The 54,784-nt window shown below is 63.7% G+C and carries 61 protein-coding genes and 1 pseudogene (1 of these 62 cut by a window edge); 29 read left to right on the forward strand and 33 right to left on the reverse strand.

The genetic code is table 11. The features are described from left to right. The first annotated feature begins 491 nt into the window (after positions 1-491). Together AC1VXD_RS02810 and AC1VXD_RS02815 are read left to right on the forward strand one after the other, a co-directional pair. Positions 492-2,012: a YifB family Mg chelatase-like AAA ATPase gene (locus AC1VXD_RS02810; RefSeq protein ID WP_482990727.1), complete on the forward strand. Its 1,521-nt coding sequence runs from the start codon at positions 492-494 to the stop codon at positions 2,010-2,012. 85 nt (positions 2,013-2,097) lie between these two features. Next, entirely contained in the window at positions 2,098-2,541 is a 444-nt protein-coding gene (locus AC1VXD_RS02815; RefSeq protein WP_482990728.1) for a RidA family protein, read from the forward strand. A 76-nt stretch (positions 2,542-2,617) separates the two neighbouring features. On the opposite strand, the gene AC1VXD_RS02820 is transcribed toward AC1VXD_RS02815, so the two are convergent. Then, positions 2,618-3,094, reverse strand: coding sequence for a nuclear transport factor 2 family protein (locus tag AC1VXD_RS02820; RefSeq protein WP_482990729.1), 477 nt, complete (start codon positions 3,092-3,094; stop codon positions 2,618-2,620). A 62-nt stretch (positions 3,095-3,156) separates the two neighbouring features. Then, positions 3,157-3,723 carry a TetR/AcrR family transcriptional regulator gene (locus tag AC1VXD_RS02825; RefSeq protein ID WP_482990730.1) on the reverse strand — a complete coding sequence of 189 codons (567 nt, stop codon included), beginning with the start codon at positions 3,721-3,723 and terminating at the stop codon, positions 3,157-3,159. Between the two features lie 167 nt (positions 3,724-3,890). Here AC1VXD_RS02825 and AC1VXD_RS02830 point away from each other — a divergent pair, with 167 nt between their 5' ends. The 5 genes from AC1VXD_RS02830 (at position 3,891) to AC1VXD_RS02850 (ending at position 6,454) form a co-directional block, all read left to right on the forward strand. Further along, entirely contained in the window at positions 3,891-4,844 is a 954-nt protein-coding gene (locus tag AC1VXD_RS02830) for an alpha/beta fold hydrolase (RefSeq protein WP_482990731.1), read from the forward strand. A gap of 208 nt (positions 4,845-5,052) precedes the next feature. Beyond that, positions 5,053-5,550 (forward strand): YciE/YciF ferroxidase family protein, encoded by a 498-nt coding sequence (locus tag AC1VXD_RS02835; RefSeq protein WP_482990732.1) that lies wholly within the window; start codon positions 5,053-5,055, stop codon positions 5,548-5,550. A 70-nt stretch (positions 5,551-5,620) separates the two neighbouring features. Then, entirely contained in the window at positions 5,621-5,899 is a 279-nt protein-coding gene (locus tag AC1VXD_RS02840; protein WP_482990733.1) for a hypothetical protein, read from the forward strand. A 2-nt stretch (positions 5,900-5,901) separates the two neighbouring features. Then, the gene (locus tag AC1VXD_RS02845) at positions 5,902-6,309 is read left to right on the forward strand and encodes an isochorismatase family protein (RefSeq protein WP_482990734.1); all 408 of its coding nucleotides are present in this window, start codon (positions 5,902-5,904) and stop codon (positions 6,307-6,309) included. Between the two features lie 22 nt (positions 6,310-6,331). Further along, positions 6,332-6,454, forward strand: coding sequence for a hypothetical protein (locus AC1VXD_RS02850; protein WP_482990735.1), 123 nt, complete (start codon positions 6,332-6,334; stop codon positions 6,452-6,454). 24 nt (positions 6,455-6,478) lie between these two features. Here AC1VXD_RS02850 and AC1VXD_RS02855 read toward each other — a convergent pair whose 3' ends face one another. The 4 genes from AC1VXD_RS02855 to AC1VXD_RS02870 are packed head-to-tail and all read right to left on the reverse strand — an operon-like array spanning position 6,479 to position 8,896. Then, complete coding sequence (locus AC1VXD_RS02855) at positions 6,479-6,901, reverse strand: BLUF domain-containing protein (protein ID WP_482990736.1); 423 nt, start codon at positions 6,899-6,901, stop codon at positions 6,479-6,481. A gap of 47 nt (positions 6,902-6,948) precedes the next feature. Next, positions 6,949-7,758, reverse strand: a complete 810-nt coding sequence (locus AC1VXD_RS02860; RefSeq protein ID WP_482990737.1) for a DNA-formamidopyrimidine glycosylase family protein — start codon at positions 7,756-7,758, stop codon at positions 6,949-6,951. Continuing rightward, positions 7,751-8,512, reverse strand: coding sequence for a DUF72 domain-containing protein (locus tag AC1VXD_RS02865; protein ID WP_482990738.1), 762 nt, complete (start codon positions 8,510-8,512; stop codon positions 7,751-7,753). Before AC1VXD_RS02865 ends, AC1VXD_RS02860 begins: the two co-directional genes overlap by 8 nt. A gap of 9 nt (positions 8,513-8,521) precedes the next feature. After that, positions 8,522-8,896, reverse strand: coding sequence for a hypothetical protein (locus AC1VXD_RS02870; protein ID WP_482990739.1), 375 nt, complete (start codon positions 8,894-8,896; stop codon positions 8,522-8,524). A gap of 224 nt (positions 8,897-9,120) precedes the next feature. On the opposite strand from AC1VXD_RS02870, the gene AC1VXD_RS02875 reads away from it, so the two are divergent. Next, complete coding sequence (locus tag AC1VXD_RS02875; RefSeq protein WP_482990740.1) at positions 9,121-9,309, forward strand: hypothetical protein; 189 nt, start codon at positions 9,121-9,123, stop codon at positions 9,307-9,309. A 25-nt stretch (positions 9,310-9,334) separates the two neighbouring features. On the opposite strand, the gene AC1VXD_RS02880 is transcribed toward AC1VXD_RS02875, so the two are convergent. From AC1VXD_RS02880 to cho, 4 genes are all read right to left on the reverse strand, one after another. Further along, a complete protein-coding gene (locus AC1VXD_RS02880) occupies positions 9,335-9,652 on the reverse strand; it encodes a hypothetical protein (protein ID WP_482990741.1) in 318 nt (105 codons plus the stop codon). Next, on the reverse strand, positions 9,649-10,812 hold the full coding sequence (locus AC1VXD_RS02885) for a zinc-dependent alcohol dehydrogenase (protein WP_482990742.1): 1,164 nt from the start codon (positions 10,810-10,812) through the stop codon (positions 9,649-9,651). Before AC1VXD_RS02885 ends, AC1VXD_RS02880 begins: the two co-directional genes overlap by 4 nt. 114 nt (positions 10,813-10,926) lie before the next feature. Beyond that, positions 10,927-11,379 (reverse strand): DUF421 domain-containing protein, encoded by a 453-nt coding sequence (locus AC1VXD_RS02890; protein ID WP_482990844.1) that lies wholly within the window; start codon positions 11,377-11,379, stop codon positions 10,927-10,929. 104 nt (positions 11,380-11,483) lie between these two features. After that, positions 11,484-12,341, reverse strand: coding sequence for an excinuclease Cho (gene cho, locus AC1VXD_RS02895; protein WP_482990743.1), 858 nt, complete (start codon positions 12,339-12,341; stop codon positions 11,484-11,486). Between the two features lie 183 nt (positions 12,342-12,524). Here cho and AC1VXD_RS02900 point away from each other — a divergent pair, with 183 nt between their 5' ends. Both AC1VXD_RS02900 and AC1VXD_RS02905 read left to right on the forward strand, forming a co-directional pair. Continuing rightward, complete coding sequence (locus tag AC1VXD_RS02900; RefSeq protein WP_482990744.1) at positions 12,525-12,911, forward strand: sensory rhodopsin transducer; 387 nt, start codon at positions 12,525-12,527, stop codon at positions 12,909-12,911. A 92-nt stretch (positions 12,912-13,003) separates the two neighbouring features. After that, positions 13,004-13,870, forward strand: a complete 867-nt coding sequence (locus tag AC1VXD_RS02905; protein ID WP_482990745.1) for an SDR family oxidoreductase — start codon at positions 13,004-13,006, stop codon at positions 13,868-13,870. 14 nt (positions 13,871-13,884) lie between these two features. On the opposite strand, the gene AC1VXD_RS02910 is transcribed toward AC1VXD_RS02905, so the two are convergent. The 7 genes from AC1VXD_RS02910 to AC1VXD_RS02940 form a co-directional block, all read right to left on the reverse strand. Next, positions 13,885-14,571 (reverse strand): glycosyltransferase family 2 protein, encoded by a 687-nt coding sequence (locus AC1VXD_RS02910; RefSeq protein ID WP_482990746.1) that lies wholly within the window; start codon positions 14,569-14,571, stop codon positions 13,885-13,887. Next, positions 14,568-15,155: a class I SAM-dependent DNA methyltransferase gene (locus AC1VXD_RS02915; protein WP_482990747.1), complete on the reverse strand. Its 588-nt coding sequence runs from the start codon at positions 15,153-15,155 to the stop codon at positions 14,568-14,570. The genes AC1VXD_RS02910 and AC1VXD_RS02915 overlap by 4 nt, the downstream gene beginning before the upstream one ends. Next, on the reverse strand, positions 15,152-15,904 hold the full coding sequence (locus tag AC1VXD_RS02920; protein ID WP_482990748.1) for a PIG-L deacetylase family protein: 753 nt from the start codon (positions 15,902-15,904) through the stop codon (positions 15,152-15,154). Before AC1VXD_RS02920 ends, AC1VXD_RS02915 begins: the two co-directional genes overlap by 4 nt. Continuing rightward, complete coding sequence (locus AC1VXD_RS02925; RefSeq protein WP_482990749.1) at positions 15,892-16,818, reverse strand: acyl-CoA dehydrogenase; 927 nt, start codon at positions 16,816-16,818, stop codon at positions 15,892-15,894. Before AC1VXD_RS02925 ends, AC1VXD_RS02920 begins: the two co-directional genes overlap by 13 nt. A gap of 190 nt (positions 16,819-17,008) precedes the next feature. After that, the gene (locus AC1VXD_RS02930; RefSeq protein WP_482990750.1) at positions 17,009-18,205 is read right to left on the reverse strand and encodes a GAF domain-containing sensor histidine kinase; all 1,197 of its coding nucleotides are present in this window, start codon (positions 18,203-18,205) and stop codon (positions 17,009-17,011) included. 258 nt (positions 18,206-18,463) lie between these two features. Next, a complete protein-coding gene (locus tag AC1VXD_RS02935) occupies positions 18,464-18,658 on the reverse strand; it encodes a fibronectin type III-like domain-contianing protein (RefSeq protein ID WP_482990751.1) in 195 nt (64 codons plus the stop codon). A 227-nt stretch (positions 18,659-18,885) separates the two neighbouring features. Then, positions 18,886-20,331, reverse strand: coding sequence for an EAL domain-containing protein (locus tag AC1VXD_RS02940; RefSeq protein WP_482990752.1), 1,446 nt, complete (start codon positions 20,329-20,331; stop codon positions 18,886-18,888). 531 nt (positions 20,332-20,862) lie between these two features. Here AC1VXD_RS02940 and AC1VXD_RS02945 point away from each other — a divergent pair. Both AC1VXD_RS02945 and AC1VXD_RS02950 read left to right on the forward strand, forming a co-directional pair. Continuing rightward, positions 20,863-22,077: a serine hydrolase domain-containing protein gene (locus AC1VXD_RS02945; protein WP_482990753.1), complete on the forward strand. Its 1,215-nt coding sequence runs from the start codon at positions 20,863-20,865 to the stop codon at positions 22,075-22,077. Positions 22,078-22,171: 94 nt separating this feature from the next. Further along, positions 22,172-22,633, forward strand: coding sequence for a VOC family protein (locus AC1VXD_RS02950; RefSeq protein ID WP_482990754.1), 462 nt, complete (start codon positions 22,172-22,174; stop codon positions 22,631-22,633). A 95-nt stretch (positions 22,634-22,728) separates the two neighbouring features. Here AC1VXD_RS02950 and AC1VXD_RS02955 read toward each other — a convergent pair whose 3' ends face one another. The 6 genes from AC1VXD_RS02955 to AC1VXD_RS02980 form a co-directional block, all read right to left on the reverse strand. Then, on the reverse strand, positions 22,729-23,898 hold the full coding sequence (locus AC1VXD_RS02955; RefSeq protein WP_482990755.1) for an MFS transporter: 1,170 nt from the start codon (positions 23,896-23,898) through the stop codon (positions 22,729-22,731). 142 nt (positions 23,899-24,040) lie between these two features. Then, the gene (locus AC1VXD_RS02960) at positions 24,041-24,949 is read right to left on the reverse strand and encodes a LysR family transcriptional regulator (protein ID WP_482990756.1); all 909 of its coding nucleotides are present in this window, start codon (positions 24,947-24,949) and stop codon (positions 24,041-24,043) included. Positions 24,950-25,263: 314 nt separating this feature from the next. Next, positions 25,264-26,175, reverse strand: coding sequence for a CPBP family intramembrane glutamic endopeptidase (locus AC1VXD_RS02965; protein ID WP_482990757.1), 912 nt, complete (start codon positions 26,173-26,175; stop codon positions 25,264-25,266). A 389-nt stretch (positions 26,176-26,564) separates the two neighbouring features. Then, positions 26,565-27,596, reverse strand: a complete 1,032-nt coding sequence (arsB, locus tag AC1VXD_RS02970) for an ACR3 family arsenite efflux transporter (RefSeq protein WP_482990758.1) — start codon at positions 27,594-27,596, stop codon at positions 26,565-26,567. A gap of 14 nt (positions 27,597-27,610) precedes the next feature. Continuing rightward, on the reverse strand, positions 27,611-28,114 hold the full coding sequence (locus tag AC1VXD_RS02975; RefSeq protein ID WP_482990759.1) for an arsenate reductase ArsC: 504 nt from the start codon (positions 28,112-28,114) through the stop codon (positions 27,611-27,613). Between the two features lie 35 nt (positions 28,115-28,149). Then, positions 28,150-28,479 carry an ArsR/SmtB family transcription factor gene (locus tag AC1VXD_RS02980; protein ID WP_482990760.1) on the reverse strand — a complete coding sequence of 110 codons (330 nt, stop codon included), beginning with the start codon at positions 28,477-28,479 and terminating at the stop codon, positions 28,150-28,152. 17 nt (positions 28,480-28,496) lie between these two features. Between AC1VXD_RS02980 and arsH the strand changes: the two genes are divergently transcribed. Continuing rightward, positions 28,497-29,225, forward strand: coding sequence for an arsenical resistance protein ArsH (arsH, locus tag AC1VXD_RS02985; protein WP_482990761.1), 729 nt, complete (start codon positions 28,497-28,499; stop codon positions 29,223-29,225). A 260-nt stretch (positions 29,226-29,485) separates the two neighbouring features. Here the strand turns inward: arsH and AC1VXD_RS02990 are convergent, their stop codons facing one another. Beyond that, entirely contained in the window at positions 29,486-30,067 is a 582-nt protein-coding gene (locus AC1VXD_RS02990; RefSeq protein ID WP_478433457.1) for a TetR/AcrR family transcriptional regulator, read from the reverse strand. Positions 30,068-30,246: 179 nt separating this feature from the next. On the opposite strand from AC1VXD_RS02990, the gene AC1VXD_RS02995 reads away from it, so the two are divergent. The 4 genes from AC1VXD_RS02995 to AC1VXD_RS03010 are packed head-to-tail and all read left to right on the forward strand — an operon-like array spanning position 30,247 to position 34,137. Beyond that, the gene (locus AC1VXD_RS02995) at positions 30,247-31,341 is read left to right on the forward strand and encodes an alkene reductase (RefSeq protein WP_482990762.1); all 1,095 of its coding nucleotides are present in this window, start codon (positions 30,247-30,249) and stop codon (positions 31,339-31,341) included. A 59-nt stretch (positions 31,342-31,400) separates the two neighbouring features. Next, positions 31,401-32,189: an SDR family NAD(P)-dependent oxidoreductase gene (locus tag AC1VXD_RS03000; protein WP_482990763.1), complete on the forward strand. Its 789-nt coding sequence runs from the start codon at positions 31,401-31,403 to the stop codon at positions 32,187-32,189. A gap of 26 nt (positions 32,190-32,215) precedes the next feature. Next, the gene (locus AC1VXD_RS03005; RefSeq protein ID WP_017355492.1) at positions 32,216-33,079 is read left to right on the forward strand and encodes an alpha/beta fold hydrolase; all 864 of its coding nucleotides are present in this window, start codon (positions 32,216-32,218) and stop codon (positions 33,077-33,079) included. A gap of 56 nt (positions 33,080-33,135) precedes the next feature. Then, positions 33,136-34,137, forward strand: a complete 1,002-nt coding sequence (locus AC1VXD_RS03010) for an NADP-dependent oxidoreductase (RefSeq protein ID WP_482990764.1) — start codon at positions 33,136-33,138, stop codon at positions 34,135-34,137. A gap of 136 nt (positions 34,138-34,273) precedes the next feature. On the opposite strand, the gene AC1VXD_RS03015 is transcribed toward AC1VXD_RS03010, so the two are convergent. Both AC1VXD_RS03015 and AC1VXD_RS03020 read right to left on the reverse strand, forming a co-directional pair. Beyond that, positions 34,274-35,038: an ImmA/IrrE family metallo-endopeptidase gene (locus AC1VXD_RS03015; protein WP_482990765.1), complete on the reverse strand. Its 765-nt coding sequence runs from the start codon at positions 35,036-35,038 to the stop codon at positions 34,274-34,276. Positions 35,039-35,135: 97 nt separating this feature from the next. Continuing rightward, positions 35,136-35,459: a helix-turn-helix domain-containing protein gene (locus AC1VXD_RS03020; RefSeq protein ID WP_480979742.1), complete on the reverse strand. Its 324-nt coding sequence runs from the start codon at positions 35,457-35,459 to the stop codon at positions 35,136-35,138. Between the two features lie 145 nt (positions 35,460-35,604). Between AC1VXD_RS03020 and AC1VXD_RS03025 the strand changes: the two genes are divergently transcribed. Next, a complete protein-coding gene (locus tag AC1VXD_RS03025; RefSeq protein ID WP_482990766.1) occupies positions 35,605-35,787 on the forward strand; it encodes a hypothetical protein in 183 nt (60 codons plus the stop codon). A gap of 131 nt (positions 35,788-35,918) precedes the next feature. Beyond that, the gene (locus AC1VXD_RS03030; RefSeq protein ID WP_482990767.1) at positions 35,919-36,638 is read left to right on the forward strand and encodes a hypothetical protein; all 720 of its coding nucleotides are present in this window, start codon (positions 35,919-35,921) and stop codon (positions 36,636-36,638) included. Between the two features lie 329 nt (positions 36,639-36,967). Here the strand turns inward: AC1VXD_RS03030 and AC1VXD_RS03035 are convergent, their stop codons facing one another. Together AC1VXD_RS03035 and AC1VXD_RS03040 are read right to left on the reverse strand one after the other, a co-directional pair. After that, positions 36,968-41,617, reverse strand: coding sequence for a hypothetical protein (locus tag AC1VXD_RS03035; protein ID WP_482990768.1), 4,650 nt, complete (start codon positions 41,615-41,617; stop codon positions 36,968-36,970). Between the two features lie 485 nt (positions 41,618-42,102). Further along, positions 42,103-42,798 carry a cation efflux transmembrane domain-containing protein gene (locus AC1VXD_RS03040; RefSeq protein WP_482990769.1) on the reverse strand — a complete coding sequence of 232 codons (696 nt, stop codon included), beginning with the start codon at positions 42,796-42,798 and terminating at the stop codon, positions 42,103-42,105. Positions 42,799-42,825: 27 nt separating this feature from the next. On the opposite strand from AC1VXD_RS03040, the gene AC1VXD_RS03045 reads away from it, so the two are divergent. Further along, positions 42,826-43,242, forward strand: a complete 417-nt coding sequence (locus AC1VXD_RS03045; RefSeq protein ID WP_482990770.1) for a MerR family transcriptional regulator — start codon at positions 42,826-42,828, stop codon at positions 43,240-43,242. A gap of 363 nt (positions 43,243-43,605) precedes the next feature. Here AC1VXD_RS03045 and AC1VXD_RS03050 read toward each other — a convergent pair whose 3' ends face one another. The 3 genes from AC1VXD_RS03050 to AC1VXD_RS03060 are packed head-to-tail and all read right to left on the reverse strand — an operon-like array spanning position 43,606 to position 46,140. After that, complete coding sequence (locus AC1VXD_RS03050; RefSeq protein ID WP_482990771.1) at positions 43,606-44,103, reverse strand: DUF1993 domain-containing protein; 498 nt, start codon at positions 44,101-44,103, stop codon at positions 43,606-43,608. A 15-nt stretch (positions 44,104-44,118) separates the two neighbouring features. Then, the gene (locus AC1VXD_RS03055) at positions 44,119-45,099 is read right to left on the reverse strand and encodes an LLM class flavin-dependent oxidoreductase (RefSeq protein ID WP_482990772.1); all 981 of its coding nucleotides are present in this window, start codon (positions 45,097-45,099) and stop codon (positions 44,119-44,121) included. Positions 45,100-45,126: 27 nt separating this feature from the next. Next, positions 45,127-46,140, reverse strand: coding sequence for a zinc-dependent alcohol dehydrogenase family protein (locus tag AC1VXD_RS03060; RefSeq protein WP_482990773.1), 1,014 nt, complete (start codon positions 46,138-46,140; stop codon positions 45,127-45,129). A 167-nt stretch (positions 46,141-46,307) separates the two neighbouring features. On the opposite strand from AC1VXD_RS03060, the gene AC1VXD_RS03065 reads away from it, so the two are divergent. Then, positions 46,308-46,682, forward strand: a complete 375-nt coding sequence (locus AC1VXD_RS03065; RefSeq protein ID WP_482990774.1) for a winged helix-turn-helix transcriptional regulator — start codon at positions 46,308-46,310, stop codon at positions 46,680-46,682. Positions 46,683-46,847: 165 nt separating this feature from the next. Here the strand turns inward: AC1VXD_RS03065 and AC1VXD_RS03070 are convergent, their stop codons facing one another. Beyond that, complete coding sequence (locus AC1VXD_RS03070) at positions 46,848-47,276, reverse strand: hypothetical protein (protein WP_482990775.1); 429 nt, start codon at positions 47,274-47,276, stop codon at positions 46,848-46,850. 402 nt (positions 47,277-47,678) lie between these two features. Continuing rightward, on the reverse strand, positions 47,679-47,972 hold the full coding sequence (locus AC1VXD_RS03075) for a metalloregulator ArsR/SmtB family transcription factor (RefSeq protein ID WP_312383068.1): 294 nt from the start codon (positions 47,970-47,972) through the stop codon (positions 47,679-47,681). A gap of 172 nt (positions 47,973-48,144) precedes the next feature. Between AC1VXD_RS03075 and AC1VXD_RS03080 the strand changes: the two genes are divergently transcribed. The 8 genes and pseudogenes from AC1VXD_RS03080 to AC1VXD_RS03115 all read left to right on the forward strand — a co-directional run. Continuing rightward, on the forward strand, positions 48,145-49,086 hold the full coding sequence (locus tag AC1VXD_RS03080; RefSeq protein ID WP_482990845.1) for an MBL fold metallo-hydrolase: 942 nt from the start codon (positions 48,145-48,147) through the stop codon (positions 49,084-49,086). Further along, the gene (locus AC1VXD_RS03085) at positions 49,083-49,523 is read left to right on the forward strand and encodes a YeeE/YedE family protein (RefSeq protein WP_482990776.1); all 441 of its coding nucleotides are present in this window, start codon (positions 49,083-49,085) and stop codon (positions 49,521-49,523) included. The genes AC1VXD_RS03080 and AC1VXD_RS03085 overlap by 4 nt, the downstream gene beginning before the upstream one ends. Continuing rightward, positions 49,520-49,951, forward strand: a complete 432-nt coding sequence (locus AC1VXD_RS03090) for a DUF6691 family protein (protein ID WP_482990777.1) — start codon at positions 49,520-49,522, stop codon at positions 49,949-49,951. The genes AC1VXD_RS03085 and AC1VXD_RS03090 overlap by 4 nt, the downstream gene beginning before the upstream one ends. Continuing rightward, positions 49,948-50,385 carry a protein tyrosine phosphatase family protein gene (locus AC1VXD_RS03095; RefSeq protein ID WP_482990778.1) on the forward strand — a complete coding sequence of 146 codons (438 nt, stop codon included), beginning with the start codon at positions 49,948-49,950 and terminating at the stop codon, positions 50,383-50,385. Before AC1VXD_RS03090 ends, AC1VXD_RS03095 begins: the two co-directional genes overlap by 4 nt. A 3-nt stretch (positions 50,386-50,388) precedes the next feature. Next, positions 50,389-50,855: pseudogene (locus tag AC1VXD_RS03100) on the forward strand (hypothetical protein). A 56-nt stretch (positions 50,856-50,911) separates the two neighbouring features. After that, positions 50,912-51,520, forward strand: coding sequence for a DUF2946 family protein (locus AC1VXD_RS03105; protein WP_482990779.1), 609 nt, complete (start codon positions 50,912-50,914; stop codon positions 51,518-51,520). Between the two features lie 200 nt (positions 51,521-51,720). Next, positions 51,721-53,691, forward strand: coding sequence for a TonB-dependent receptor (locus AC1VXD_RS03110; RefSeq protein ID WP_482990846.1), 1,971 nt, complete (start codon positions 51,721-51,723; stop codon positions 53,689-53,691). Position 53,692: 1 nt separating this feature from the next. Then, positions 53,693-54,784, forward strand: the 5' portion of a protein-coding gene (locus tag AC1VXD_RS03115) for a PepSY-associated TM helix domain-containing protein (RefSeq protein WP_482990780.1). 345 nt of this gene lie beyond the right edge of the window; the window shows 1,092 of its 1,437 coding nt (coding positions 1-1,092); the start codon lies at positions 53,693-53,695; the stop codon falls past the right edge of the window.

Genomic DNA, 54,784 nt, shown 5'->3' on the forward strand with positions numbered 1-54,784 from the left:
TCGGACCGCCTCGATCTTGAACTCATCGGTGTACCGCTTCGTGCTCATAATCACCTCCGCCTAAGCCATAGTTTATGGCTGCGAGGTGTCTACGGAACCCTGGGCGATTCAGGTCGTTCCTTGTAGCATTCTCATCGCTCCAGCATTGGCGTCCTGCATCTACTCAGCTGCCGCTCGTGCTGCGTGTGTACGCCCTCCGACATTGCTGGCAGGGCGTTCCCCAATCTGCGCTTGCATTCCTCAAGCCAGTCCGCAAATTCCCCCCTAGCAGATCAAACTAGCAGCTAGCACCAGCCACAGCCACAGCCATCCTAGATCGATGGCGCGATCTTGGCACTTCAGCGAGGCGACTCCTGATGCGCAGCGATATCTGTTCAGGGAAAAGGATCGCCCTTGACCAGAATCCCCCTAGGCGTCTCACCCGCAATGCCCGATGGCGCCATGCCGAATGCCTGCCGCACCATCGAACATCCATCTGCAGGAAACCACACATGAGCCTGGCGCTGGTCCACAGCCGTGCACGCGCCGGGGTCGATGCCCCGCTGGTGCGGGTGGAAGTGCATCTCTCCGGCGGCCTGCCTGTCACCCAGATCGTGGGCCTGGCGGAAACCAGCGTGCGCGAATCCCGCGAGCGCGTGCGAGCCGCCCTGCTCTGCGCGCGCTTCGACTTTCCGCAGCGGCGCATCACGTTGAACCTGGCGCCTGCGGACCTGCCCAAGGAAGGTGGTCGCTACGACCTGGCGATTGCCTTGGGAATTCTTGCGGCCAGCGGACAGGTCGATCCGCAGTCGCTGCTGCAATACGAGTTCCTGGGCGAGCTTGGCCTGACCGGTGAGCTGCGGCCGGTGGCCGGTGCGCTGCCCGCCGCGATTGCAGCCGCCGAAGCCGGGCGCATCCTGGTGGTGCCGCCAGGGAATGCCGCAGAGGCTGCGTTGGCCGAGCACGCTGATGTGCGTGTGGCGCGTACGCTGCTGGAATGCTGCGCCGGGCTGGGCAATCCGCGCCTGTTGCCACCCGTGGAGCGCGTGGACACGACACCATTGCCACTGCCCGATCTGGCCGACGTGCGCGGGCAGGCGCATGCACGGCGCGCGTTGGAAGTGGCCGCTGCCGGTGGGCACCATCTGTTGTTGATCGGTAGTCCTGGCTGCGGCAAGACACTGTTGGCCTCGCGCCTGCCCAGCCTGTTGCCGGATACCGAAGAGACTGAGGCGCTGCAGCTTGCCGCGATTGCGTCGGTGAGTGGCGAAGGGCTGGACCCAAGACGTTGGCGGCAGCGGCCCTTTAGAGCGCCCCATCACAGCGCGAGCGCGGCGGCGCTGGTGGGTGGGGGCAACCCGCCCTGCCCCGGTGAAATATCACTGGCCCACCATGGAGTCCTGTTCCTTGATGAGCTTCCCGAGTGGAACCGCAGCGCGTTGGAAACGCTGCGCGAGCCCTTGGAGTCCGGGCATATCCGCATCGCGCGTGCGGCGCGCAGCGTGCAGTATCCGGCGCGCTTTCAATTGGTGGCGGCGATGAATCCGTGCCCGTGTGGCTGGGCGGGTGACCGCAGCAATCGCTGCCTGTGTACCGACGAGCGCATCACCCGTTACCGCGCCCGGGTCTCCGGGCCGCTGCTGGACCGCATCGACCTGCATATCAGTGTGGCCAGGATGGATGCAGTGGAGCTGCGGGAGAGCACGCCACTGGGCGAACCGAGTGCGGTGGTACGCGCGCGGGTGGAGGCGGCACATGCGCGGCAGCGCGCGCGGGGCGGGTTGAATGCGCATCTGCCACCGGCAGCACTACGGGCATGCACGCGGTTGAGCGAGGACGATCAGGATCTGTTGGAACAGGCAATCGAGCGGCTGCAGCTGTCCGCGCGGGCGATGCACCGGATTCTGCGGGTGGCCCGCACGATTGCGGACCTGGACGCGTGCGAGGTTATCGGAACGGCACATCTGGCGGAGGCGATCGGGTATCGGCAGCTGGACCGGGGGAAGGCAGGGTATGGTCCGTCTACGTCGTAGTGCTTCCTGGCCTCACCCGTTCGGGGCAGGCCGGTCGCCGCAGCTGTGGGCAGACTGGCGCCTTCATCCAAGCAGAGACACCGCAATGAGCACCTCCAACCGCCAGACGGCCAGCTTCAGCGTGCCGTGGGAATCGGCCTATGGTTATGTCCAGGCCGTGCGCGTGAACAACTCGATCTTCGTGTCGGGCCAGCTCTCGCATACGCCGGAGGGACAGCTGGTGGCACCGGCCGCCCTGGGTGCTGATGGCAAGCCTGCCAATTTCGACACCATGGAGGCGCAGATGAAGCGTACCTACGAGAATGCGCAGGTGCTGCTGGCCGAGCTGGGCGGCTCGCTGGCGGATGTGGTCGAGGAAACCCTGTTCGTCATCGATGTACCGGCTGCATTCGCCGCCAGCGGCAAGGTCCGGCCCGCCGTCCATGGCCAGCCCGTCCCGCAGGTGGCCAGCAACCTCATCGGCGTGTCGGCGCTGGCGTTCCCCGAACAGCTGATCGAAATCGCATTCCGCGCGGAAGTGCAGCCGTAATCCCAAGTCTGCGGTATCGGGAAAGGCCCGCGTGCACCATCATCGCCGCGGGCCTTCGCATACTCCGCCGTTCAACTCACATACCCAGGTCAGACAACCCCGGGTGATCATCCGGGCGACGGCCCAGCGGCCAATGGAACTTCCGCTCACTTTCCTTGATCGGCATGTCGTTGATGCACGAGAAGCGGCGCTGCATCAGGCCATCCGCGCCGAATTCCCAGTTCTCGTTGCCATACGAGCGGAACCAGTTGCCCGAGTCGTCGCGCCACTCGTAGGCGTAGCGCACGGCAATGCGGTTGTCGGTGAAGGCCCACAGCTCTTTGATCAGGCGGTACTCGAGTTCCTTCTTCCATTTGCGGGCGAGGAACTGCCGCGCTTCTTCGCGGCCGTGGGTGAACTCGGCACGGTTGCGCCATTGCGTATCAAGCGAGTAGGCCAGCGAAACCTTGTCGGCATCGCGGGAATTCCAGCCATCCTCGGCAAGGCGCACCTTCTCGATGGCCGATGCAAGGGTGAAGGGGGGGAGCGGCGGGCGGGGTGCTTCTACGGACACGGTGGGGCCTCCAGTCAACATGGATGAACGGGGTACTACGGTGGGTGTTGATGACGCAGGCGTCAGCGCCTGGCCTGCTCCAGCAACAGCTGCGCAACGTCTCTTGCGGTGTCTGCGGCGTCGTGGTCGCCCATCACGCGCGAGACGGTGATGGCGCCTTCCATGAGCACCAGCAGCCGGCGTGCAAGCGCCTCCGGCTGCTCGATATCCAGTTGCCCGGTCAGTTCCAGTGTGTAATCGAGCAACTTCTGTTTGTGATGCTTCGCGATGCGGCGGATCGGATCGTCGGGGTCGCCGACTTCGCCTGCGGTGTTGATGAACGCACAGCCGCGGTAGCCCTCCGATGCAAACCAGCCTTTGAGCACGGTGAACATGCCGAGGATGCGCGCTTCGGGCGTTTCGGCCTTGTCGCATTGCTCCTGGAACCAGGCCAGCCAGCGCACGTCGCGCGCACTCAATGCGGCAGCGGCCACGTCGTCCTTGTTTTCGAAGTGGCGGTAGATGCTTTTGCGCGCCACGCCGGAGGTCTTCACCAGCAGGTCCATGCCCGTGGCATGGATCCCGTTCTGGTAGATCAGCGCCTCGGCCGTGGCCAGGATCTTCTGTTGGGTGTCGGGGGTCTTGTTCACGACTCCAAGGTAGAATGATCGTTCTCCCTCGTCAACCCCTTATTGCACATGCCGCTGTGCGGCACATCCATCCAAGACGATCCATCAAACAATTCGGACAATTCATCACCTTGCGACCTGAAAGCGGGCGCAAAGTAGGTCCCACCACCACCCAGACGAGATCCGCCATGAACACCCTCACCCGCACGCTGGCCGTTGCCGCCCTCGCCCTGTCAGTCCAGGCCGGCCTGTCCGCGCAGGCCGCCGAACCGCCCAAGCCGGCCGCTGTCACCACCATCGCGCGCACCGCCAGCTACATCACCACCGCCGATGGCGTGCAGCTGTACTACAAGGATTGGGGCCCGAAGGACGGCCCGGTCGTCACCTTCAGCCACGGCTGGCCGCTGAACTCGGACAGCTGGGAATCGCAGATGATCTTCCTGGCCAATCACGGCTACCGCGTCATCGCCCACGACCGTCGCGGCCATGGCCGTTCCAGCCAGCCCTGGGATGGCAACGACATGGATCACTACGCCGATGATCTGGCCACGGTGATCAACACCCTGGACCTGCACGACGTCACCCTGGTCGGCTTCTCCACCGGTGGCGGCGAAGTGGCGCGTTACATCGGTCGCCATGGCACCGGCCGGGTCAAGAAGGCCGTGCTCATCAGCTCGGTGCCGCCGTTCATGCTGAAGACTGCCGACAACCCCAACGGCCTGCCGATCGAAGTGTTCGATGGCATCCGCAAGGCGCAGATGGACAACCGCGCGCAGCTGTACAAGGACATTCCGTCGGGCCCGTTCTACGGCTTCAACCGCCCGGGTGCGAAGGTCTCGCAGGGCCTTATCGATGCCTGGTGGGCGCAGGGCATGCAGGGCGGCCACAAGAACACCTACGATTCGATCGCCGCGTTCTCGGCCACCGATTTCCGCGCCGACCTGAAGAAGTTCGACGTGCCGACCCTGGTCATCCACGGCGATGACGACCAGATCGTGCCGATCGACATCTCCGGCCGCCAGTCGGCCAAGCTGATCAAGGGTGCGAAGCTGATCGTGTACCCGGGTGCGCCGCACGGCCTGACCGATACGCACAAGGATCGGGTCAACCAGGATCTGCTGACGTTCCTGCAGGAGAAGTGAGGGATGAGGGCTCCGGCGTTGCGCCGGGGCCCTTTCTCTGCCCCACGCCTTCGCTGACCGCCACGCCAGCGCCAGGCACAGTCCTCGCTTGATAAGCGCACGCGAAGAGCGGGCGCCCCCCCCGGCATGTCTTCTTCACCACACGTTCGTCGGAGCTTCCGCAGCAACGCCCTACCCTGCAGGCTCCCTCCACGAAAGGACGCCTGACATGGCCATCAAGACAGCGGAAGACCTCTTCATCCATGAACTGTCCGACATCTACAGTGCCGAAAAGCAGCTGACCAAGGCCCTGCCCCGCTTGGCCCGTGCCGCAGAGAACCCGGACCTGGCTGCAGCCTTTGAAACCCACCTGGAGGAAACCCAGGGCCAGATCGAACGTATCGATCAGGTCGTCGACGTCCTGGGTATCCGCCTGAAGCGGATCAAATGCGCGGCGATGGAAGGCCTGGTCGAGGAAGGCAAGGAGGTCATCGATGCCATCGACAAGGGCCCGGTACGGGATGCGGCGCTGATTGGCGGCGCGCAGAAGGTCGAGCATTACGAGATCGCCTCGTACGGCACCATCGCCGCGCTGGCCAAACAGCTTGGTTACAAGGATGCGCTGCCGTTGCTGCTGGAAACGCTGGAAGAGGAAAAGGCCACCGACGAGAAGCTGACCCTGCTGGCCAAGGGCGGCGGCAATGCCAAGGCGGCCCAGGCGGCCTGAGCCAGGTACCGTTTGACCCGGCGCCGCCCATGATGGCGGCGCCGTTGTACCACGCACTGACGAGGCCTGCATGCATCCGGATATCCTTGGCTGGGCGGCAACCATCGTGCTGATGGCCACGCTGATCCGGCAGATGGTGAAGCAATGGCAGTCACCCCACCCGGAAACGGTCTCGAAGTGGTTGTTCCTGGGCCAGATGACCGCCTCCACGCTGTTCACGATCTACAGCGCGTTGTTGGGCTCCACGGTATTCGTGGTAACCAATGTGCTGCTCCTGCTGACTGCGGTGGTGGGTCAAGCCATGGCGTGGCGTCGCCGCCGAGTCGTTACCCGCACGCGCAGGGGTTGACCATGCACGCGAAGACCGCCCTGATCATCATCGACCTGTTCAGCCTGTTCGATTTCCCCCAAGGGTCCGCGCTTGGCCCTTTGGCCGTCCAGGCTGCCGGCAAGGCGGCGGTGCTCAGGGATGCGTTTGACGAACGGGAATTACCGGTCATCTTCGCCAACGACAATTTTGGTGAATGGAAACGGGACTTTCCTACCCTGGTAAAAGCGTGCCGCGAGCACGGTGGGCATGCCGCTGAGATCGCCCGGCGTCTTGCACCGAAGGCACGACATTACTTCATCCTCAAGCCAAAGCACTCGGCCTTCCTGGCGACGCCACTCCCCGTGCTGCTGGCAAAGCTGGGCGTGCAGCGCGTGGCGCTCGCAGGCATGGCGCTGGACTCCTGCGTGGGCCACGGCGCTGGATGCTAATTCACGTGAATACGAGACAGTGGTGGCCTGGGAAGCGACTGCAGCGCTGCCCGACCGGCGTCAGCCCTCGCTGCAGCTGCTGCAGCGCTCCGGTGCCGCCAAGGTGCTTGGCGTGCGTGAGATCATCGCGCTTCTCGATACGTGACCATTGTGGTCAACCCATTGCAGTTCACGCCAGGTGCGGCTGTACCACCGCTGTGAGATGGTCCATGGCCGCCCATGGGCTGCCCTCTCTGCCCGCGCGCCTTACGAAGCCACGCCAGTCGGCATACGCTGCCTGGCTCAGTTCACGGGCCTCCGCGGGAAGCAACCGCATCGACCAGTAAGGAAGCATCCGGCGTCCTACACGCCCTCGCGCCAGCTCGACGATTTCGCGGTGGCTGCTGGCTCCCAGTATCCGCGCATAAGCGACGTCCAAGGCATCTTCTGGCCCTTCGATGTACTGCAGGAATCGCTGCCCGTCGAACAGCAATACACCGGTGATGCCTGCATCGTGGTTGAAGCGGGCCGCGTCCTCGACCATCGCTGTCAGGCGTTGCGGATCAAGGTCGGGGAGCGCCTCACTCGCGTATGCGATTGCACGGTTTGCCATGGGGGTTGCGGATGGGTTTGCCTGTGAGCAACTGTACGAATCCCGTGTCAACGCCGGGTCTTCACGCGGCTCTTTTTCCGTGAACGGGGGGGAATTCCTGCGGTTCCGTTGCCCGCATCGGCACCCTGTCCGTAGCGGATCTGGCAGTTGGGGCAGAAGAAGGTACGCCGGTGCGTCGTGCCCATGTACTGCTTGCTGACCGGTCCGCCGCATCCGGGGCAGCTGCGTTTGGTATGCACCTTCCAGTGTTTCTTGAGTTCGAAGCCACGCTTCCATTGCAGGAAATCGAAGCTGTACTCCCGTGCCTGGTTGATGAGCGAGGTCAGCACGCGCGGTGGCAGGTCCCCCACACGGTTGCCTGGATGGATGCGGGTCCGGAACAGGACTTCGTTCTTGATGATGTTGCCCACGCCGGAAAACACCGTCTGGTCCAGCAGCGCATCACAGACCAGCACGTCGGGCATGGCCTTCAGCTTGCGCCGCGCCAGCCGAACATCCCAAGCATCGTCCATGACGTCGGCGCGCCAATCGTAGACGTCATCCAGCGGCTGATTGATCAGTTTGACCGAGCAGGTATAGAAATTCAGCTCGCCCTTGTCGAACTGCAGGCCCACGCGAGGAGCCACGTCCTTGCGGGCGTCAATGCGATAGCTGCCGAACATCAACAAGTGGATGCGCAACGTAACGTGGCTGAATTCCAGAAGGAAATGCTTGCCCCAGCTGCGTACCGCCTTGACCCGGCGGCCCATCAGCGGCGTCAGATCAACGGAGGTCGTGCCGACGGCCTGCCGGACCGTTTTTCCCTTGAAGCGGGCGGCTGCTTCCCGCAACAAAACGATGGACGGACCCTCAGGCATCCGCGTTCTCCAGCAACGCCCGCAGGTGCAGCGCATTGGGTACCGCGTGGCCGAGTGCGGTGTTGTCCAGGATGATCCAGGCGGGGCCCTGCCGCGCCGCCTGCCTGGCCTGCTCTGCCAGATCGCGCAGCTCATTCCCGGCATAGCTGCTGTAGTACATGCGCGGGCGGCCATGCCAGCGCCAGTAGCTCCAGTGCCTCGCACCTCCGGGCACGGCGGCCTGCGGGCAGCGCGCGGGGTCTGCCGCGACGCGGGCGATATCGTGCGACACCATCATGGTTTCGGCTGAATCGGTGAACCAGCTGTCATGCCGCGGTTCGCAGGCCACAAGCGCCGAAGTGCGCCGACGCAGGGCCCGGAAGAACGCGGATGCCGTGCGTCCGTCGTATTCCAGGCGTGGCGGCAGCTGCAGCAGCAGCGCGCCCAGCCGGTCGCCCAACTGCTCTACTCCCTGCAGGAAAGGCTCAAGCAAAGGCGCCGCGCCCTTCAGTCCGCATTCGTGGCTGATGGTCTGGGGCATCTTCACCGAGAAGCGAAAGCCCTCGGGAACACTCTGCGCCCATCGCGCGTAGGTCTCAGGCTTGTGTGGCCGATAGAACGACGAATTGATCTCCACCAGCCCAAACCGTGTGGCATAACGCTGCAGCGCGCTGTCCCCCTCACCGAATCCAGCGGCATCCCGCGAGGGCAACGACCAGCCCGCGCAACCGACGCGGACGGTTGGGACACGGACGTAGGGCGCCTGTCGTTTCATGATGTCGCTTCAGCGCGCCTGCTCAAGCATGGGGTGCGCAACAGCCGCAGCAGACGTTGGCGCAGCAGACGTTGCCGCAGCAGGCATGGCTGCAGGAATGCCAGGCAGTCTCCGCTCGCTGGCTGCCGCCAGGGCCTGGTTGATCCGGTGCGTGGTGCCACGCTGGCCTGGCTCCACGCCGATGAGGTAGACGAAGCGACCATCGCAGCGCAGCTGTACCGATTCCAAGCCTTCAGTGTCAGCCAGAACCCGCTTCAGCGCCTTGGTCCAGCCGCGGCCCGGCGCGCGGGCCAGCTCGACCACCACCACGGATTCGCCGCAATCGAGCGGCAGGGCTTCAAGGCGAACAACCTTGGGCATTGATGCGTTTTCCAGAGCGGTCATGGCGCGAAACTCCTGCGGTATGGCGACGGCCGCAGTATCCACGGGCCCTGCCAAGGCGCCGTCAACGCCGGGCGGTCCCCGCGTGTACGCAACGCGTTCGCATCGTGCACACGGCAACGAGCCGCGGTGTTGATGGATGGCAGCGGAGACTGTCTACAACGCACCTGGGACGCCGCGCCCTGCCACGAAACAGATGCGCCCACCCACACTGAACGAGGTTTCCCATGAGCAAGCTGCCATTCAACCCGACCGGCGATGCCAGTGACCAGGACAAGGCCCACACACCGGACAAGGTACGCACCGACCAGAGCTGGAAGAAGGGCAAGGATATGCCGGAGCAGGAGGAAACCGCACACCCGGACGACTACGAGCGTCCGCCAGCGGACCCGACTGCTGGCAAAGCCGATCGCTGATGCAGGACCGCGCGCTGTGCAGGATTCAAAGCGAATCGAACCAACCAGCGTACGGCGTGTTCTTGATCAGGTACCGGTTGTAATCCTTGCTGCCGTCCGTCCACCACTGCGGCCCGCGCTCGCCCAGCCCGTGCTTGGCCGCATCCACCGCACGCCGCGCCGTGCGTAGCGCCTGCGCATCGCCGCCCCTCATCGCGGCCTGCACCGCCCGGCGCGCGTCCATCAGGCGGGCCACCCAGGTGGCCCGCTCCTGCGCCGAAAGGTGGGGATTGGTGGCCCGCCACAGGCGCCCGCGCACGACGATGTAGCGGCGGTCCGGCGTCAGGGGCGGCGACGTACTCACGGCGTCAGCACGATCTTCCGGCAGTCGTCATCCTTGGCGTCGAACATCGCATAGCCCTGCGCAGCCTCGGACAGTGTCATCCGATGCGAAATGATGTTGCCCGGGTCCAGCTTCCCTTCCAGGATGGCCGTAAGCAGTTCCGGCATCAACCCCTGCACATGGGTCTGGCCCATCTTGAAGGTCAGGCCCTTGTCGAACGCATCGCCCAGCAGGAACCCGTGGATGAAACCGGCGTACACACCCGGAATGCTGACCACGCCGCCGCGTCTTGCAGCCGCGATGCACTGGCGGATCGCCACGCCACTGCTGCCCTCCAGCTTCACGGCGGTCAATGCGCTTTCCAGCGCGCTGCCTTCCGCCTCGAAACCGACCGCCTCGATGCAGGCGTCGACGCCACGCCCGCTGGTCTGGCTGACAATGTAATCGGCCGGATCATCCACCTTGCTGAAATCGATGGGCGTCACCCCATAGGTGCGCTCCGCAAACGCCAGCCGATAGGGCAGATGGTCGACCATGAAGATGGTCTCGGCGCCCAGCAGGCGGCAACAAGCCGCACTCATCAACCCGACCGGGCCGGCACCGAAGATCGCGACGGTCGAGCCCGGCTTGACCCCGGCATTCAAGGCAGCCTGATAGCCGGTCGGCAGGATGTCGGACAGGAACAGCACCTGCTCATCGGCCACCCCCTCGGGGATGCGCAGCGGGCCGACGTTGGCCTTGGGCACGCGCACGAATTCGGCCTGGCCACCGGCCACACCGCCATAGAGATGGCTGTAGCCGAACAGCGCCGCCGGGGGCATCAGGCCCTTGGCATTCAGTGCCGCGCCCTTGCCTGGGTTGGTGGTTTCGCACGCGGCGTACTCGGCCAGCTGGCAGTGGAAGCATTCGCCGCAGGCAATCACGAACGGGATGACCACACGATCACCCGGGCGCACCTGGGTAACGCCCTTGCCGACCTCTTCCACCACGCCCATGAATTCGTGGCCGAGCACATCGCCGGTATGCAGGTCGGGAATCTTGCCGCGATACAGATGCAGGTCGGAGCCACAGATGGCCGTGGCAGTGACGCGCAGGATGAGATCGTCGTCGGCAGACAGCACCGGGTCCGGCACGGTTTCGACGCGCACATCCTTGCGGCCGTGGTAGGTCAATGCCTGCATCATCGCTCTCCTTCAGGTGGGAGCATGCAGCGTGGCACGCACGTGCGGCGCCTCAGGTGACCCCCGGGTGTGCACCGCGTGGAGTGCGCTGCATGCACCGGTTAACAGGCGCCTTCAGCGCGCCCGCGAATCAATGCTGATCTCCCCGGACGTTTCCAGCATTGCCAGGGCGACGTCATGGTGGCCATCGCAGCCGGCCTTGCGCATCGCCACGTCCAGGTCTTCCGGGGCCACGTTGCAGCGGCGCAGCTGGTCCCAGAACACCTTGCCGTTGCGCACCAGCACCACCGGTGCGCCCTCGACCCAGCGGTGCAGGCGGCGGCTGCGCGCGGTGACGAAACCCACCAGCCAGTTCAGGCTCAGCAAAGTACTGGCCAGAATTAGGCCGCCCAGGAGCGAGGTGTCCTCGCCGATCAGCGAGTTCTGCACGGCCGTGCCCAGCAGCACGATCACCAGCATGTCGAACGGCGCGGACTGGCCGATGGAACGCTTGCCACTGAGGCGCGACAGCAGCAGCACTACGATGTAGACGGCCGTGGCCCGCAGCACGAACTCGAACCAGGGCATGCCAAGGTCGAACAGGTCGGTCACGGATTCTCTCCTTGCAGGGCCTGTGGGCAGGGATACAAGACCTTACGTCCACGGCACGTGACCTGCGCCGATGCGGCCGGCTACAGCGGGTGCACGGCCCACTCGCCGTTCGAGAATCCCTTGCGCAGGATGCGATAGGCATCGCGGTCGAACACCGCATCGTCGCGACGCAGCCGCCGTGCGGCCGCCAGCGTCCTTGCACTGCCGTGGTAGAACCAGCCCTCCACCACGTGGAACTGGCGCATGGCCGGGCCCGATTCCTCAATGGCGACCGGGCCAGCGTACGGCCACTCCACGATTTCCAGCAGCGCAAGCGCATCCGCCAGGCGCTGCTGGTGCTCGGCCAAAGCCTCTTTCCCGCAGCACGCGCCCGCGCACTGGCGCAGCATCGACCGGAAACAGGGCCGCCCCGGTGGCAGGCGCTCCAGCCCCAGCAGCGAATAGCACAGGCGATTGTCATCGGCCAGGCGGCGCAAGGCTTCGCGCGCGGCCCGTTCGCTGGAATAGACCCCGTACAGCATCGGCGCCGATGTCAGGTCCACCTCCGCCGAGTGCATCACGCTCACCTCACCCCGGTACAGGCGCAGGCTGAACTGCCGTGGCAGTCGCCGCAGCAGGCGGTTGTACAGCGGCTTCTGGGTTTTCACCATCGATGCTTCCAGCAGCTGTGCGCCGAGATCACCGGCCATGGGCAGATGGCTGATGCGCTCGGACTGGCGCAGCATGGCGGCCTCTTCTGCGGTACGCAGATGGTCCATCACCCGGGTGCGCAGGTTGATGCTCTTGCCGATGTACAACGGCAGGCCACCTTCACGGCCGTGGAACGTGTAGACACCCGGTAGCGCCGGCAGGGCCTGGGCCTGCTCGCGCAGGTGTTCGGGGAAGACATAGCCGGCGGCGCGTGCGGAACGGCGCGCGGCCTGTGCGCTGGAGGGCATGTAGGGCAGTAGTGCGATGCGGAAGGAGCAGCATTCAATGATAGGCAGCGATCGCAACGCCGCCAAAGGGGCGACTCATCACTGCCCTGAACGCTTCACGTTGATGCGCCGCGCACGTTCCCTGCACGTCGCGCCCGGCGAAACGCCTTCACTCTCAGCCGACCCACTGACGGAGACAACGACGTGACCGCTGCCAACAGTCCGACCGTCGGACATACCCGCTGGGCCATCGCAGAAGGGTACATCCCCGCGTGGAGCAATGGCCCGGAACCCGAACTGCAGAGTCACGAGACGTGCTGCATCCTCAATGCGGGCACCACTGATGCCCGGATCTCGCTCATGCTGTATTTCGAGGACCGCGCGCCGCAGGGGCCCTACCGCTTCACGGTGGAAGCGCAGCGCACCTGCCACAAACGCTTCAATGACCTGCAGGACCCGGCGCCGGTACCGCGCGGTGTGGGCTTTTCCTGCGTGATCGAATCGGACGTGCCCGTGGTGGTGCAGCACACGCGGCTGGATTCGCGCCAGGCCGAGAACAGCATCATGACGACCATCGCCCACCCCCTCTAGCACCGCCGTGCACGCGGTGGCGACACTGCGGGGTCATCGCGTTTACCGGTGCACCCGCACAGTGGTGGCCCCTCGCCCCAGGAGTCCCATCGATGGCTGTCCCCCAGTATCCGAAGCCGCCATTCAAGGCGCAGCAGCAGTCCTTCCCTGGCAAGACCAGCAAGATGGAGCCGCGCCCCGACCACGGCGAACAGAGCTACAAGGGCCACAACCAGCTGGCCGGCAAGAGGGCGCTGATCACCGGGGGCGACAGCGGCATCGGCGCCGCAGTGGCCATTGCCTATGCGCGTGAAGGTGCCGACGTTGCCATCGCGTTCCTTGAGAGTGAGAAGGACGATGCCGAGGCGATCGGCAAGCTCATCCGCGAGGCAGGACAGAAGGCCGTCCTCATCGCGTGCGACATCAGCGATGAGGCCCAGGCCGAGCAACTGGTGAAGCGTGTGGTGCATGAGCTCGGCGGCCTGGACATTCTGGTCAACAATGCTGCCTACCAGCGCTACTACCAGTCCTTCGACGAGATCACGATGGATGACTGGCGCAAGACGTTCGACACCAACGTGCATGCGGTATTCAACCTGACCCGGTTGTGCGTGCCCCACCTGCAGGACGGCGGCTCGGTCATTAACACCGCCTCGGTGAACTCAAAGAAGCCGACGCCGAACATCCTGCCCTACTCCGCCACAAAGGGCGCGGTCGCCAACCTCACCATCGGCCTGGCTGGTTTGCTGGCGGAGAAGGGCATCCGGGTCAATGCGGTGCTGCCCGGCCCTATCTGGACGCCGTTCATTCCCGCCGGCATGGCCGAGGAGGAAGTCGAGCAGTTCGGCAGCCAGACACCCTTCGGTCGCCCCGGGCAGCCGGCTGAGCTGGCATCGGCCTACGTGATGCTGGCTGCCGACAGCGCCAGCTACACCTCCGGTGCGCTGCTGACCATTTCAGGCGGCGCGGTCACCCTCTAGGGGGCGGAGGTGCCTCAGCTGGCCAGTGCCAGCTGGGGCACGCTTGCTTCCCGTGCCGTGAGCCCCGCCAGATGGTCGGCAAATCCTCCAACTGCACGACCAGTGAGCCGGGCGCTGGTGATCACCATGGGCGCCCCCGCCCAACAGATGGATGCACCTTGTGCATGCAGACGCTGCACCAGATCCACGTCTTCGGAACAACGTTGCGCTGCAAAACCACCTGCCGCCAGGTAGGATCGCGTCGAAACACCCATATTGGCGCCGTGCACGCGACCGTGGCCGTCGCCCCAGCGTTCACCCCGTTGGAAGCAGCCGCGAAGCCACGCTCGCTGCGGAGCCAGCTCGCCCAGGTCCACCACACCGCAGAAGACATCGGTACCCGCATCACGCTGCGCAACCAACCATTCGGCAGGCACCTGGCTGTCCGCATCGGTAGACGCCAACCAGCGCGCACCCCGGCCGATCAGCTCGCTCGCTGCAGCGGCGCGGGCCGCACCCACGCAACGCGCCTGCAGTTCCACGGTGACGACGCCAAGCGCACGGCAGACCGCGGCGCTGGCATCGTCACAAGCATCCAGCGCCACCACGACGCACACCGCCTCGCCGCGCAGCGCCGGGTGGGCCGCCGCAAGGGCCAGCGAGCGCAGGCACGCGCCCAGGTTCTCGGCCTCGTTGTGCGCCGGCACCAGTACGCCAATCATCTCAGCCCTTCGTTGCTGGCCAGCGAGAGCGGCGTACGCGTCCAACCCTGCAGCACGAAATCGCTGTCGCGGTAGCAGAAGGCTTCCTGCAGCCCCTGGCCCAGCTGCTCGTGCACCAGCGCGCTGCGGCTGGCACGGCCGGGGAAAGACGGCAGCCAGTGGCATGCCACCAGCAGGCCATCGTCCCTCAACGCCGCATGCACGCCGGCGCGCAGTTCGACCAGCGCGTCCGGGCCCAGGTAGTAGCCCATTTCACTGCAGACGATCAGATCGAAGCGGCCCGCCGGCCACTGCTGCGGGTGCTGCGCGCAATGCACCTGCACATGCGGCAGATGGGCCAGGGTGCGCCGTGCGTGGAATACGGCGCGCGGACTGATGTCGGTCGCCAGCAGGCGCTCGCAGCGGCCGGCCAGTGCCTCGGTTAGCACGCCGTTGGAGCAGCCCAGTTCCCAGCCACGCTGGAAACCGGCGCGCGTCAGGCTCGCCATCAACAGCGCGCGCTTGCGTTCTTCGTACCAGCGGCTGCGGTAGCCGAAGGGATCCTCGGTGGCATGCACTTCATCGAAGTACGGCTGGGCGCTCATGCGAAATAGACCTCATGGGTACGGTAGAAACGGCTGAGAATGTGTGCTGGCAGGATCGGCTCGGCCTGCAGCCGGGCGACGTCGCCGGTCTGCGTGCGGAACCGGGCGATGGCCTGGCGCTTGCGTCCGGCCACGCCGGAAATATCAAGAAGGCGCGGCGCTTCCCACGCCATGTGCGCACAGTTCGGGTCCAGCCAGTGCCAGCCCCACACCGGGTATTCCAGGCGCTTGCAGCCCACCGCATGCGCCGCCCGCCATGCCGCACGCCCGGCGGCTTCATGGTCCGGGTGGCCGTCAAAGCGCCACGGCGCCAGCACCAGGTCGTCGTCGCGCAGGGTCTGCCACAACCAGTCTTCCAGGCCGGCTTCATGGTCGCTCACACCGCCATCGGCAATGCCCAGGTGGACAATGGCGCTGGCTTCAATGGTCAGTTCAGCGAGCGCGTCGCGCAGCTCCTCGCGCCGCGCCTGCCGCAGCCGCTGCGGCGTCCACCAGTTCTCACCGGGGTAACAGGCCTCGCCATCGGTTACCGCCACCACCTTCACCTCCAGGCCAAGCCCGGCGGCCGCGCACATCAGGCCGCCGCAGGCCAGCACTTCGTCGTCGGGGTGCGGCGCCACCACCACTATGCGGCCCACACCGGCACACAGCTCGGCCAGTTCAGAGGCGGGCTGCTGCCACAGCCACGCGCAGCGGTCCCACGCGTGCTCTTCCGAGCCGTGGCCGTGGATGAGGGCTACAGCGCCCATGGCATCACCTGCGTGGCGCATTGTTCGCCCAGCCAGGCCCAATCCTTGTCGCCATGGCTCTGCCGCATGAAGACCGTCAGGTCGGCCCAGCGCCGGGCGTGTGCCTCTTCCATGCACATGGGCGCAGGGCCCATCGCACGGCCGGCCAGGTCCAGCACCTGCGTTGCGGCGCGCTCGACCACGCTGCGCACGCGCACCACCTGCACCCGGTGGGTCAGCTGCGGGGCCAGATCGATGGAGCGGGCCAGCTCACGCAGCAGCGCCGCCGCCGGTGCCAGCGCCAGGTCGGCCTTGCCCAGCAGCCGCGCGCGCAGGCCTTCGCTGCAGTCATGCTGCATGCGCTCAGCGATGGCCGTGGCTGCACCAAACCAAACGGCCGCGATACCCGCACCGCCGTGCCAGAAGCCAGGTCGATCCAGATAGGCGTTCATCGGTCCGATGGCCTCCGCCTGTGCGTCATCAAAGCGCACCGTGGTGGAAGGTACCCGGCCCATGCCGGTGGCCGGCCAGGGATCCTCATCCAAGGCGTGCCACTGCGAGGTGTCCACGCGATACAGCTGCACGCCCTCGCTGCCGCGCACGGTCACCAGCGCCGCATCCACCAGATCGCTGCCCGAACACCATGGCTTGTCACCACGCAGCCGGCCCGCAGCATCGGCGCGCAGCGTGCAAGACGGGCCCTCAGCTGCCCAGACCGCCAGCAGCTGGTCCTCCGGCACGGGGGCGCCCAGCTCCTGCAGGATCGCCGTGGCGTCATAGTGGGCTTCCAGCACCTTGGCCAGGCACAGGTCTTCGTGGCCCATCGCGGCCAGCATCCGCCAGCGCTCCAGCGTATGCCCGTGGCCAGGCAAGGGAAGGTCCTGCAGCTGCAGCAGTCGCTGCCGGGCCAGGTTGGAAAGCGGGGGAGGCAGCACCGGAGCAAGCATGTCGAGTCAACGGCAGGAGTATGGACTGCGAACGTATGCCTGCCGCAGTCACACGGCTGTCTTCCCGGTGTCGCGGGCGGATGAATTCCGGCGGGTCCCTCCTCACGCTCCAATGGTCGCACAGCCAGCAGGCGGCTCTCGCCGCCTGTACTGTTCAGCCGGTGCTCCTGCGTAGCGCCTACCGCAGGTCTGCGATCGGCATCTGGAACGTGAACAAGGTGCCAGCGCTTTCACTCGACTGCACGGCGAGCGTCCCGCCGTGGGACTTGGCAATTTCCGAGGCGATGTAGATGCCCAGGCCAAGCCCAGGCCTGGGACGATCACCCTCCTCGCGCGAGAACGGACTGAAAATAGCCCCCAGCCGGTCCGAAGGGATGCACCCTGCGTTGTGCACACCCAGGATAAGCCGATTGGATTCGGCGTGAACGCTCAGCGTGACGGGCGCCGAACGCTCACCATGCTGGGCGGCGTTGGTCAGCAGGTTGGCCAGCAGTTGCGAAAGCCTGCCGGGGTCGCACACCACGCTGCCTTCAATTCGCATCTGAACGCTGATGTCCCGGCGTCCCGTTGCGATCGCCACCTCTTGCGCGACCCGCTCCAGGTCAGCCTGCAATGTATGGGTTTCCCGCAGCGAGATCGGAATGCCGCCACCCAATCGGCCCCTGGCGAAATCGAGCACATCGTTGATGAGCCCATCCATCCGGGTTACACCGGATGCGATGTGCGCGAGCATCTGCTGCTGACGCTCGGACCCGGCGTCCATCTCCAGCGCATCGGCGGCCATGCTGATGGCCTGCAGCGGGCTGCGAAGGTCATGGCCAAGCACTGCAATGAACTGATCGCGCAGGTCGGCAACCCGCTGCGCATCCAGGAGCGCGCTCTCTGCTTCCAGCACGCGCTCTTCCGTGTCGAGATAGTTCCCGACCAGGTCGGCCAGCAGCTCCATGGATCGCCGCACGTGGGCTTCATCGAAGTTGCCCGGCGTCGAATCAATGGCGCAGAGCGTGCCGAAGAAGCGGCCATCCGGCCGATGGATGGGAACGGACGCGTAGCTCTGAAGCCCGTAGATGCGGGGCGTGTGATGCTTGGAATACACCGGGTGCGCGCTGGCGTGTGCGAACACCACCGAGGTCGGCGCCTGCCTGATCTCGTCGCAGATGGTGGTTTCGAGCACCAGCTGCCCGCCTGGAACCAGCCCGAAGCCCAGCGTGTCCAGCGTGGCGCAGGCCGTCCAGGTGGTCTCTGTCACGCGGGCAATCGCGGCGAACCGCGAGCCGGTGATGTGGGCCACGGTTTCAAGGATCCGCGGTACGGCCTCGATGCGGCTGATCTCAGCGATGTCGTTCAGCAGATCGGGATCAGTCAGGGTGTGCATGCGTTGGCAGCCGGGCGCGGTGGCGCATCATCCCATGAAAGCGGCCCGGCCCGTTTCCGGCCAGATGCAGGCCCGCAGGCTGGCCCGTTGGATCCAACGTGAAGCTGGCCCCAGGCCGGGTGGTGCCCGCAGGCCAGTACACCGTTGAACTGGCTGATTCGGCCACGGCGGTCGTGCAGCAGGCCACGGTCACGCTGAAACCATCCCTGTTAAGTGATGCGGTGAAACAGAGGGGCGCAGACGCGCCCCTCTGCACCATCAGGCCAGCACGAACCGCGCCGGCGTACCGCCCGTGCACGACGGTGCAATCCACACATCAAACGTCCCCGGTTCGGCACGACGCACGCCGTCCACCCCGGTGAACGCCAGCATGGCCTCCTCCAGCAGGAAGACCACCTCCACCGTCTCGCCCGGCGCGATCGCAATCTTGTCGAAGCCCTTCAGCTCGCGCAACGGCCGGTGCTTTGCGCGGGAAGTCCGCTCTGGTTCTGGTGCTGACGTGTTCAGCCCACAACGGCTTTCGGCCACAAGCGGCATACATACACGGTTTGCAGCAAATCGAACCACGGGATCGTCGAATGATTTCCGCATTCGGCAGGCCGGCGTGGTTGGCCTCGACTGTGTTGCAGGCAGGACGCAATTCCACGGCAGCTGCTGAGGCGTTCCCGCGCACCCAGGGCCTACCCCGCGTGGATGATTGCCAGCGCGTCTCTGCTTGAAAGAGGGCGGCCATAATGCCATCCCTGGCCAATGGCTTCTGGAGCGATCCGGCAGAGCTGCAGATGCTGTTCCTCCGTTTCAACGCCTTCTGCAATGACATCCAACCCCAACTCAAGCGCAATGCGATACATCCCCGGCAAGACCGGCCGCAGGGGCGAGTCCTCGTTGATGGCCGCCACGAACATGCGATCAATCTTGATTCCTCTGAACGGCGACTGCGCCAGGTGGGAGAAATTCGCACTGCCTGTCCCGAAGTCGTCAATCAGGAACCGGTACCCCAGAACCGAGAGGGCCTGCATGTTTCTCTTGGCAGCTGCAGACACAAGCTCTTCCCGCTCGGTGATCTCGATGCGGATCTGCTCGGGCAATACGCCAAAATCCCCGGCAATGCTGCTGATGTAGCGCACGATGCACTCCTGCGCCATATCCACGGGCTCGGCATTGATGCTCACGTAGAGGTTTTCATGCTTCCGCAGCGCGGGGGCGAGGTCATTCATGGCGCGGGCCAGCACGTATCGAAAAAGATCCGGACTCAGGCCGAGCTGGTGCGCAATGGGCACGAATACCGCCGGCGGGATCTCATCGTCTCCCGGTGGGCGCCAGCGGCTCAGCGCTTCAAATCCTACAAGCCCATGGGTGCCGATACGGCGAAGAGGCTGGTAAGCCAGCTCGATCTCGCTTCGTTTAAGTGCAAGCACCAAGCGCTGCTGGATGGTCTGCCGGGCCGTGATCTGGTGCTTGATGAGCAAGAACGCCAGCAGCAGCCCCACCGAGGCACCGGCGGCCAGAATAGTGGTGAGCAGGGCCGAGGGCAGTTCGGAGACCATGTGCCTGGGGCTGGTGACAAACGCGCAGACGTCAGCTACACGGCTGCAATGCTGGGCTTGGACGAGAGAGGGAGTACTGTCGCGATTTGTCGGGGAAAGGGTTCGGAACGCAAACGATCGGTCTTTGGTTTCGATGCTGATGAAACTCCTGCGTGCAGGATCCAGACTCTCGAACGCAGAAGGAGATGAGACGGTAAACGTGTTGCCTTGGGCGATCAGATTTGAGCCGCCATAGGGAGAGCCAACGAGATCCGATGCGGGCCAAAGCCGGATGGTTCCGCTGGAGAAGCGTGGCGCCGGAAGGGTGTAAGGGCGCGAGCGCCCCCAAAGGGCGCTACAGACAAGGCGTCCGTCCCGGATGCGGCCGATGTCGCTCATGTAGCTGGAGCGGAATGCGATCTCTTTCAGCGAATCAACGTCGGCCGCCGAGCAGAGGGGCTGCCCGATGCGGGACGCTTGTTCGGCGGCGATGCGCCTTGCCAGAGAGATAGCCTCCGAGCGCGCCACCGCGGCTTCGGCCACGGTCTCTGCGCCTTCCCTGTCGCGCACGTAGAGAATGGCTTGGGCGACGGCGAGCATCGCCAGAAGGCACACCGTCGTGGCCCCTACGACGGTCAAGACGTAGCGAACCCGATCCTTTCCAACGATCAAAGCAACCCCCGATCTGAGACGCGCCATCGCTTCGCTGGGCTTCCCGCCTCATTTACCTTGTAGAAGGCATATCGGCAAGTCGTGCATGAACTCCAGCCCCAATTTCGCAGGCTTTCAGGCCCTGGTCGAGCAAGCACGCATCTGCACCTGAACTGTACAGCCACAGGACGCGAGGCACTCCAGCTTTATGGATGTCTGGGCCGCCCCCGTCCGTAGATCGCCCCTATTACGCGACCATCCGGTGTTGATGACGCTTGGCATCTGCCAGGCGCGCGACGTCAGGCTCGCCCTGCCCTTCGGACCACCCGTGCGCTTGTGCCTGCCGCAGATCCAGCGAGGACGCTGTCCATTCCACGCAAGCGCTCTGCGCTCAGGACCCGCCTCGCCTGTATGACTTAAGGCACTGTGGCTTGACTACACATGTAGTCATCGTGGAGCCCTCGACACAGGGAGGTGCTCATGGCAAAGAAATGGACTGTGCTGGTGATGTCGCTGCTGCTGTGCTGCGCGGGGCCGGTACTGGCCCACACCGCCGATGCGCTGGCTGCCATCGAGCACCACGCCAGCGCGGCGCATTCCGATGCCGTGCTTGTGCAACGGGACGGCCAGCTGCTTCTACAGGGCGGCGCCAGCGGCGTCCGTGAACCCATCCACCTGATGTCGGCAACGAAGTCGGTACTGGCCTTGGCCATCGGCCTGCTCCTCGATGACGGCCGCCTCGCTTCCATCGACACACCCGTCAGCGCGATCTATCCCGAGTGGCGCCAGGGCAGGAAGCGCGACATCACCGTCCGCATGCTGCTGGACCACACGTCCGGCCTGCAGAACGTGCCCAACGCAGGCGCAGAACTGGAAGGTGCGCCGGACCTGGTGAAACTTGCGCTGGCCGCCGAACTCACCGCCGACCCGGGCACCACCTTCGCCTATAACAACAAAGCCACGAACCTGCTGTCCGGCATCATCCAGCAGCTGTCCGGCAGGGCTGTGGATGAGTATCTCAACGACGCGCTGTTCAAGCCGCTGGGCATCACCAGCCACACCTGGATGAAGGATGAGAGCGGAACACCGTTGGGCATGGCGGGCCTTTCGCTGTCGGCCACGGATCTGGCTGCCATCGGCCAGCTCATGCTCGATGGTGGAATGGCGCCAAGCGGGCGGCGCTTGATGAGCGAACGCTCGGTGTCACTGCTTACCGCAGAAAGTGCGCGCTCGCCGGATGTAGGTCTGCTGTGGTGGCGCATTCCGCAATGGGAGCGGTATCGCCTGGCAGAACAGGCACCCAGCCGCCTGGCAGAGCGCGGTGTCCGGGGCGATGTCAGCAAGGCCCTGCTGTCGGCGGCGGGCCGCACGTTCGACAGCAAAGCCGAACTGTTTGCCTTCCTCGCCGAACAACTGGGCCCGCACTGGCCCCAGCAGTACGGTGAACAGATCACCGGCCGCGGTCTGAAGCTGGCGGATCTGTTCGATGTGCAGCGCGGGCCCATTGCTGCGTACGCTGCCAACGGCTATCTCGGCCAGCATCTGGTCATCGTGCCGGAGCAGCGGCTGGTGGCTGTCAGGCTCATCCACCGGCGCGACGACCACGCCGCACCGCTGGATGACTACGCAACATTTCCTGCCGATGTGCTGCGCTTGGCCGAAACGCTCGTTCCCGCTGCAGCGGGTGGCCGATGATGCGGCCTGCAGGTAGTCTCAATCAACCATCGATCCCGCGCCGTCACGTGCAGACTCCGGAAGCAACATTGTCGATTACCCTGAAGGTTCAGCCATGACCAGTACGACGCGTCTCATCGGCGTTGACCACGTCGGGTTTACGGTGTCCTCTCTGGACCAATCCATCCACTTCTGGACCGAAGCGCTGGGGTTCGAGCTTCAACGGCAATCGGAGATGGGAGGCGATTTCCTGTATCAGGTGACAGGCGTTGAGGATCCGAACGTGCGTACGGCAACCGTCCTGGCACCGGGTGGGTTCATGGTTGAGTTGCTGCAGTATTCTGGAGGTCGCCAGCATGGAGCCGCGCCGGAGAGTGCCGGTGCGATCGGCGCTGCACACCTGGCTTTGACCGTGGAGGACATTCACGCGGCCATTGCCCGTGTAGAGCGCGCGGGGTGGAGGGTGAAGGGCAGTCCACAGCCCATTCCGGGCGGTCCACGCAAGGGGACACTGGCGGCCTACGTTTCCGGCCCCGATCACATCACCATCGAGTTCATGCAGCCACCTGGTAAATGAGGGACCTGCACGGAGATGAAGGCTGCAGACGTCCACGCTTCCTGCCACAGCGTTACGGCGCTGCCTTGTCGGAACAGCAGGTTGGCCCACGTGTCCTAGCTGCCCCTTCTCCCTTCGAGTCGTTTGACCAGCGGAATCGTGGTAACGGCCAGAATAGCGATAAGAGCACCCGCATAGCCAAGGCTACCCGGTCCCAGGTGGGTGATGGTCGTGCCGCCGATGACCGCACCGAGACCAATGCCCGCGTTGGCTGCCGATACATTGACAGTACCGGCCAGCGCCTGCGCATCGGGTGCAGCCCGCATGACGCGCACCTGGCAGACCGGGTACAGGGCCGTATTGGCGATGCCCCAGAGAGCAAGTGCAACGAGGAGCGGACCAAGGTTCCGGGCGAACAGCATGGCCAGTGCCATGCCAATGCCCAGCAGCAGGGTGAAAACGCCTGTAACCACCAGGGGAGATCTGTCCAACCATCGGCCCCCCAGCCAGTTGCCTATCAGACCGACCGCGCCAAACCCCATCAGCCACCAGCCGACATTTGCCGACGAAACACGTGCTACCCGTTCCAGAATATCCGCCAGGTAGGTGTACGCGGCGAAGTTGGCGGTGAAGACCAAAGCAGAGAGCAGTACATTTGCCACAAAGAACGGGTTGCGGAAAATCCTGGCCTGTTCGCGCAAGCCCGACCGGGTGCCAGTCTCCTGCCGGGGCATACAGAAGAACAGCACGACGGCCGTTGCCAACGACAGGGCTGACAGCAGCCAGAACGCACCACGCCAGCCAATGCCTTCAGATGCCAAGGTCCCCATCGGAATCCCGAAAAGCATTGCTGCGGAGATTCCCAGATAGACCATGGACACCGCCCGGGAGGCAGCCTCGGGGCCTGCGATCTTTCCCGCGGTTTCGCTCGCGGTGCCCCAGAACACGGGCAGGGCAAGCGCGGGGATGACGCGCGCAATAGCCAGCACCCATACGTTGGGGGCGATGGCAGCCAAGGCATTTGCGGCAGCAAAAAGCAGAAGGATTGCTACGAACAGGCGACGCCGCTCGAAGTGTGCCACCCATGCAGTCAACGGGGGACCGAAGAAGGTGACGACCAGCGCAAACAATGTCACCAGTTGTCCGGCCGTAGAGATCGAGACGGACAGGTCGCGCGCGATCGAGGGCAGCAGACCAATGATGAGGAATTCGGTTGTGACGATCGTGAAGGCCGCCACGGCAAGAATATGGATGGAGCTGGAGCCTGACGCAGCCTTTTCGCTCATACGGGAGCGTGAGGACTGCAGGGAGGAGGGGCCTGCGCTTTTCAATCTGGAGCTTCCAGTGGAGGAAGCGCCAAAGTCTATTTGGTCCTGAACGTCCGAATTTGGATATATTTTCCAGTAATTCTGGAAATTAATTCCATAATTAGACGCGAAGCGAGCCGGCAAGGTGGGCAATCAGAGCATCGACCTTTGGCAGCAACTGTCTGCTTTTCAGCCAAAGCAGATAAAGCGGTAGACCCTTCGTGGAGTAGGAAGGCAGCACCTCCACAAGTTCGCCTCTGGCCAGATGATCCTCGATCAGCCAAGTGGAGAGCTGCGCGATTCCCAGGCCCCGCGCGACGGCTTGCACCAGGATGTCGGCGTTACCAACCTCCAGCCTGGAGGCAGGAAAGTGGTGCTCCACCGGTCCATCGCCTCGCTGGATGAACCATGGACTCGGCGATCCATCCGCCCGTCGATACATCGCCGCATGCAGATCCTTCAGTACGTCCAGGCTGTCAGGTATCGGCCCGTGCCGAGTGACGAAGTCCGGAGAGCAGCAGAACACCCGCCGTTCGTGACCCAAGTACTTGTATCCGATGCTGTCTGGCCACCTGTCGCTCCCGCCGATCCTGACAGCAACGTCTACGCTCTCCTCGGCCAGGTCAACGAATCGATCCGTGAATGAAATTTGCGGCCTGATGCCATCGAAACGTTCAAGAAAGTCGAACAAAGAAGGCATTACCTTCAGGGTGCCATAGGAGGCAGGAAGGTCGATTCTCAGCTTTCCAATGGGTGTGGTCCCTTCAGACCGCAGGACCTGTTCTGCTTCCTCCAGCTCGCCCAGCACTCCTGTACATGTCCGGTAGAACGCCTCTCCGGCATCGGTCAAAGAGAGCTTGCGGGTAGTCCGCGCGAACAGCTTCACATCCAAGCGTTCCTCAAGGCGGCCGACGGCCTTTCCAACTGCTGAGTTCGTCAGGTTGAGCCGTTCCGCGGCTGCGGTGAAGCTCCCCGCGTCCACTACAGCGACAAAGACGTCAATGCCCTTCAACCGTTCGGACGAGTACATGGCCTGGCTCGGTAGCAACTGGGCAGCAGCATATCCGTTTGGAGTGGGACGCGGCTTACAGGGCGCGTCCTGAATGTTCGACAGAGGGCGTGGCCACCGGCGATCGGCTCCAGCCGAGAGTGGCACTCGCATCCCGTACCCGAGCCGACTCTACTTGGCCAAGTATCTGGACCGGAATCTGCACCGGTCGCAAATCGCGAAGCGAGCACCTTGCGGCATTTGGATCAGCGTGCACGTACGATCGCCGCAGACGCCTGGCCCCTCGATTTGCGGGACCCGGCCACCGATCGGTCGATGCCGCCCGGACAGTGGCGTTACCTGCTGTTCGGCCAGACGTTGTGAGCTCCGCGCGTCTTCCGCCAGTGGATCCACAGGATCGCGGCGACGAAGAAAACGCTGCACAGGTAACTACCCTCCGGCCCCTGCGCGCCACCGGTGAGAATATCCGGGCCTTGTGGACGCAGCGCCACCAGCAGCGCGGGCAAGTGCGCATCCATGCCGGTGACGGGCAGTTCGAAACCGGTTGCGAGCAACCAGTTCCACCCCGCGTGCCAGCCCATCACGCCCCAGATATTGCCGGTTCGCAGTGCCCAGGCGCAGGCGAACAGCGAGAACAGGAACGTGCTGAGCATGACCAGGGGCGGCTGGTGCGGACTGAAATGCAGGAAGCAGAAAACGAGTGACACCAGCAGCACTGCCACCGCGACATTCGTCTTGCGCGCCACCACCGACAGCAACCAGCCGCGAAAGATGACTTCCTCCACGCTCGCCTGGAACATGAAACTCAATAGCAGCAGAGCGATGTGCAGCAGGCTGACGGGCGAGCGCCAGGCGTGCGCCAAGCCTGCCGACTGCATGCCGCCAGCCATCCAGATCGCCACAACGACGAGCACGATCGTGCCGAACCCAAGGGCCATTCCACACAGGAAGGTTTTCAGCGGCGCCGGACCGGTGAGCCCGATACTCGCCAGCGACCGCCTTTCGACGAAGCGTACCCAGGCCAGCACGGCCGCCAACGTCGGTGCGAAGCCGATCCACAGCAGCGCATGCAAACCAGCGAGCCCGATCGGATCGCCGCGCGGCGTCGACCAATGCTGCGACTGCATCCACCCGTCCAGCGCGATCACCGGTACCGCGTTGAACAGGACCATCAGGATCGGTGTCAGCCAGACCCAGGGCAGCCAGCCGCGGGCTGGATCGGGCGAATACAGGGCAACGGGAGTCATGCGGGGCTCGAGGTGGACGTGATCGCCGCTGCAAGTTGCCATCCACGCGGGGACGTGGCAACCGATTTGCGACCAAGCCACGGAAGCCGCCGATCAATGACCTGGATCGCCGACGAAAGGGCGCTGATCTGCTGCGTCACTGCGTCCCGAAGGGCGTGATCTGTCGAGCTTCTCCCAAGCCAAGCTCAACAGCGTCGCCAAGTTTCTACACGATAGGCCGTGCAAGACCCTGGACCTCCAGACAACGATCGAGCGACATCACCAAGCTGTTGCATTGAACAGTTGAAGCCGCAGTCGAAAGCGGACACTACCAGCGGTCGGCGCCTCCCTTTTCCCCTGAACGTCCGCTTCCGGTAAGAAGCGGGCGCCATGTTGAGAGTACTGCTCTGTCAGTTCCCGTTCCGCATCTCATACCAGTCTTGAGTCCGGTTGACGATGCGAACCACCGATAGCATCACCGGCACCTCAATCAGTACGCCCACGACCGTGGCCAGTGCGGCTCCCGAATGCACCCCGAACAGTCCCACGGCCGTGGCCACCGCCAGCTCAAAGAAGTTGCTCGCTCCAATCAGTGCGGAGGGTCCAGCAATGCAGTGCGCTACACCCAGGCGGCGGTTGAGGAGATAGGCCAGGCCCGAGGTGAAGTAGACCTGGATCAGGATCGGGACCGCGATCAGTGCGATCACCAGAGGCTGTTTGACGATCTGCTGCCCCTGGAAGCCGAACAGCAGCACCAGAGTAAGCAGAAGGGCAGACAGCGAAACGGGCCCGAGCCGGTGCAGCACAATCTGCAGACCAGCGTTCCCTTTGCGCGAAAGCATCCACTGCCGTAGCAGCGCAGCCACCACCACGGGCGCGACAATGTACAGGCCGACGGACAGCAGCAGCGTGTCCCATGGAACCGTGATCGCGGAAATCCCCAGCAGCAATGCCACTACGGGGGCGTAGGCGACGACCATGATCGCGTCGTTCAGCGCAACCTGGCTCAGCGTAAAGTTCGCATCGCCGCGGCACAGGTTGCTCCACACGAATACCATCGCCGTGCAAGGTGCAGCTGCCAGCAGGATCAGGCCAGCGATGTAGCTGTCAGTCTGCCCAGCAGGCAGCCAATCTGCGAAGACGTGGCGAAGGAATACCCACCCCAGCAGTGCCATCGAAAAGGGCTTGACCGCCCAGTTGATGAACAACGTAACCCCGATACCTTTCCACTGCTGCTGCAGCTGGCGCATCGCACCGAAGTCCACCCTCAGCAGCATCGGGATGATCATCAACCAGATCAGCACCGCGACCGGCAGATTGACCTTGGCCACCTCCGCTGATGCAAGCGCGGCAAAGGCGCCTGGCAGAAAATGGCCAAGGAGGGTCCCGGCCGCGATGCACAGCGCCACCCACAGCGTCAGGTAGCGCTCGAACAGGCCCATGGCTGGGCGCGGCTTCATGGGGAAGCGTCGATCGGCTGCAACTGGCCGATCTGGTCCAGCGCGCCTTGAAGCGCCACGCGATCCTTCCACAGCGTTTCCGGCAACGCCAGTAGAGCACGCAGGCGAATCTTCACGATGGTGTGAGCCCGTGCAAACGCTGCAGCCTTCTCACTATCAGTGCCTTCTACCGCAGCCGGATCCTGCAAGCCCCAGTGGCTGCGGGTGAAATCCCCGAAGACTACGGGGCAGGATTCTGCTGCAGCTGAATCGCATACGGTGATCACCACGTCCATTGGCGCGGCATCCACGAACTCATCCCATGACTTGCTGCGCAGCCCATCGACGGGCATCCCCTCGGCCTGCAGCTGTGCGAGGGCAACCGGATTGACGCAGCCCGTGGGCTGGCTGCCGGCGCTGAACGCGCTGAATGCCTGGCCGCCCCACGCGCGTAGCGTGGCTTCAGCAAGGACGCTTCGCGCACTATTGCCAGTACAGAGAAACAAGACGTTACGTGTCATCGTGCAATCGCTTTGGCAGGAAAGGGAACGTGGGGTCAGCACTTGCACTCGGGAACAGTCGGCACGCATTGCTCGCTCGGCGAGCCTGCGCAGCAGTTGTGCGTGAGGTACTCGATCAAGCCTGCCATGGCAGCGAAGTTGGCGCGGTAGCACACGTTCCGACCTTGGCTCTCGCTCTCCACCAGGCCGGCCTGTACCAATTCTTTCAGGTGGAAGCTCAGTGTTGCCGGCGGTACCTGCAGGGCCATAGCAATGTCGCCCGCCATTCGCCCCGCTGGTCCAGCTTCCACCAGCAGGCGGAAGGCAGCCAACCTGGTGGTGTGACCCAAGGCAGTCAGAGCAGAGATTGCCTTTGATGTTTCCATATTTCTAGAATAGTCGAATGAAAGAGCCGATCACAAGTGCCGAACTACCGAACCTGGCGGTGGCCTCGCTCCCCGCGCCCGACCACCGTCTACTTGCTGCCGCGGACCATGGCCCGCCCAGGATTCTGCTGCTTTACGGCTCGCTGAGGCCGCAGTCGTTCAGCCGTAAGCTGGCCCTGGAGGCCGAGCGGCTTCTGCGCCACATGGGTTGCGAGACCCGTGTATTCGATGCCCATGAGCTGCCCATGCTGGACAGCGTGGACAAGAGCCACCCCGAAGTTCAGCGGCTGCGGGAATGGTCACTGTGGTCCGAGGGACAGGTGTGGGTCTCGCCGGAACGACACGGAACCGTCACGGGCGTATTCAAGAACCAGATCGACTGGTTGCCGTTGGAGGATGGCAGTGTGCGCCCCACCCAGGGCAGGACGCTGGCGGTGATGCAGGTGAGCGGTGGCTCCCAATCGTTCAATACGGTCAACACCCTGCGGGTGCTCGGCCGCTGGATGCGCATGTTGACCATTCCCAACCAGTCATCGGTGGCGAAGGCGTGGCAGGAGTTCGATGACGATGGCCGAATGAAACCGTCTGCGTACTACGACCGCGTGGTGGACGTGATGGAGGAGCTGGTGAAGTTCACGCTGCTGACGCGAGGGCGGACGAACTACCTGGTGGACCGGTACAGCGAACGCAAGGGCGACGAGGTTGCGGCTGCGTTGGCCCGCGCGGCTGGGGCTACAGCTATTTGAGCTCGGCGGCTGCGCAGCCGATCAATGGGGGCCCGCCGCTGGTGCATGGAGAGCGGTGCCGTAAGGCGTGGCAAGTCGAAAGCTGGTGCTGAAGGCTATGTCCGCTATCGGCCAGGAGCGAACATCCGCAATGGTCCAGGAAACAAGCCTCCGCTATCCAAGGATAGCTCCGCACGCCAGCACTACCCTATCGGGCCCTTCTTAGGCTTGTGATCCGTCCGGCGGGGAGCTTGGCCGGATCGCAACCGCGAGGCAGGGCCTCAAGCAGCGGCTCCACTGGGCAGCCGTGCCAGAATGTCCTCCCGACAGGCGTCCAGGATCTCATCCGCGAGCGACGCATCATCCGGGCAGGATCGCGACAATACGATGGCCCCAACCGCCTGAGCGATCAGGGCGATCTGCCGCGCGCGATTGCTTTCAACGGTGGCCGTGTCGGCTTCATTTTTCTGGTCTGCACCTGCTGTGAGCCGAGCTTCAATACCAGCGGCAAAGGCCGCCCTGACCGACGCTGACTGACGAGCGGCGTCACTGCACAGCGCGGCCATCGTGCAGCCGTCGCCGGGCCCGTCCCGGTGCTCTCGGGACAGGTAGTAGGTCAGAAACGCCCGCTGATCCACCTCAGCCAGCGCCTCGGCAGATTTTGAAAAGCCACAGCTCGCGGCTTCGGCCATCAAATCGGCCTTGGAACCGAAATGCTTGTAGAAGCCGCCGTGGGTAAAGCCGGCTGCCGCCATCAGGTCCGCAACACCCACCCCGTCGTAGCCCCGCTCCCTGAAGAGCGTGGATGCGGTTTCGACGATGTGCGCCCGGTTGGCCTGCGCTTGTGCCTTGGTGACCTTCATGACCCGATGTCTCGTGACGCTGTACTGCGGAAGGATGGCACTATAGCACGGATTGATTATGCTCATCATCAATCCATTGACATTTAAGATTATGATCGACATCATTGAGGTGGAGTTGCAGCGCCCACGGCTTAGGCCTCTCCGTAACAGCCCTCTCAACGATTACGCCCCCACACCACATGACGACCACGACACTCTTCCAGCCCTATCCCCTTGGCCCTCTGACCCTGGCCAACCGCATCGTGATGGCACCGCTGACGCGTAACCGCGCCGGAGCCGGCCTGGTACCCACCCCGCTGGCCGCCACCTACTACGCCCAGCGCGCCTCGGCCGGCCTGATCATCACCGAGGCCACCCAGATCTCGGCGCAGGCCCAGGGCTACCAGGACACGCCGGGGCTCTACACGCAGGATCAGATCGATGGCTGGCGCAAGGTCACCGATGCCGTGCATGCCCGTGGCGGGCGCATCTTCGTGCAGCTGTGGCGCGTGGGCCGCATTTCGCACGTGGACCTGCAGCCCGGCAATGCCGCGCCTGTCTCCGCCTCGGCCATTCGTGCGCAGACCAAGACCTTCGTCCATAACGGCTTTGTTGATGTATCCGAGCCGCGTGCGCTGGAGATCGACGAGCTGCCCGGCATCGTCAACGACTTCCGCCAGGCCGCCGCCAATGCAATCACCGCCGGGTTCGATGGCGTGGAGATTCACGGTGCCAACGGTTACCTGCTGGAACAGTTCATCAAGGACGGCGCCAACCAGCGCACCGACGCGTACGGCGGCTCGATCGAGAACCGCGCGCGCCTACTGCTGGAGGTCACCGCCGGCGTAGCGGAGGAGATTGGCGCGGACCGCACCGGCGTGCGCATCTCGCCGGTCTCCCCGGCCAACGCCATTGCCACCGTCAGCGACCCGCAGCCGCAGTACGACTACATCGTCGACCAGCTCAGCGCGCTGGGCATCGTCTACCTGCATGTGGTCGAAGGCGCGACCGGCGGGCCACGTGACGTCGCGCCCTTCGACTTCGATGGGCTGCGCGGTCGCTTCAAGGGGACCTATCTGGCCAACAACGGCTACGACCTGGACCTGGCCAGCACGCGCCTCACCGAGGGCAAGGTGGACCTCGTTGCGTTTGGTCGCGCCTTCATCAGCAATCCCGATCTGGTTGAACGCCTGAAGACCGGCGCGCCCTTGAACGCATTGAACCCAGCCACGTTGTACGGCGGCGGCGCGGAAGGCTACACCGACTACCCCGCATTGACCGATACGCCGCAGTAACCCGTCCAACATCGCCCCGCTGCACACCCGTTTGCCCACGACATTCCAAGAGACACACCATGAGCATGCTTCCTGCCGTCCTCATCACCGGCGCCTCCAGCGGCATCGGCACCGTCTACGCCGAACGCTTCGCACGCCGCGGCCACAACCTGGTCCTGGTCGCGCGCGATGCGGCGCGACTGGAGACGCTGGCCGCCCGCCTGCGTCAGGAAACCGGGGTCACCGTAGACGTCCTGCCGGCCGATCTCACCCAGCGCACCGATCTGTCCAACGTGGAAACCCGCCTGCGCGACGACGCCCGCATCGGCATCCTGATCAACAACGCGGGCATTGCTCAATCCGGCGGCTTCACCGAACAGTCAGCCGACAGCATCGACGCCTTGGTGACGCTGAACACCCTCGCCCTGACGCGCCTTGCCGCGGCCATCGCCCCGCGACTGGGCAACGCGGGCGAAGGCGCTATCGTGAACATCGGCTCGGTGGTGGGTCTGGCACCCGAGTTCGGCATGTCCGTCTACGGTGCAACCAAGGCCTTCGTGCTATTTCTCTCGCAGGGACTCAGTCTGGAGCTGTCGCCCAAAGGTGTCTACGTACAGGCCGTGCTGCCCGCGGCAACCCGCACCGAGATCTGGGAGCGTGCCGGCATCGACATCAATACGCTGTCGGAGGTGATGGATGTCGGCGAGCTGGTCGATGCGGCCCTGGTCGGGTTCGATCGTCGTGAGACCGTGACCATTCCGCCGCTGCATGTGGCTGAGCGCTGGGACACGCTGGACGCGTCGCGTCAGGGTCTGCTCTCGGACATCCGGCAGGCGCAGGCTGCAGTGCGCTATCGCAGCGTTGATTGAAGTCCTGGTCACACAGGTACGCCACCATGACGATTTCCGACACCCGCCCCGCATCGGGCACTTCGTTCGAGAATGCACCAACCCGCTCGCTGGAGGTCGCTGGCACCCCGTTCGCGTACCGTGAACTTGGTCCACAGGGCGGCATCCCTCTGGTCATGCTCAACCATTGGGGCGCGGTGCTGGACAACTTCGATCCGCGTATCGTTGATGGTCTGGCCAGCAGGCATCGGGTCATCGCCATCGACTACCGGGGCATCGGAGGTTCGGGAGGAACGGCGCCGGTGACCATCGCAGAAATGGCGCGGGATACCCTCGCCCTGATCCGTGCGATGGGCTTGACCCGCGTCGATCTTCTGGGCTTCTCGCTCGGCGGCTTCGTCGCGCAGCAGGTCGTGCTGGACGCACCTGATCTCGTGCGCCGGCTCATCCTGACCGGTACCGGGCCTGCGGGTGGCCGTGGTATCGACCGGGTGGGTCGCGTGTCCTGGCCCTTGATCATCAAGGGCCTGCTGACCCGCCGCGACCCCAAGTACTACCTGTTCTTCACCGCCAGCGCCCGCGGCCGACAGGCGGCGCGCGACTTCCTGCAACGGCTCAAGGAGCGCAGGAGCGATCGCGATAGATCGGCCTCACCCGGCGCGTTCCTACGGCAGCTGAAGGCCATCACCGCCTGGGGCAGGCAATCGCCCCAGGACCTGGGCAGCATCCACATTCCCGTGCTGGTTGCCAATGGCGACAGCGACATCATGGTCCCAACCCCCAACAGCGGCGACTTGGCGCGCCGCATTCCCCACGCGACGCTGGTCATCTACGACGACGCAGGTCATGGCGGGATTTTCCAGTATCACGCCGAGTTCGTCCGGGAAGCGCTAGCGTTCCTCAAAGACTGACGCCCCCCTTGCCCCCGCAGCCTGACTGCACCCACGCCACCAGAGATACACCGCTCATGAAAGCCTTCCTCATCGACCGTTATGGCAAGAAGGAGACGTGCCGCCTCGGCGACACCCCATCGCCGGTGCTCCGGGATGACGATGTACTCATCCGCGTACACGCTGCCAGCGTCAATGCGCTGGACACCAAGATCAGGACCGGGGAGTTCAAGGTGATCCTGCCTTATCGCCTGCCGCTTGTTCTGGGCAATGACCTGGCCGGCACGGTGGAGCGTGTGGGCGCTGGGGTTCGCCAGTTCAAGCCGGGCGACGAAGTGTATGCACGCCCCGACGATGATCGCATCGGCACCTTCGCCGAATTCATCGCCGTCAAGGCAGCATCTGTTGCACGCAAGCCAAGCAATCTCAACATGGTGGAGGCAGCCTCGTTGCCGCTGGTTGCGTTGACGGCGTGGCAGGCGCTGGTGGAAACCGCGCAGCTGAAACCGGGCCAGAAGGTCTTCATCCAGGCCGGCTCAGGCGGCGTCGGGACCGTGGCGATTCAACTGGCGAAGCATCTTGGCGCCTTCGTTGCTACCACGACCAGCACGGTCAACACAGCATGGGTCAAGGACCTGGGCGCGGACGTGGTCATCGACTACAAGCAGCAGGATTTCGCTACGGAACTGCGCGACTACGATGTGGTACTCAACAGCCTTGGCAAGGATGAGCTGACCCGCTCGCTGCAGATTCTCAAGCCGGGTGGCCATCTCATCTCCATCTCCGGGCCGCCCACGCCCACCTTTGCCGCCGCGCGCGGCCTTGCCTGGCCGATTCAGCAGGTCATGCGACTGCTCAGCCATGGCATCCGCAGCAAGGCCAGGCAGAAAGGGGTGAAGTACACCTTCGTGTTCATGCGTGCCGAAGGTCGGCAGCTGAGCGAGATCACCTCGCTGGTCGAGTCCGGTGCGATCCGCCCTGTCATCGACAGGGTCTTCCCGTTCCAGGACACCCAGAGCGCGCTGACCTATGTCGAGAGCGGCGGGGCCAAGGGCAAGGTTGTTGTCGAGTTGCCGTAGGCTGCGACCTTTGCAAGCTACGTGGGAACATGAATATTGTCATCCCTGAGAATTCGGTGACACCGCCCTCGCATGTCCGTTTCCGGCCAAAAGGAGACGTCTCTTCTACGGCAGCTTGCCCGCGAATCCCACTGAATCATGCCTCGTCCGAGCAGCGCGGCTTCCAAGCAGAGGTCCCTCGTGGCAGAACCAAGAGTGAGATGGCGAAGTCATAGTGGTCGGCAGTGACCTTCATTTCGCGAAGACTGGTTCCACTTGCCACATATGGAAACCAGAGCCTTGCGTCCGTCTCAACGCCTGCTGTGTTCTTCGGCACGTCACTAGACGCAAGTACAGCGCCCGGGACTGGGATGACCTTGCGCCGCGACGGGAAGAACGCACCGCTACGAAACGCGGACTGGCTTGCTTTGGACTTCAGGACGTACCCATCGCGGTGAATAACTACCACAGCGTTGTGGTCCGTGTAACCAATCCAGCGAAGTAGTGCTGCTGTCAGGGATACGCCGTATCTATCGGCACAACCGCTTATGGCATCAAGACTAGCCTCAGTGCCCATCTGCGCACGAAAGTCGTCTAGCGGCATCAACAATGTCGACGCGAAGTAGTCCGCCTCGGCTTCAATATCCCGTTCATCCAGGTCGAGATCGACCATATCTTCATCGGTGCACTGAAAGCACTCGCGTTCATGGCGATGTAATAAATAGTGCCCTAGTTCGTGAGCCTGGGTGAATTTGATCCTGCCCAGTGACCTTAGGGCACTGTTGTACAGAAGAAGCCAGCGTTTGCGCCCGTCATTCGGGAACAGAGCACCGTCAAAGTTGTTGATCGCCTCCCCACGCACTTCGGTGATGGGGTCATCCCACTTGAAGATGTTCGCGGCCTCCAACGCCAGGCTCTGCACGTCTATAGGAAATCTAGGCGTGCCGTGGGCTTGCGAGATGGCATTTAGCAGATTCGTAAGCCTGTAAGCGGCCTTCGACGGGGTCAGCGCCGCGGACCTATCCCTTTCTGAAGCTGTCGACGATCTTCCTGACACGTTCCCTGTCCTCCGGCTCTAGGTTGCTGTAGTTGCGGAAGAAGGCTTCATCCAAGTGCCTCTCCTCCGGGCTCCCGGTCTCCTCGTGAAGCAGGAAGTCGACCGTAACGCCAAAGACGCCAGCGATCGCACCCAGCTTCTCAGCTGATGGACTGGGAGCTTCCTTGCGATTCTCTATCTCCCACAAATAGCTCTTACTGATGCCAGTCGCATCCGCCAAGGCGTCGAGTGTGAGGCCGGACTTTTTCCGAAGATTTTTGACCTTGGTCTGAAGGGCTTTGTTCATGTTTGTGCATAAGGTCAGTGCAATCTCAAGTTGCACTATACCGAACAAGATGTTTGACAGTAGCGAATAAGCACGGCAGACTCGGCTATGTTCGGTCCACCGAACATCCACTCATGCAATACCGATAGCGCCCAAGGAGGCCAGTATGAGCAAGCCCAGTGGGCTCAAGCCGGGTCAGCCCGCCCCGACGTCGGGTCAGTACCAGATCATCGGCCCACGCGGGGGGCAAGGTGCCGAGCGCACCGTGGTGCGCCGGGAACCCCTGCCACCGACGCCGACCCGCGGATCAACCTATCGACTGGTCGATCCCACCAAGACGAAGCGCTGAGCTAGGTCGGAGGGGCGGTGCCTGGATGCGGCCGCCCCCTCTTCGGACTGATCAAGCCATCAAATCCCGCGAGCGCCCCCGTGCGAGCAGTCGAACCGAGCGCGCGAATCGTGTCATCAGGAGAGAAGCAATTGAGTACCAGCGTTCAAGCGGCAGCACGTTCAGGCATCGCCTACGAGAACCAGCTCCTGGGTGCCTTCATCTACGCATTGGGTTACGAGAGCGGTAGAACTGGAAAACCCTTGCCTGTGAACCTGTTCCAGCAGACCCCTCTCGACGGCACGTTCGGCGATCTCATCGCGGGGGGGGACTGGTGTGTGGCGTTGGAGTTCAAGCGCAGCTGGCCGGCCGCACGCTCAGAACGCGGAAAGTGGCCACCGGCCAACCTTCAGCGCTACCTGGAGGATAAGCAGATGCAGGATATCGCCAAGAAGGCCCATTTCTTGTGCTTCGGCGCGAAGGATCAAGATGAAGTAACGATTGGTGCAATGCGCTACTCCGCATTCTTGCGGGATCCCGAAGCGAGCAAAGGTCAGGCCAGCAGAGGAACGGCGATGGTGGATCTACTGGTTAACTGCACTGGGCTTGATAGACAAACGTCTCCGCTTGGCGTGGCACCAAAGGTCCTCGAATCCTATCTGAGGCGGCTCAGCGTAATGAGGAAGCTGATGGGAAGCGGAGAACCCCCAGCGCAGTGGCTAGCCGTCGCCAGTACAGCGCAAGGCTACAGAATCCGTTCGGCTGATTCACTGGAGCAGCTCCTTGATATGCCAAGAACCCGCTCATGGGAGAGATCCGCTGAGTTGGGCAGAACGCCCGAGCACAAGAAGAGCTTCGACCGGGAACGGTAGGTCTCCCAATACATTGCCTTGCACCCCTTCGATGACAGTTGATACGCGCTACTCGCAATCGACGACCGCTTCCGGCCAATATCGGTCATTGCCAGCGCCTGAACTAGGCTGTGCCGAGAAGCAGGACAAGGCGCTTGAACCGGTACCTATATTTCACTCAAACTCGAGACGGTAGTGAGCGGCGACGTGGGAAATTTCTGTCGACACAGCAGCGGATTGCACTACAAGGTTATGGCCCTGGCGTTCTGCCTCGCGCGGTTGGCCCAGGCGTCATTGCTTCGCCCGGTCTCGAACCTCGTAACCTACCTCCGTTTGGGCGGAGGTGGTTGCTAATCGCGCCAGGGCCACACCATATCGTCCGTGATTCGGCGCAAGAAAGTCCGCTGCAGGGAGAGACCAGACTTCTCGGCCCCGTGTTTCCAGCGTGGCCGGTTCATGGCCCAGTGCCGGTGCCTGCGGGTCCGCTGCGCCTCATCCACCGTAGCGGCGTCCGCCTCCTCCTGCATCCAGCACAGGGCGCGCCGGTCGGCGCAGTAGTTGAACAACACCCAAGCAGCGAAAGCCTCTTCCGGGTCGTCGCGCCGCCAGTACTCGCGCCACCAATGGCGGGCGCAGGCTTCCATGTAGCGCAAGCGTGCTGCACCCCGACGGACCTCCTGGGCCCACGAGCGCGACGGGCCTTCAGGCCATGCGTCGGCCACCGGCAGCTCGTTGCCGACTAGGAAGCCGCGCAGGACCTCCGCACGCTGCTGGCGCCAAGGTACATGCGAGTTCAGGTCGCGCGTGATCACTGCCTCGAGCCAGGCCATGCCGTCGTTGAGTTGCGCCGCGAGCGCCAGTTCGTACAACTGCGCATCGGTGTTAGTGTGCTCCGGGTCAAGGAGAGCCTCGCGCAGAGCGATGACCTCGGCCGAGGCCGGGACCCGGAACAGCATGTGCCAAAGGTCGGGCAGATTCGCCGTGCCCATAACCCGTGTGCGCATAGCATGGCCCACGGACCGCCATATGCTCGCCCCAAGCTCCGGCTGCGCAATGAGCAGTGCTTCGGCGATCGCCAGGAACAGGCCCTCGGCCAACTGCACGCGCCGCACGAACTCCGCGCTCGAAGTCTCGTGTCCGTCGATCCACCGCGTGAGCAGGTCGGGAGCGTGCTGTAGGATGGCTTGCCCGTCTTCGCGCGTGACGAACTCTAGATACAAGCTGGCACCCTCCTTGCGCGCCTTGGCGACGCGCCCGCGTGCCGTCTCGCTCGCACGCTGGTACGCCTCCTGCTGCGCTGCTTCATCAAACGCGTGCTCGAATGCTTCGGCCGAGTTCGGATCCTCGGGCGGCATGGGTCGAACTGAGTACCACGGCGGTCGTTTCGATGCGTCCGTGCGCTGGACGAAGATCTGAGCGCCGGGGTCGGGGGCATCATGCGGACCACCGGCGAGGATGGCATCCAGCCGCTCCATGGCGGCGCGGACTTCCGAGGCGTCGTTTCCGCGCAGCCGCACGGCCTCCAACAAGCGCCACGGCGCCAGGCGCATGGCAACCTGCTCGAACGGCTGACCGCGTGTGGCCTCGATGAGCGCACCTGATGCCGCGTGCGCCGCGAACGTGTCGCCATGGAGCGTAAAGCCCCAGCCCGCCTGGTCCAAGTGCGTACCAAGGCGACGGGGATCGGCGGCGGACATAACCATGAACGCCAGACGCACGTCGATCTCGTCGGTCGAGTTCGTCTTGTCCAGCAGCCAGCCCCATGCCCTATCGCTCAGCGTCGGTGGCTCGGTGATCAACAGCACCAAGACGTCCTGCTGCTGCTTGGGCGAGCCAAACCGATAGCGCTCGATCAACTGATCGACCTCAGTGCTGTTCATCGGGCACAGGTCATCGGTGATCCTCGTCGCGATGCCCGACAGGTCGGCTTCCACGACCAGCACCGCCTGCGCCAGTGCGTCGAGATCGGTCAGTTCGCTCAGCAGCAACTGCGTCGCGGCATGGGTCTCATCGCCTTCGCGGGGATCGCGTTCGAATGTTCGCAAGGTTCGGGCCGCTGCGGCCTGCGGGGGCCCGTGCAACAGGAGCGCATCAGTCTGGTGCCAGGCGCTCGCGGCGCGTGCAACCACAGTCATCGGAGCCCGCGTCACCAGTTTGCGATGCAAGTCCGCCAGCACCCGCGGCGCGCAGCGCGCCAGGACCGCCTGCTGCTCATCGAAGCTAATGTCTTCGCGGGTCGCGTAAGGGCCGGTTCGCATGTCGACCAGCGGGAACTCGCGCGCCGCGTCGGCGACGGCTTGGCAGAAGGCGGCGGGTGGCTCGAAACTCGGATCGAACCACACGTCATCGCATTTGCGCAGACGCACGTGCAGCGGCAGGGTCTCATCCACCAGCACCGCTGACACGTGTCGGCGCTCCAGCCGAAAGTATAGGCTTCGGCCGGGATCGGACAGGTAGTGCTCCTCGTACGTAAACGGTCGGCCCATGACCACGTTCAGTGCCGCTGCGGCCTCGTTGTCTTCTTCACGGCCCGACACGTGCAGCAGTAATTCGGTCACCCGCCGCGCCAGTTGCGGATGTACGTTGACTTCAGGCACGCGGCTTGCCATGTCTGCTGCGGCCGCCCGCACGCATTTGGCGACGGGATCGGCATCGACCGAATTGAACAGGTACACCCAGCGCAGCTGGTCCCACGCCCGATGGTTCGAGCCGGCGGCCGCGGCAATGGCAGCCAAGCGCAACGCGGGCACCGCATCGACCAGCGGGTAACCCTCGACCAGGGCGGGCAAGTGGTCTGTCCACTGGCCCTCATCGCGATCAACCAGAACCATCGCCTCGCCCAGGAGCATGATCGGGCCCGAGGCATAGACGCCGATGCGCTCGATCCATCGCTTGCGCCGGTGCGCATCGCCTTCCGCGTCCGGCTCGGAATTAGTGCGCAGGTCCACCTCGCGCGAAATGACGCGCAGCCATTGCTCGGCGCGGACGAATATACGCGCACGCACCGACGTATTGCCGCGGTCAATGCCACGCAGTGCCTCGACCGCGGTGTGCCGGCTGGCCGCGTGGTTGTAGCGATGTGACAGCTCGATCGCATCGAGCAACGCGTCGGGCATTTCAGCCGCCAGCGCCTGCACCTCGGCCTGATGGTTCTCGGCCAAATTCTGCGTTTGCAGCCACGCCGCCGTGAGGACGCCGAGCAAGGGGCGGGGCGGTCCCGACTCGAGGGCGATGGATACGGCGGCACGCAGGATTTCCGGGCGCTGGTCTAGGCCACTGATGGGATCGAGCCACTGCTCGAGTGCGGACTCCAGCGCCTCGCGTGTGGCGTGCGGGCTGGCGGACAGCAACTGCACGGCGGTGGCGCCGAGGGCGTGGTTCACCAGCGAGGGTGTCAGTTGCAGCGTGCCGTCCGAAAGCCGGGTGAAGAACGCGGAATCGGCCAGCTCGCTCAGGCGCTGGTATACCTCCCCTGGGGCTAGGTCCGAGCGTGCGGCGGAATCACTGAGCGCCTTGAGCGAATAGGAACGGTTGCCCTGCTGAAACCCGATGGCCGCCGCGCGCAGCCATTCGGCCCATTCCGGCGCGGAGAACGCCTTGTTTGCCGACGCGCCGGCGCTATCGCTGCCATACTCCCATAACAGCCGATGCAAGGTCACCGCGCCGGCGTCGACGAGCCGCTCGTGGAAGCGGATCACCAGATCGAACAGCCGGGGTATCCGCGCGGTCGTGTAGAGGTCAGGGTGTAAATCCGCGCGGCGCAAGCCGTTCAAAGCGAGCATCTGGTCGAACTCGCCGTCGGGCTTGAGGTCGTATCCCTCCACCTCGAAAGCCACGGCACGATCCACCAGCGACGCGAGCCGCCGCAGCTTGACGTCGAAATGAAGCATGCGAGTGGTCGTGATCGTGCGCACCCGACCGACGAACTCCACGCCCTGCAGGACCTTGAGCAGGCCTTCCCAGTTGGCCTGCGGCTGCTGGCTCATGCCGTCGAAGATCACCAGCAGGACCGGCCCCTCAGCGGGCGGGCGCAGAAGCATACGCTCCAGTCGGGCGCGCCAATATTGCGCATCGCGCACATGCATCATCTCGAGCAAGCGCTCGGCCAAGAAGGACTTGACCTCGTACACCGACCCTAGATCCCGCCCACCTACCGCAGCGGCCGGGATGAGCAAGGTGGCCGGCAGGTGGTTGGCCCGCTCGATCAGCCAATCGATAACCGCCCAAGTCTTGCCCACGCCGAACAAGCCGGTCACGCAGGCCGGCGACGCGGTACCGGTGTGTTCGCTCCACCACTCGTCCAACTGGCGCAACACCTGCGCGCGGTGGATGTGTCGCTTGGCGCCACCGGACACGACTTGGCCGAAGTGAGACTGCGATTGGCGCGGATCGGTCCATATCGAGCGCAGGCGCGCGAACGACTGACGACGAACGACGGCGGTGCCGATGTGCCAAGCGGCCAGATCGCGGCGCAGACGCTCGATCGCCGCGCCCAAGGGCTTTGCCAGCCGGGCGGCCAAGGCACCGGCGGCCGGATCGAGCAGCTTAGATACGAGCGCGGGATTGGAGGCCAGCAGCGCGGCCATGGCAGGGTCGTCGTGAGATTTCCAGTCGACGATCAGGATGGCGATGCCGTAGCCGTTGCCGTGCTTGAACAGCTGCCTCTCGAGCTGCTCATCGGCCTCGCGCGTGGCGGCCAGGATCCACGCCTCCAGTGCCGGGTCCGCCACGATCGCCTGATCGATCTCGCCCAGCAGAAGCCGGTCATTGAGCGAGGTGTCGTCCCGGTAGCGCTTGCATTCGATGCGTAAGAACCGCTCTTGTCGTCCGGTGGTGCCGGCGTCCGCCCCGTACTGGAAGCCCGATTTGGCCACCGCGACCGAGACCCCGACCAGCTCTCCAATCAGCGCGGCGGTCAGGTGCTCCAATCGTGTCGGCGGATCGATGGCCTGCACCAGGGCCTTGAGCTGGTCAAGGTCTGAGGTAAGCGCTACTGCCATTCCCTTTCTCTCGAAAGACGGCGCACCTCGCCGGCACGGTGCCCCCACTCAGTGGGGGCCTCGCACGGACCCCGGCCTAACGTGTGCGGCACCGGAATCTTACTAGAGAATTTCGAGGGCGCGACAGTGCTTGGAGAGCTCCGATGAGGTGGATGAGGGCGCGTCCTGCGTCTCGTGTAGGTCCGATGCGTCCTAATCGCCCTGCTGGAGGTTGCCGTGGGGCTGATGCGCGAGATGCCCAAGAACATGTTGATAGACACGCGTAGCTCCACTCGCCGCGCTAGGCAGAGGGTAATTATCACGCCGCATGCGCCGCTGGCATCTCAAAGTTTGATTGAAGGCGGCGGTGCCGCTTGGATGATCCGCAGCGCGCCTCAAACCGCAGTATGCGATTTTGGTCGAAAGCAGACGTTACCACCTAGCATCCCACCAAGCGGTCTCAATGACCGCTTCCGGCCAGAAGCGGACGTCCATGCGGCACGGTCCTAGCCTGCGCTTGCCCCAACGCCTTGTTGCTTTACCGCTGCACGCCACGCGGGCCACGCCTCGCCGATCACGCCCAGCGCGGACTTTAGGAACAGCAGCGCGATCACCGCGCCTGCTGCGATGTCCGGCCAGCCGCTTCCGGTCAGCGCTACGCCACCGGCAGCCAGCAGCACACCGATGTTGGCGGCGACATCATTGCGGGAGCACTCGAAGGTGCTTTTCATGTTGATATTGAGCGCGCGGAACCGCCACAGCAGTGCCAGGCACGCCAGATTGGCCCCCAGCACGATGGCGCCAAACCCGAGCATCAAGCCGCTGGAAGGCGGCACGCCGTGGATCAGCTTGCCGACCACCTCTACCACAATGAAGACAAAGAAGGCCAGGATCAGCAGCCCCTTGGCGAGGGCAGCACCAGCCTCCCAGCGCGCCCCCCGGTTCACTGCCCACAGGCTCAGGCAGTACACGATCGCGTCGCCCAGCATGTCCACGGCATCGGCCTGCAGGGCACTGGAGTGCGCCACGATGCCCGCACCGAACTCGATGAAGAACATCGCCAGGTTGATGATGAGCACCGCCACCAGCACGCGCCGCTGCGCGCCGTGCAGGGCGAGTGCTTCCAGTTCCTGGCGCTTGTGGCCGCAGCAATGATCCATGGTGCGCTTCTGCTTGAAAACGGATGACGCAACCGTTATCAACCCTGTAGCCCCTACAAGGTCAAGCCCATGCCTGCCCACCTCACCATCGGCCAGCTGGCCCGCCAGACCGGCATCAAGGCTGAAACCATCCGCTACTACGAGAAGATCGGCCTGCTGCAGCCGCCGCTGCGTTCGGAGGGCAACTACCGCTACTACGGCGCCCAGGACCAGCGGCGCCTGTCGTTCGTGCGCCGCGCGCGCGAGCTTGGCTTCTCCATCGAACAGATCCGCGAGTTGATTGCTTTTGGTGAACAGCGCGAGCACGAGTGCAGTTCGGTGGACGATGTGGTGAAAGCGCACATCGCGAATATCACGCGCCGGATCCATGATCTGCAGGCGCTGCAGGGCGAGCTGGAGCGGATGATTGGCAATTGCCCGGGCGGCCGCGTTGCCGAATGCAGGGTGCTTGAAGCCCTCCAGCCCCCGCTAAGAGCAGACCCCTGAGACCGAGGCGTATCTGCACGGTCGGGCAACTTTGGCACCGGGCTGCCTCCACGTTTTAAAGATCCCAGACCGCACTACCGGGCTACTACTGTGCGGTTCACCGCTTGCCCGGCTGGTGCCCTCGCATTGCCCACCGCTCATGATGACGACCATCATGAAGCCATATGTCAGTGCCAAGGTTGTGCAGTCAATGGGGTCAGAGCGTCGCCAGAGACTGCCAAGCCGCACCACCCAACGGCTGGACGACAGCCCATCGCTGCCCGGCGGTCAGCTGTCGTCCATTGGTCAGCTACAGGTAGTCCCGATTGGAACTGGCGTCGAATCCATCCTCTACGGATCGGTGACGCCGTTAGCAGCTCGTTGCTACTTCAGCAAAGGAAGACGTCCGATGTAGTCCATCTTGCCGATACGGACACCCTTATGACGAAGAATCGCGTAAGCAGTCACTGTATGGAAGTAGAAATTCGGAACGGCATGCTGGTGGAAATAGTCCTTTCCGAGAAACGCTCCTGACCAGCCTGCGGGGGAAACAGTCCTCAACTCCCAGCCAGCAAAGTTGCCTTTCTCCATGGATGCCACATATGCAATCGTCTTCTCAATCAGAGCTCTGAGTTCCGGAACACTTCTCTCGGTGTTCGCAGACACTGGCACCTGATTGCCGCTCAAGACCGATACTGAAAGCCTCGCGGTGTCACACGCCATCTGAATCTGACTGGTAAAGGACAACATATCGGGCGCGAGGCGGGAACCCAACAGAACCTCAACATTGAGGTTGTTGGCATCGGCGTGGCTCTGCGCCTTGTCCAAGAGGTGGGACAGAGTGTGAAGCATTTTCTTGAATTGCGTTATCTCTGCAAACATCGTCATTGTCCAAAGTTATGTAGCTGCCTGGGCAGTTATCTCAAGCGAGCGTACTCGCTTGCTGAAGTCAAAAATGTCCGAGACGATCATCAGCTCATCGGCGCCCGTGTCTGCAACCAGTCGAGTGAGTCCAGTGCGGACGGTCCTGGCATCGCCCACAATGCTGCAGCTGAGCATCTGATCGGTCTGCACTTTCTCGCGGCTCGTCCGGTAGGTTTCAATATCGGCAATGGGCGGCTTGAGCAGGCTCGGAATACCCCGAAACATGTCGGCGAACGTCATCTGCTGAGACGTAGCGAGAAGGCGAGCTTCTTCGTCTGTTTCGGCGGCCACGACGTTGACCCCGACCATTGCATAGGGCCTCCGCAGCTGCTTTGAGGGCCGGAAATCTGCTCTGTAGGCTTCAAGAGCCTGATAAAGCGCCTGCGGCGAAAAGTGGGATCCGAAGGCGTACGGGAGCCCAAGTGCGGCAGCCAGCTTCGCCCCGAACAGACTCGACCCCAGGATCCACAGCGGAACATTGGTGCCGGAGCCAGGAACGGCTTCAATTCCTTGAACTGTGCCTCTAGGTGCTAGAAACGCTTGGAGCTCGAGTACATCCTCCGGAAAATTCTCGGCACTGTCAGGACCCCGCCGAAGAGCACGCAAAGTCGCCTGGTCAGTACCGGGGGCGCGACCCAGGCCCAGATCGATACGGCCAGGATACAGGGTCTCCAAAGTGCCGAACTGTTCTGCGATGACATAAGGGGCGTGATTGGGAAGCATCACGCCCCCGGCGCCCACTCGGAGGGTTGTCGTGCCTGCCGCGATGTGAGACAGGATGACCGAGGTAGCCGCAGTGGTGACCGCAGGTGAGTTGTGGTGTTCGGCTACCCACATGCGGCGGAAGCCAAGCCGCTCAGCGTGCTGCGCAAGATTGCGGGCACCGTCGAGAGCCGCGCGGCGATCAAACCCGGCGCGCACCCGACCCAGCTCAAGAATGGACAATGGAATCATTATTGCGGACAGCTCTCAGCGACAAGTTCAGTGCGCGACATCAATCACGACTTTGCCGACGTGCTCACCACTCTTCAGGCGGTGATAGGCGGCCTGGTAGTCCGCAAACGGGAACACACGGTCGAGTACGGGATGCATCTCGTGCAGGGCCATGGCTCGCAACAGTGATTCGAAGCTCGCCCGCGAACCGATCGAAGTGCCGGCGACGCGAAGCGACTTGGCGAGGATGTCAATGGGGGGCAAGCCTCCGCCGAAGCCACTCGTGAAGCCGACGAGCGAAATGTCCCCACCGATCCGGGTCGCAGCCGCTGACTGTACGATCGTCTTCTCGCCCGCGATATCGATGGTCTTGTCGACGCCTTGCCCACCCGTAAGGGCGAGAATCTCCTTGTCCCAGCGCGGGTGGGTCCGGTAGTTGACGACGTCAGCCGCACCCAGCGCTTTGAGCACTTTCGCCTTCTCATCCGACGAGGTGATCGCCAGAACCTTCGCACCGAACATCTTCGCAACCTGGAGCGAGAAAAGTGCTACGCCGCCAGTTCCTTGAACCAGCACCGTTTCTCCCGCTTGCAGAGGCGACGAAAGGTTCAGCCCCGTCCAAGCGGTCACGGCGGCGCATGGCAATGACGCAGCCTCTGCGTACGACAGGTAGTCCGGCAGATGGACAATCGCGTTCTCGTGCAGAAGAATCGCTTCGGCCAGCCACCCGTCCGTCGTCATGCCGAGGCTGTTGGCATGATATTCCGGGCGCGTAGGTCCGCCAATCCAGTGCTGGCAACATGAAGCTGTGACGCGGTCGCCCACCTTTGCTCGCGTGACGGCTCGACCGACCGCAACCACCTCCCCGGCGCCGTCCGACAAAGGGACGCCATTCGGCTTTGTTGGGCCACCATACGCGCCGTCAAGGATCGCCTGATCCCGAAAATTGAGCGACGCCGCGTGTACCTTCACGACTACCTCGTACGGGCTGGGTTCGGGCATCGCTTCTTCATGCAGTTCCAATCCCGGCTTCTCGCCCGTCGTCCAACGCACAGCTTTCATTTTCCAGCGCTCCCAAATGGATGGAAGCAGCCCACATCACCCTGGTGAGGCCACTGCTTCCCAATCACGATATTCGGTGACAACCTTGTGCAACCGAATCTATCGGCGACCACCACACTGAGCAAGTACCTACTTTTTGGTAAGGTACTAACAAAAAGGTAAGCTACATGAAGCCACAGTGGCAGAACGACGATCCCAGCCAGCAGCACATCTGGGCGGCTGCGACCAGTGAGGCCCTACGGGTCCTTGAAGGGAAATGGAAGATCGTGATCATCGTTCAACTATTCGCAGCGAGCGCACCGCTTCGTTTTTCAGAGCTTGAGAAACGCGTTGTCGGCGTGAACCAGAAGATGTTGATCCAGCAGCTCAAGGAGTTGCAGAAGGACGGCATTGTTACGCGCACTGTTTACCCGCAGGTTCCGCCAAAAGTGGACTATGCACTGACCGAGCTGGGCCTCGCACTCGGCCCCGCCATCGAGACATTGATCGACTGGGCATTCCTCAAGTGCAAGATGGCTGGCGGCCACACCAAGGGCGCTTGATCTCGATTTCACGGTTTACCGTGGGGTAGATCTACAGATGTTGCAACGATGCCATTTAGTCCCGGTTGATTGCGTCCGCTTACGGCCAGGAGCGGACGGTCGCGAATCCGGAATCAGGCCGATTCGCGCAGTGAGGTCGGCTTGAATGAGTTGTTAGGCCGCAGCCTACCCGGTTGACTCGCGAACCGGCACTCCTTGATGGATTGCATGCTCAGCCACTGCTCGGTTCAGTTCATCGTCTTCGATAAGGCAGTAGACCCGCCGCAGTTCATTGAGGACTCCGTAACGGACGAATCGTTGGGCCTCCGAACGAATCGTAAGCTGCCGAGAGGCGCACATTTCCTTGAGGCGGCGTGCAATGGAAGACTCGTGCTCTCCAAGGTCATAACTCAACGCCCCCTTCAGTGCCATTACATTGACTGCGGAAGCAGCAGCCAGCTCCGGCAGTACGGCCCTCATGGCCTTCAGGTCCAGGAAATCAGCTCCGTCAGGAAACACTATCGAAAGGTGCTCGCGATCCTCTATGCGGCGATGGACGACCCAGCCCGGATCAGTCCCATCCCAGATGTACTTGAAGCCGGAGAGATCCGTCATGCGGTCCAACTACCTAATGGGCGGACCCGTGAGTCCGGTTATGCGACTTATCCACTAAGCACCGTATGGTGGGGCTTTGCCCTTGATACAGCTCGATCTTAGGCCCGCTGGGTCCGGCTGATAAGCCGGCGTATAACCGGACCCAGCGCTAGGCTCGGCGGCCGCACCAATGACCGCTATGGGTCGCTAGTCGACATTACCACCCTTTGCGCGGGCCGCAGTCGGCCCGGCGTCTGCTTCCGGCCAGAAGCAGACAGCCACCCCATCCCTGATGAATATCCCCAGGCCGCGGCAGACCTCGAGCCTGCTGTGGCCAATTGATTTTGGAGCAGGCCACGCCAATGGCCTAGAGTCCCCCAGGTCAGGGCCTAGCCCGCCTCTTCCAAGACGCCTTAGGTCACGTCAAGTTGATGCATCGTCCACACAGAAAATCCCATGCATCGCGCCCAGCAGTGCTGCAACGCGCGGGTCGGCCATGCGGTAGATGATCGACCGCGATTCCCGTCGGGTAGCTACGAGCTTGCGTTGACGGAGTTCGGCCAGTTGCTGGGAGAGCGCCGGCTGTCGAATGCCGGTGGCTTCTTCCAGTCCGCCCACCGTCATTTCACCTTGCGCAAGCTGGCATAGCAGCAACAGGCGCGAGGGGGTGGCCATGAAGCGCAGCAACTCGGCCACTTCGGGCACGCGCTCCTTCATCGTGGCTAGGTCTGACGGGCTGAATGGGGGGCTGGTCACGGGTATGGGCAACTTGGGCAGGTGATGTGATGCGAAGACTATGGGCGCACGCGTCCAATCTAGCATGCATATATAGTTGCAACGATTACGTAACTATGTAAGTATCAGGCCACGAAGCTTCCTGGAGCCAGTCATGATCCCATCCGTAGCGATAGACGCCCCCCTGGAGCAGGCTGTGCGCCTGGTCAGCGATGCGCGTGCCGGCCTGCTTCCCTCACCTTCCGTAAAGACGTTCTTTGATCCTGCTACGTTCACTGCCAGCCACGTCGTACGCGATCCAACTTCTTCAGCGTGCGCCATCATCGACAGCGTCCTGGACTTCGACATGGCCGCAGGCCGCACGTCCACTTCCTCCGCATCGGCGTTGGTGGACTTCGTGCGCGCCGAGCGCCTGCAGGTGCAATGGTTGTTGGAAACCCACGCGCATGCCGACCACCTGTCCGCTGCTCCCTGGCTGCAGGACCGGGTGGGAGGCGCGCTGGCCATTGGCGAACACATCACCGCTGTCCAGAAAACCTTCGGCAAGGTCTTCAATGCCGGTACTGCATTCAAGCGGGATGGCACCCAGTTCGATCGCCTGTTCGCCGACGGTGCCTCCTTCCGCATCGGTAATCTGCAGGCGTTGTCGCTGCACGTGCCAGGCCATACCCCCGCGTGCCTGGCGTACGTGATCGGCGACGCCGTATTTCCTGGAGACACGCTGTTCATGCCGGACTACGGCACCGCCCGATGCGACTTTCCCGGTGGCTCGGCGCGCCAGTTGTATCGCTCGATCCAGCGCCTGCTGTCCCTTCCCGACGCCGCCCGCGTATTCCTGTGCCATGACTACAAAGCCACCGGCCGGGACCATTTCGCATGGGAAACCACCATCGGTGTCGAAAGGACAACCAACCTGCACGTGCACGAGGGCGTGACCGAAGCAATGTTCGTGGAACTGCGGGAAGCACGTGATGCGACGCTCCCGATGCCGCGACTGATCCTGCCGTCCGTGCAGGTCAACATGTGCGCCGGCCATCTGCCCGAGCCCGAGGAAAACGGCGTGCGCTACCTCAAGCTGCCGGTGGACCTGCTATGACGCTCTCTCATCTGGCTTGGTATTGGCCGCTCGCTGGCGGTGCCATGATCGGAACAGCGGCCGGAGCCTATCTGCTCCTTCTCGGGCGCGTTGCTGGCATCTCGGGTCTGCTTGCCAGGACACTGGGCATGCCGGGTGACGGCGGACGCAGCAGTGCTGCCCTGTTCCTGGCAGGACTTGCCCTGGCGTCAGGCTTGGCGTTGGCGGCCAAACCCATACCCCTGCCGGCGCTCTCCGCAAACGGAGCAGTGGTATTGGTGATTGCCGGACTGCTGGTGGGTTACGGAACCCGCCTTGGCGCTGGCTGTACCAGTGGGCACGGTGTCTGCGGCCTGGGAAGGGCATCGCCGCGGTCGGTGGTGGCGACCTGCGTGTTCATGCTCGCGGGCATGGCCACGGCAACCCTGGTACAGATTGTGGCCGGGGGCCCGGCATGATCCGTCTTGCCGCGTTCCTGTGCGGCGCACTCTTCGGACTGGGACTGGTCGTATCCGATATGGCCAACCCTGCTCGCGTGCTTGCTTTCCTTGATGTGAGCCACGCCTGGGACCCCTCTCTGGCGCTGGTCATGCTGGGCGCACTGATTCCTTCCGGCGCAGCCTACCTGTGGATACGCGCCCGCAGAACACCACTGCTTGCCGCATCGCTGCACATTCCCACCCATCGCGTCATCGATCGGCGTTTGGTGACCGGTGCGGCGATATTTGGCGTGGGTTGGGGACTGGCCGGAGTATGTCCCGGCCCAGCCATCGCATTGCTGGGAACCGGCCAACCCTTCGCGATCATCTTCACCACGGCAATGATCGCAGGCGTGATCCTGCATGGCCTCATTCATCGCCCCACTGCAACTACGGGACAACCATGAACCTCAAGCCACTCTCTGCCAACCTCAAGGTATCCGGTCAGCTCCTGCCAGAGGATATTGAAGCTCTGAAGGAGCAGGGTTTTGCGAGCGTGATCTGCAGTCGGCCCGACGACGAACAGCCGGAGCAGCCCGGTCACCATGCGCTGCAGGCTGCCTGCCAACAGGCGGGCATGCAGTTTGCCTATCTTCCCGTAGTGCCTGGTGTCATTACCGATGATCAGGTGCATACCTTTGCCAAGTTAATCGACGCACTGCCACGCCCTGTTGCCGCGTACTGCAGAACCGGTACCCGCGCTGCGATGCTTTGGGCGCTGTCGGAAGTCGTTCACAACGGAGCGGCGTTTGCCTACGTCCTGTCTGTTGCCTCGGACGCGGGCTATGACCTGTCCTCCATCGCAGCTAGGCTGCAGCAAGGTCCGGCGTCCGGCGACTGACATATGGAAACGCTATCTCTGCTGCAGTGGGTGCGCCTGTCTGGCGTCCTGGTCAGCTGCGTCCTGGGGGGGGCGGTGGTGGCGGATCCATCCTGGCGGTACCACTGATGCTCTACGTGGTCGGAGTGGACGAACCGCATGTGGCAATCGGAACCAGCGCACTGGCAGTTGCAGTCAATCCCGCACTGGTGGCCGCGACGGGAATGCCGATCATCGCCGCAGTCGGAAGCTCGCTCGTCGCCGTCGCCGTCGCCGTCGCCGCATTAGGCATGACCACCGCATTGAACTACGCGCATGCAGGCCTGATCAACTGGAAACTCGCGGCAGTGTTCGTCGTTGCCGGCATGGCTGGCGGTACTGCAGCAGCAGCAACTTCGACGAAGCTTGCCAGCTATCGTGGGGCTCTGAACACGGTATTTGCGGTACTGATCTTCATTACTGCCGCATACATGCTGTGGAAGGTGAACTGACCGGATGCTTGCCAGCCCCGCACTTGAACCGACGCACCAAGGCACGACAGCCGCGCATGTTCTGGGTCCATGCCCTCCATTCAGGCGCGCCGGGTGCGACCACATGTCGCACCGGCTGCTGGCCGCCGGGCAGCCGCCCGGCCTTGCCCTACAATGCGTGGGTGCGCTTCCGTGCCTTCCACCGCAGCCTCAGCCTCATGGCGTTCGTCGCCATGCTGCTCATCGTGCTTGCTCCATTGGTAAGCCGATGGCTCGCGCACGACACGGCAGCAGACCATAGCGAAGCCGTGCACGCGATTGAACATCACCCTTCTGCGATGCAGCAGCATGAGGGTGGCGAGCATCACCACCACGGTACTGGCGACGCGACAGAAATGACGATGTCCGCCGACCACGACCACTCTGCAATGGCTGCACATGCCGAAGTGCGTCCGCTGCAGGGTCACGCCGACAAACCCCGCAACGACCCGCATGCCGGGCACGACATGGGCGTGGACTGCGACTACTGCCTGATCGCGGCGCGCATGGTAAGCCTGCTGGTAGCGCTGTTGCTCGCGCTGATCGGCTGGCGCCCGCCGCACTTTGCCCGCGCCTGGACGCTTAGCTGGGGTTCCAGCATTGCCGTCGGGCACCTCGGCGCCCGCGGCCCTCCCCTGCGCGCTTGATCGTCCGCGCCCGCCGCGCGGACACCCTGCCGATGCCACTCATCGCCTGCGCCTGACTGCGCGGGGCGTAACGGCGTTTCCTGATCTCCGCACTAGCTGGCTTATGCCGGGTGGTGCCGTTTGCTGTGACCATGACCCAGAACCTCACTCGCACCGCGCTTTCGCTCAGCCTCGCCACCGCGCTTGGCTGCCTTTCCCTGATGCCGAGCGACGCATCCGCGCAGGATGGCACTGCACTTACGCTGGGCACCGTACAGGTAACCAACGACGGGGCTTGGGACCGCAACGCCCGCACCGTCTTCAGCTCCGTCGACGTCATTGGCGGCGATCTGCTGCAGTCGCAGCGCGTCGAACATAGCTGGGAGCTGCTGATGAACGCGCCCGGCGTGCAGGTGACCCAGTTCAAGATGGGCACCGACGCAGGGCGATTCTCGTTCCGTGGCTTCAACGGCGAGGGCCGCATCAATGCCGTGAAGCTGCTGATCGATGGCATTCCCAGCAACGACAACGCCGGAGGCATGCCCTACCTGGACGCGGTCTGGCCGCTGGATATCACCGCCATGGAAATCGTGCGCGGCACGAACGACGCGCGCTACGGCCTCAACGCCATCGCTGGCGACGTCAACGTGGTCACCCGACAGGGCGGTAATGACGGCCAGCTGAGCATGACTGCCGGCAGTTTCGGCACGCAGGACCTACAACTGGCCAAAGGCTTCGAGCATGGGGCGTGGTCGCAGAATTACTTCGTCGGCTGGCGGCAGTCGGCCGGTGAGCGTGACCACGCCGACGCCACGCAGCGCAGCTTTGCCGGCAAGTGGTTCTACACCGATCCCGACGGTGCCTGGCGCGGCGGCTTGACGACCCGCTACTACAAGAACTCAGCGCTGGAAGCGGGCTACCTGAGCTACCCGGAACTGCAGGCCGATCCGAAGCAGTCACCCGGTTACGCCAAGGATGACCGCAGCGAACGCGAGACCCGCCAGACCGCGTTGCACTTCGACGGTCGCATCGGAACCGACTGGACCTGGGCCGCCAAGGCTTACCAGAACGACTACCGCAACCAGCGTTGGGTCACCTTTACCGAAGGTGGTGCGCAGCAGGAGCGGTTCAATGATGAAATCCAGCGCGGTCTGATCCTCAATGCCACCTGGCGGCCGGACACTGCGCTGGCCGAACTGGTGGTGGATGCCGGCGCGGATGGTCAATGGCAGGACAACATCGCCCAGCGCTACCGCACCGTGCGGCGTCAGCGCCAGGCCACCCTGCGCGACTGGGACTTCGATCTGGATACGCGCGGTGCCTACGTGCAGGCGGTGATCCGCCCGATCGACCGGCTCAAGCTGGTACCGGCGTACCGCGTGGATCGTATCTACGGCGACTTCACCAACATCTCCTCGGGTAGCTCGGCGCCGGTATACGACTATGGCCTGATCAAGCAGCCCAAGTTCAGCGCTTCCTATGACATCAGCAAGTCGCTGGTGGCCTACGGGAACTGGGGGCGCACCTTCCAGATCGGCAGCGGTAACGGCGCCTATCGCACGCAGGCGGGCAATCTGTCGCCTTCCGTCAATGAGGGCTGGGAAGCGGGATTGAAATGGTCGCCCGTGGCGGGCCTGCAGACCCGCGCTGCCGTGTGGGAGCAGACCGCATCCGACGAGGTGGCCACGATCCTCGGCGTGAACGGAACCATCGGCACCAATGAGGTTGGCAACGTCGGCAAGACGCGCCGCCGGGGCTGGGATCTGCAGGCCAACTGGCAACCGGACGCACGTTGGCGGGCGTGGGCGTCCTATTCGCGGCAGAAGGCCACCATCGAAGTCCCCGATCCAAGCGCACCGGCCACCCGCGGCCGGCAGATCGAGAATGTGCCGAACTGGCTGGCCAGCGCTGGCGTGGAGTTCAGCCCCATGCCGGACTGGACCTTCAGTGCCTGGGGTAACGGCCAGGGTGACTACTACGTGGAGCGCACCAATACGTTGGGCCGCTATGGCGGCTATGCGCTGCTCAACCTGAGCGCCACATACCGGCTGAACCTGCGCAACCAGCTGTCGCTGCAGCTGAAGAATGCCACCGATCGGGCCTATCTGTACGCCTGGTATGACAGCGGATCCTCGGGCTATTCACCTGGCGACGGCCGTGCACTCTATCTGACCTGGACACGGGAGCTCTGAGATGAACGCCACCGCCTCCCCTGCCGTCGCGGACCGGCTGCGCTTCTACCGTGCGGTGTGGCGGTGGCACTTCTATGCTGGACTGTTTGTCCTGCCTTTCATCGCATGGCTTGCGTTGACCGGCGCGGTCTACCTCTACCAGAAGCCCATTGATCGTTGGGTCCACGCGGGACTGAAGGTGGTCGAGCCGGTTGCTGCGCAGAAGGCAGCGCCCAGTGCAGATATCGCCGCCGTGCAGGCTGTGACCGAAGGCGATGTCTTCCGCTACACCACACCGGAACGTGCCGATGGCAGTGTGGAAATCGGCGTCATCGAAAAGGATGGACGCCGACAGATCTACTACGTGGATCCGGGCACGTCGCAGGTGCTGGGCCATCTGCCCGAGAAAGGCACGTTCTCTGGCGTCGTCCGGCGCCTGCACAGTCTGGATCTGCTGGGAGCCTATGCCAGCGCACTGATCGAGATCGCTGCGGGCTGGGCCATCCTGCTGGTCGCCACCGGCGTCTACCTGTGGTGGCCGCGTGGCCAGAAGGGCGGTGTGATCACCATGCGGGGGCAGCCCCGCCAGCGACTGTTCTGGCGGGACCTGCATGCGGTCACCGGGGTCTGGGTCGGTCTGGTGCTGCTGTTTCTGGCAGTCACCGGCATGCCGTGGTCGGTGGTGTGGGGCAAGCAGGTCAACGCCTGGGCCAATGGCCACGACTACGGCTACCCAGCCGGTGTACGCGTAGATGTGCCGATGTCACACCAACGCCTGGCCGACACCACCACCCCAACCTGGTCGATGCAGCAGGCCCAGCTGCCCGTCTCCGACCTGGCCCATGCCCAGCACGCGGTGCGGCCCGGCAGCAACGACGGGCACGAAGGGCATGATGGGCATGGCGGGAGCGCTTCTGGCGAGCTGGCCCCGCAACCGGGCGCGATCGGCATCGATGCAGCCATCCAGGCGTTCGAGCGCTTGGGCCTGGCCCCCGGCTACAGCGTCAGCCTGCCGCGCGGTGCCATGGGCGTGTACACCGCTTCGGCCTATCCAGAGGCGCTGGACCAGCAGCGGGTTGTCCATCTGGACCAGTACAGCGGGAACGTGCTGCTG

It is taken from the genome of Stenotrophomonas sp. STEN054 (genome assembly GCF_056854535.1).

Coding starts and splice junctions, on each gene's coding strand:
- AC1VXD_RS03085 (WP_482990776.1), top strand. CDS start 49,083: ATGACGCTCTCTCATCTGGCTTGGTATTGGCCGCTCGCTGGCGGTGCC.
- AC1VXD_RS02920 (WP_482990748.1), bottom strand. CDS start 15,904: ATGGGCGCTGTAGCCCTCATCCACGGCCACGGCTCGGAAGAGCACGCG.
- AC1VXD_RS02830 (WP_482990731.1), top strand. CDS start 3,891: ATGAACACCCTCACCCGCACGCTGGCCGTTGCCGCCCTCGCCCTGTCA.
- AC1VXD_RS03090 (WP_482990777.1), top strand. CDS start 49,520: ATGATCCGTCTTGCCGCGTTCCTGTGCGGCGCACTCTTCGGACTGGGA.
- AC1VXD_RS03045 (WP_482990770.1), top strand. CDS start 42,826: ATGCCTGCCCACCTCACCATCGGCCAGCTGGCCCGCCAGACCGGCATC.
- AC1VXD_RS03055 (WP_482990772.1), bottom strand. CDS start 45,099: ATGATTCCATTGTCCATTCTTGAGCTGGGTCGGGTGCGCGCCGGGTTT.
- AC1VXD_RS02840 (WP_482990733.1), top strand. CDS start 5,621: ATGCATCCGGATATCCTTGGCTGGGCGGCAACCATCGTGCTGATGGCC.
- AC1VXD_RS02815 (WP_482990728.1), top strand. CDS start 2,098: ATGAGCACCTCCAACCGCCAGACGGCCAGCTTCAGCGTGCCGTGGGAA.
- AC1VXD_RS02955 (WP_482990755.1), bottom strand. CDS start 23,898: ATGAGCGAAAAGGCTGCGTCAGGCTCCAGCTCCATCCATATTCTTGCC.
- AC1VXD_RS02975 (WP_482990759.1), bottom strand. CDS start 28,114: ATGACACGTAACGTCTTGTTTCTCTGTACTGGCAATAGTGCGCGAAGC.
- AC1VXD_RS03110 (WP_482990846.1), top strand. CDS start 51,721: ATGCCGAGCGACGCATCCGCGCAGGATGGCACTGCACTTACGCTGGGC.
- AC1VXD_RS03035 (WP_482990768.1), bottom strand. CDS start 41,617: ATGGCAGTAGCGCTTACCTCAGACCTTGACCAGCTCAAGGCCCTGGTG.
- arsH (WP_482990761.1), top strand. CDS start 28,497: ATGAAAGAGCCGATCACAAGTGCCGAACTACCGAACCTGGCGGTGGCC.
- AC1VXD_RS02915 (WP_482990747.1), bottom strand. CDS start 15,155: ATGAGCGCCCAGCCGTACTTCGATGAAGTGCATGCCACCGAGGATCCC.
- AC1VXD_RS03065 (WP_482990774.1), top strand. CDS start 46,308: ATGAAGCCACAGTGGCAGAACGACGATCCCAGCCAGCAGCACATCTGG.
- AC1VXD_RS02945 (WP_482990753.1), top strand. CDS start 20,863: ATGGCAAAGAAATGGACTGTGCTGGTGATGTCGCTGCTGCTGTGCTGC.
- AC1VXD_RS02845 (WP_482990734.1), top strand. CDS start 5,902: ATGCACGCGAAGACCGCCCTGATCATCATCGACCTGTTCAGCCTGTTC.
- AC1VXD_RS02875 (WP_482990740.1), top strand. CDS start 9,121: ATGAGCAAGCTGCCATTCAACCCGACCGGCGATGCCAGTGACCAGGAC.
- AC1VXD_RS02910 (WP_482990746.1), bottom strand. CDS start 14,571: ATGATTGGCGTACTGGTGCCGGCGCACAACGAGGCCGAGAACCTGGGC.
- AC1VXD_RS02990 (WP_478433457.1), bottom strand. CDS start 30,067: ATGAAGGTCACCAAGGCACAAGCGCAGGCCAACCGGGCGCACATCGTC.
- AC1VXD_RS02930 (WP_482990750.1), bottom strand. CDS start 18,205: ATGCACACCCTGACTGATCCCGATCTGCTGAACGACATCGCTGAGATC.
- AC1VXD_RS03005 (WP_017355492.1), top strand. CDS start 32,216: ATGACGATTTCCGACACCCGCCCCGCATCGGGCACTTCGTTCGAGAAT.
- cho (WP_482990743.1), bottom strand. CDS start 12,341: ATGCCCTCCAGCGCACAGGCCGCGCGCCGTTCCGCACGCGCCGCCGGC.
- AC1VXD_RS03060 (WP_482990773.1), bottom strand. CDS start 46,140: ATGAAAGCTGTGCGTTGGACGACGGGCGAGAAGCCGGGATTGGAACTG.
- AC1VXD_RS03075 (WP_312383068.1), bottom strand. CDS start 47,972: ATGAAGGAGCGCGTGCCCGAAGTGGCCGAGTTGCTGCGCTTCATGGCC.
- AC1VXD_RS03080 (WP_482990845.1), top strand. CDS start 48,145: ATGATCCCATCCGTAGCGATAGACGCCCCCCTGGAGCAGGCTGTGCGC.
- AC1VXD_RS03000 (WP_482990763.1), top strand. CDS start 31,401: ATGAGCATGCTTCCTGCCGTCCTCATCACCGGCGCCTCCAGCGGCATC.
- AC1VXD_RS02810 (WP_482990727.1), top strand. CDS start 492: ATGAGCCTGGCGCTGGTCCACAGCCGTGCACGCGCCGGGGTCGATGCC.
- AC1VXD_RS03095 (WP_482990778.1), top strand. CDS start 49,948: ATGAACCTCAAGCCACTCTCTGCCAACCTCAAGGTATCCGGTCAGCTC.
- AC1VXD_RS02950 (WP_482990754.1), top strand. CDS start 22,172: ATGACCAGTACGACGCGTCTCATCGGCGTTGACCACGTCGGGTTTACG.
- AC1VXD_RS03010 (WP_482990764.1), top strand. CDS start 33,136: ATGAAAGCCTTCCTCATCGACCGTTATGGCAAGAAGGAGACGTGCCGC.
- AC1VXD_RS03020 (WP_480979742.1), bottom strand. CDS start 35,459: ATGAACAAAGCCCTTCAGACCAAGGTCAAAAATCTTCGGAAAAAGTCC.
- AC1VXD_RS03070 (WP_482990775.1), bottom strand. CDS start 47,276: ATGACGGATCTCTCCGGCTTCAAGTACATCTGGGATGGGACTGATCCG.
- AC1VXD_RS02890 (WP_482990844.1), bottom strand. CDS start 11,379: ATGCCCTGGTTCGAGTTCGTGCTGCGGGCCACGGCCGTCTACATCGTA.
- AC1VXD_RS02995 (WP_482990762.1), top strand. CDS start 30,247: ATGACGACCACGACACTCTTCCAGCCCTATCCCCTTGGCCCTCTGACC.
- AC1VXD_RS02960 (WP_482990756.1), bottom strand. CDS start 24,949: ATGTACTCGTCCGAACGGTTGAAGGGCATTGACGTCTTTGTCGCTGTA.
- AC1VXD_RS02870 (WP_482990739.1), bottom strand. CDS start 8,896: ATGACCGCTCTGGAAAACGCATCAATGCCCAAGGTTGTTCGCCTTGAA.
- AC1VXD_RS02835 (WP_482990732.1), top strand. CDS start 5,053: ATGGCCATCAAGACAGCGGAAGACCTCTTCATCCATGAACTGTCCGAC.
- AC1VXD_RS02855 (WP_482990736.1), bottom strand. CDS start 6,901: ATGGCAAACCGTGCAATCGCATACGCGAGTGAGGCGCTCCCCGACCTT.
- AC1VXD_RS03050 (WP_482990771.1), bottom strand. CDS start 44,103: ATGTTTGCAGAGATAACGCAATTCAAGAAAATGCTTCACACTCTGTCC.
- AC1VXD_RS02905 (WP_482990745.1), top strand. CDS start 13,004: ATGGCTGTCCCCCAGTATCCGAAGCCGCCATTCAAGGCGCAGCAGCAG.
- AC1VXD_RS02860 (WP_482990737.1), bottom strand. CDS start 7,758: ATGCCTGAGGGTCCGTCCATCGTTTTGTTGCGGGAAGCAGCCGCCCGC.
- AC1VXD_RS02980 (WP_482990760.1), bottom strand. CDS start 28,479: ATGGAAACATCAAAGGCAATCTCTGCTCTGACTGCCTTGGGTCACACC.
- AC1VXD_RS03105 (WP_482990779.1), top strand. CDS start 50,912: ATGTTCTGGGTCCATGCCCTCCATTCAGGCGCGCCGGGTGCGACCACA.
- AC1VXD_RS02885 (WP_482990742.1), bottom strand. CDS start 10,812: ATGCAGGCATTGACCTACCACGGCCGCAAGGATGTGCGCGTCGAAACC.
- AC1VXD_RS02865 (WP_482990738.1), bottom strand. CDS start 8,512: ATGAAACGACAGGCGCCCTACGTCCGTGTCCCAACCGTCCGCGTCGGT.
- AC1VXD_RS02940 (WP_482990752.1), bottom strand. CDS start 20,331: ATGCTCGCCGTCGCCCAAGCCATTCTCTACGTGCGCGACAGGGAAGGC.
- AC1VXD_RS03025 (WP_482990766.1), top strand. CDS start 35,605: ATGAGCAAGCCCAGTGGGCTCAAGCCGGGTCAGCCCGCCCCGACGTCG.
- arsB (WP_482990758.1), bottom strand. CDS start 27,596: ATGGGCCTGTTCGAGCGCTACCTGACGCTGTGGGTGGCGCTGTGCATC.
- AC1VXD_RS02965 (WP_482990757.1), bottom strand. CDS start 26,175: ATGACTCCCGTTGCCCTGTATTCGCCCGATCCAGCCCGCGGCTGGCTG.